Source organism: Rahnella perminowiae, assembly GCF_019049695.1.
GTDB lineage: Bacteria > Pseudomonadota > Gammaproteobacteria > Enterobacterales > Enterobacteriaceae > Rahnella > Rahnella perminowiae.
This window is the reverse complement of record NZ_JAFMOT010000173.1, coordinates 57,672-114,238: the sequence shown is the minus strand read 5'-3', so window position 1 is coordinate 114,238 and position 56,567 is coordinate 57,672. Positions and strand designations below refer to the sequence as shown.

The window sequence follows — 56,567 nt, the reverse complement described above, 5'->3', positions numbered from 1 at the left end:
ATTGCATTAAAAATAGGAATGCGCTGTCGCCACTGCTGATTTAACTTTCTTGTTACCAATTTTGCACACAACAAGCCATTACCCGATGCAGAGAAATTACATTTGAAAAACATCAAAACTTTTTGATCCAGATCAATGCAACAACTTGGCCCCTTAGTTTTTGTGGTTAATTCCCCTGCTGCCGCTTTCCCGCAAAATTAGTTTTTCCACTCTTGCGTTTTAACCGCGCTGAAAGTGTTTCAACGACTAATTTCCCTGCGGAACCGTCCCTGTTAATCCCCTCACACGCTGTGCTTAAATCGGCTTCTCGCGAAACCCCGGCAGTCCCCCCTTTCATTCTAGACTTCACCTGCGAATGTCAGACATCGCCGGTTCCCGTACCGGTATTACTGTTTGGAAGGGTAACCTGACACACAAAAAGAGGTTGTTATGTTTGGTCTTGATGCGCTAGAACTGGCCCGTATCCAGTTCGCCTTCACCGTCTCTTTTCATATCATTTTTCCCGCTATTACTATCGGGCTTGCCAGTTTTCTGGCTGTCCTGGAAGGCATGTGGCTGAAAACAAAGAAAGAGGCTTATCGCGACCTGTATCATTTCTGGTCGAAAATTTTTGCCGTTAACTTCGGTATGGGCGTGGTCTCCGGTCTGGTGATGGCTTACCAGTTTGGTACCAACTGGAGCATGTTCTCCTCCTTTGCGGGCAGTATTACCGGCCCGCTGCTGACGTACGAGGTGTTAACCGCGTTCTTCCTGGAAGCCGGTTTCCTCGGCGTGATGCTGTTCGGCTGGAACCGCGTCGGACCTGGCCTGCACTTCTTCTCGACCTGTATGGTAGCGCTCGGCACATTGATGTCGACATTCTGGATCCTCGCCTCCAACAGCTGGATGCAGACCCCGCAGGGCTATGAAATTGTTAATAATCTGGTGGTTCCGGTCAGCTGGATGAAGATTATCTTCAACCCGTCATTCCCGTTCCGCTTAATGCATATGACCACTGCCGCGTTCCTCGCCTCTGCATTCTTCGTCGGGTCTGCTGCGGCCTGGCATTTGTTGCGCGGTCGCGATACGCCAGCCATCCGCACCATGTTATCGATGGCGATGTGGATGGCGCTGATCGTCTCGCCCATTCAGGCATTCCTCGGCGATGCCCACGGTCTGAATACCCTGAAATATCAGCCCGCCAAAATCGCGGCCATTGAAGGTCACTGGGAAAATAAAGACAACAAACCGTCCCCGCTGGTGCTGATTGGTTATCCGGATATGAACCGTGAAGAAACCCGTTACGCGATTGAAATCCCGTATCTGGGCAGTCTGATCCTGACGCACAGCCTGACGCATCAGATCCCGGCGCTGAAATCCTTCCCGAAAGAAGACCGCCCGAACTCTTCGGTTATCTTCTACACCTTCCGCATTATGGCCGGTCTCGGCATGCTGATGATTTTGCTGGGTGTACTGAGCCTGATCCTGCGCCGTGGCGGCAAAATGTATACCTCTAAAGCGTTCCTGCGCTTTGCTTTCCTGATGGGGCCTTCCGGTCTGCTGGCGTTACTGGCGGGGTGGATCACCACGGAAATGGGGCGTCAGCCGTGGGTGGTTTACGGCCTGCTGCGTACTAAAGATGCGGTCTCTAACCATAATGTGCTGCAAATGAGCGTCAGTCTGATCCTGTTCATCGTCATCTATTGCTCGGTGTTTGGTGTCGGTTACGGCTATATGATGCGTCTGATCCGCAAGGGTCCGCAGGCGCATGAAGGAGAAGCTGTTGATCACGGAGGTCCCGGCCAGCACCGCACGCCCGCACGTCCGCTGTCTGCTATTTCCGAATCACTGACCGACGAAAATAAGGAAGCTTGATAATGGGTATCGACTTACCGCTGATCTGGTTTTTGATCATCATCTTCGGCGTGATGATGTATATCGTGATGGACGGCTTCGACCTGGGCATCGGTCTGCTGTTCCCGCTGGTCAAAAAAGAGCACGACCGTGACGTAATGATGAACACCGTTGCGCCGGTATGGGATGGTAACGAAACCTGGCTGGTGCTCGGCGGTGCGGCGCTTTATGGTGCATTCCCGCTGGCCTACTCAGTGATTCTGGATGCACTGACTATTCCGCTGACCCTGATGCTGTTTGGTCTGATCTTCCGTGGTGTGGCATTTGAATTTCGTTTCAAAGCCAGCCCGGCCAAACGTCACGTGTGGGATAAATCCTTCATCTGCGGATCGGTGATCGCCACCTTCTGTCAGGGCGTGGTGCTGGGTGCTGTGATCAACGGCATTCCGGTAGTGAATCGCACTTACGCTGGTGGCGCACTGGACTGGCTGACACCGTTTACGCTGTTCTGTGGTTTTGCGCTGGTGGTGGCTTATGCCCTGCTCGGCTGCACCTGGCTTATCATGAAAACCCAGGGCGAATTGCAGGAAGCGATGCACAAAATCGCCAAACCACTGCTGGTGGTATTCCTGCTGGTGACGCTGGCCGTCAGCCTGTGGACGCCGCTGACGCACACTGATATCGCCACCCGCTGGTTCTCGCGCCCTAACCTTTATGGGTTCCTGCCAGTACCGGTGCTGGTGGTGCTGGTCTCGGTGTGGATGTTCCGTGCCATCAGTAAAAATGCGCATCATGCGCCCTTCCTGCTGACACTGGCACTGGTGTTCCTGGGCTATACCGGCCTGGGGATCAGCATCTGGCCGAACATCATCCCGCCGTCCATTTCTATCTGGGAGGCCGCTTCACCGCCACAAAGTCAGGGCTTTATCCTGGTCGGCGCCCTGTTCATCATCCCGATTATTTTGGTGTACACCTTCTGGAGCTACTACGTGTTCCGCGGGAAAGTCACGCCGGATCAGGGTTATCACTGAGGAATCGCATTATGAATCTCATCAGAAAAATGGATGGCAATAACATTACTAAAGCCCCGTTTTTAAAGCGTGTCGGCTGGATGGCCGTCATCTGGGGCGGCAGTGTGCTGGCGTTATTTGTTGTGGCATCGGTGTTTCATCTGCTGATGTTTGCGGCGGGAATGAGAAGTCATTAAGTGCAGAAAGTCGGAGGGGTTTAGCAGACGACACTGCTCTGCCTTCTCCCTTTTTATTTCTCCGGCAGCAGCCGGACAAAACCCGGAAATGGCAGATTTCGGCAACAAAAAGCCCGCTCGGAAGCGGGCTAAAAACAACAAAACAGACTTTTGTCTCAACTTTCTTATTATCTCCCTGGTGCAGGATTTCTTATTCTTTCACCGTCTCCTCAAGCGTGAAACGCCCTAACGGATTCTGGTGGAAATCTTTGATATTTTTACGCGTCACGTTGCGATACGGGCTGTAATACAGGTCAATCCAGTTCACGTCGGCTTTCGCCATTTTCTGCAAATCGATGTACATCTGCTCACGCTTCTTCGGATCCATTTCCACCCGGGCGGCAGCCACCAGCGCTTTCACTTTGTCATTGTGATAACGCGTCATGTAATTCATGTTCGAGTCGTGGCCCAGCGTAAAGGTGGTTTTCTGATCCGGGTCGAGAATGTCGTTAGTCCAGTACATCACCGAAATGTCATAATCTCCCGCCACTAACATGTCCCAGCTCTGGCTCGGATCCACTTTCTGCAAGTTGGCAGTGATCCCGGCTTTTGCCAGTTGCTGTTGCAGCAGTACGGCAATCTGTTCATCCACCTCATCACCGGCATTCACCAGATATTTCAGGGTCAGGTTTTTCACCCCGGCCGCCGCCAGCAGTTGTCTGGCTTTTTCAGGGTCGTACGGGCGTTGCAGGTTACCGGCGTAATGATACAGCGCCCCGTCAGGGATGTAGGAGTTGGCGATTTTGCCGTAACCGAACGTCACGGTATCGATAATGGCTTTTTTATCGATGGCGAAATCCAGCGCCTGACGCACTTCCACTTTGCCCAAATCCCCGTGGGAATGGTTGATCAGCAGGTGATCCTCACGGGTAGAGGTATCCAGCTCGACCGCCAGTTTCGGGTCTTTTTGCAGCGATGAGATGCGTGAGAACGGGATCGACAGCGCCGCGTCAATTTCTCCGGCCTGCACTTTCAGCATGCGGGTATTGTCATCCGGCAGCGTCAGCCACTCGACACCATCGAGTTTCACTTTCGCGGCATCCCAGTAATATGGGTTTTTCACCAGTTCGACTTTCTCGCCGCGTGTCCACTCTTTCACGCTGAACGCGCCGGAACCGACCGGATGTTCCGCAAAGTCATCCGCACCCTGTTTGGTCAGCGCCTGTTGCGAAATCACCGAGGCATTCGGCAGCGCCAGCTGCGACAGAAACGCCGCCGATGGTGTTTTCAGGGTAATGATCAACGTATGAGCGTCGGGGGCTTTCAGCGTATCGATAATACTGTACGAATCCTTCCACAGCGATCCGGCATCATCACGGATACGCGTCAGGCTGAACACCGCATCGGAAGCGGTCACCGGCGTGCCATCAGAGAATTTCGCCTCACGCATTTTCAGCGTATAGGTTTTGCCGTCCGGCGAAATCGTCCAGCTTTCCGCCAGACCCGGCAGCAGTTTGGTGCCGGTGTTATCAACACGCACCAGCGGATCAAAGACATTGGAGAACACCCAGTTATCGGCGTTTTGCGCTGACCTGATCGGATCAAATGTAGTGCTGTCTTCACGACGACCAATGGTCAGCACCCCCGCCGCTTGCGCCATTTCGCTGACCAGACTCAGCGCCAGCAGCACTCCGGCGGCCACAACGTTAAAATGCTTTTGTTTCATATAACATTCCTTCAGTCATCGGATTAATTCCGTCGCTTTTGTGGTTTTCAAGAACACAGGCGAAGGCATGGTCGGCAATGTGCCGGGTTTCGGGTGCCGCACCCTGTCTGCACTCAGGCAGCGCAAAGGCACAGCGTGGATGGAAAGCGCAGCCCGCAGGCAGCGAAACCGGGCTGGGTGGTTCACCCTGTAACGGATGCTCCGGCAGCGGCCGGTCGGGGTCGATTTCAGGAATGGCCGCCACCAGCGCGGCGGTATACGGATGTCGCGGCGCGCTAAACACCGTTTGCGTCGGCCCGCTTTCGACAATACGCCCGAGGTACATCACCGCTACGCGGTCACACAAGCGGCGCACAATCGCCAGATCATGGGCGATAAACAGGATCGCCAGACCCATACTTTCACGCAGATCCATCAGCAGATTGATAATCTGCGCCTGAATCGACACATCCAGCGCCGCAACACATTCATCGGCGACGATCAGGCGCGGTTCGATAGCCAGCGCACGGGCAATACCGGCGCGCTGACATTGCCCGCCGCTCAATGCCTGCGGACGGCGTGTGGCATGTTCCGGGCTTAGCCCGACCAGGGTCAGCAGCGTATTAATCCGCGCGGGAATCTCCGCTTTCGTCACTTTCCTGTGTACCCGCAGCACCTCGCCGATACTTTCGCCAATCGTCTGGCGCGGATTGAGTGAGGAAAACGGATCCTGAAAGATCATGGCGGTTTGCCGGCGCAGACGGGCAATGTCGGGTTTCATACCTTCGGTAATCAGTTGCCCGTTAAAGCGAACCCGTCCGGCGCTGGTGTTTTCCAGCTGCAACATCGCCCGGCCAAGGGTACTTTTTCCGCTGCCTGATTCACCAACCAGCCCCAGCGTTTCGCCTGCACGGATGTGCAGTGATACGCCATTCACAGCCTGAACGTGGCGCTTTTTAAAACCAAAACCGGAAACCGGAAACGTCACGCAAAGATCTTCCACTTCGAGTAGCGGGTAAGGTTGCACAGTGAGATCAGGCAAATGATTCATTTCCCCTCCCGTGGATCAGCGGATGATGACAGGCGGTGGCGTGGCTGCCCGTTTGCATCGCGGGCTGGCTGTCCCGGCACAACGCCGTCGCCTGCGCACAGCGCGGATGAAAACGGCAACCGGACGGGAATCGTGCCGCTACCGGCGGCTGACCGGGTAACGTGATCAGCCGTCCGGCGCCACCTTCGCTGACCGGCTGGCAGTCAATCAGGCCACGGGTGTACGGATGCAGTGCCTGCGCCAGTACCGGGCGTTTTTCACCGGTTTCACACAAACGTCCGCCGTACATCACCGCGATGCGGTCACAGGTTTGTGCCACCACGCCCAGATCATGAGTGATCAGAATGATGGCGATACCCAGCCGGTCACGCAGATCGCGGAGCAGATGCAAAATCTGCATCTGTACGGTGACATCCAGCGCCGTGGTCGGTTCATCGGCAATCAGCATTTTTGGTTCGCAGGCCAGCGCCACGGCGATCATTGCCCGCTGACGCATGCCGCCGGAAAACTCATGCGGGTAGTTATCTGCCCGTCGCTGTGGGTCCGGAATACCGACCTGACGCAGCAGTTCCACTGCCTGTCCCTGTGCCTCACGGCGGCTGGCCCCAAAATGCAGACGGCGGCTTTCGGCAATCTGCTGGCCTATGGTCATCACCGGATTCAGATGACTGGCCGGATTCTGGAAAATCATGCCAATTTCGCGCCCGCGAATGGCCGTCATGCGTTTATCGCTCAGGGTCAGTAAATCGGTACCGTTCAGGCGGATTTCGCCGGTGCGGATATGCAGCCCTTCGCCCGGCAGCAGGCGCATCATGGCACGGCAACTCAGCGTTTTACCGGAACCGCTTTCGCCGACCAGTCCGAGAATATCCCCCGCATTCAGCGTCAGCGAAAGCCTGTCTACCAGCGCCACACCCTGCCGGTCTTCAATGGTCAGGCCGGAAACCTGCATTAACGTCATGGTCGCTCCCCCAGTTTGTCACCCAGTCCGTCCGCCAGCAGGCTGAAACTCATCGCCAGCACCACAATCGCCAGGCCGGGGAAGGTTGTTATCCACCACGCCGTGGTAATAAAACTCTGGCCTTCAGCGACCATCACACCCCATTCTGCGACCGGCGGCTGAACGCCGAGGCCGAGATAACTCACCGACGCGCCGCTGAGTAACACCAGCACGCAGTCGGACATTGAGAACACCAGCGAACTGGTCAGCGCATTGGGCAGCAAATGCAAAAGTAAGATACGCGGATGGCTGTAGCCCAGGCTGCGCGCGGCCAGAATAAAATCCCGGTGTTTAAGCGTCAGCACCTGCGAGCGCACCAGACGGGCATACGACACCCAGCCGACCATGGCCATCGCGATATAAAAACTGCCCAGTCCCGGCCCGAGAATGGCAATAATCGACAGCATCAGCACCAGAAAAGGAAACGCCAGCACCACGTCTATCACCCGCATGAAAAAGGTGTCCACTGCACCGCCGAGATACCCCGCAAACGCGCCGGTCAGCGTGCCGAAGATAAACGGAAAAATGACGCCAATCAGACAGATTTGCAGATCAATCCGTGCGCCCCACATCACACGGGAAAGAATGTCGCGGCCAAAGTTATCGGTGCCGAAAGGATGGGTGAACGATGGCGGTGACAGTGTCACTGATGCATCCTGCGCTATCGGGTCAAACGGCGCGATCCACGGGCTGAGCAGCGCAATCAGAACCCAGACACTGAGCATCACAATCCCCAGCAGCAACGCCTGCTGGCGTGGCAACCAGCGCAGATGAAAATATCCCATTCGCTGTGTCGCAATCTTTTCGGTCATGCTCATAGCTTCACCCTCGGATCCAGCGCCACAGTCAGTAAGTCCGCCAGCAAATTCACTGCGACCGTCGCCAGCGCAAACACCAGTACCACCCCCTGCACCACCATGTAATCACGGCTGATAATGGCTTTCACCAGCAACTGTCCCATGCCGGGAATGGCAAATACGCTTTCAATCACCACCGTGCTGCCAATCAGCCAGCCGATATTCACCGCCAGCAGATTGACCGTCGGCACCAGCGAGTTGGGCATCACATGTCGCCAGAAAATACGGTTTTCGTTCTGTCCCCGCGCACGGGCGGCGGTAACGTAATCATTCTGTAACTCCATCAGCAGACTGGCGCGAAGGTTACGGGTCAGTACCGCCGACAGCGCCAGCGCAACGGTCAGGCACGGCAGAAACAGATGATGAACCCGCTCACCAAAGTCGCTGCCATAGCCCGACACCGGAAACCAGCCGAGTGACAGGCTGAACAGCAAAATCATCATGATCGCCAGCCAGAACGCCGGTAATCCGAGGCCGATAGTAGAAAGTAAACGGATCACCTGATCCGCCAGCCGCCCGCGATGTCGCGCCGCCCCGGCTGCCAGCGGCACGGTGAACAGCATCGCCAGCACCACGCTGCCGAGCACCAGATACAGCGTGGGTTCAATACGCGACATGATAAGCTTCAGCGTATCCACGCGGTAAATCAGTGACTTGCCCATCTCGCCATGAAACAGATTGCGCAGAAAATAGAGATATTGCTGCCAGACCGGCAGATCCAGCCCGTACTGCAAACGGATGCGGGCAATAGCTTCCGGTGTGCTGCGCACCCCGAGCAGGATCCGCGCCGGATCGCCAGGTATGGCACGCACCATCGCGAAAGTCAGCATACTTATCCCCAGCAACACCGGCAGCAGTTGCAGCGGTCGCCATAACAAAAATCGGTAACGGTGCATGACAATCCTCTTAATGGCAGTTTCTGGTGCAGAGCGAGAGTCTTTTCCCCTGTGGCTTTACGTTAGCCGCAGCCAGACTCCCCCGGTAGTTAGCAAAAATACTAGGTTTGCACCCGCAGCGATGTGGCACCGGGATTGCATAATTTTTCTTTAACAAGTGAGGTTGAGCAAAATCGATGCCCGATCAGCCTATTTAGCCCGGAAAGAAATGATGTGGAGATAAATTCATGAAGCTCGCGGTGCAAGAGAGTGCAGTGTCTTTACGGGAAACCACCGTTGATGGTGCGTTTGATCAGCTTTTCGCCCAGACCTCGCGCCTGGGGTTTGATGCCCTGATTTACGATTACACGCCGGTACCGCGAACGCTCCAGGGCGAGCTGATCACGCCGTCGTTGTTGAGGATGTGCAATGTGCCCGGCGATATGCAGAGATTATGGCTGGAGAGCGGGTATTATCAGGTCGATCCGGTACAGCATTACGCCCTCGAAAGCTGCGCACCCTTTGTCTGGTCTTATCAGCGCCCGGACAATACTTCGCTGCAAAACCGACTCAGTGAACTCAATAAACCGGTTACCCATTACATGTGCGATAACAACATGCCGAGCGGTGCAACGGTGCCACTGCATTTACCGAACGGTGGCTTTGTGACCGTCACGGGCATTCATACCGGTGCGGGGCATGAGCTGGATATTCATGATGTACTGGCCGAACTGAGCCTGCTGGCGCTGACCTTTCAGGAGTGCGTGTTTCCCCTGTTCGACAGCAGCATTCTCACCTGCCGCCATGTGCATTTAAGCAAGCGCGAACGCGAATGTCTGACGTGGGCCGCGCAAGGGTTAACCGCCAAAGAGATTGCCCGCAAACTCAGCCGGTCAATTGCCACGGTCACGCTGCATCTTAATACCGCAACCCGTAAACTGGGTGCCAGTAACCGTGTGCAGGCGGTGGTGCGCGCGATGCATTACCGTTTGCTCGACAGCTGATCTGCCCGGTTTTCTATCTTTTTTACTAGCTGTTCAGCGCAGCCCCGATGTTTACCCTGTAAAGATTATTCACCGGCAGGGGAAACAAAATGTACAACATCACTGAAGGCTATGCATCGTTTCAGGAATACCAGACCTGGTATCGCATCTGTGGCGATTTAAACAGTGGCAAAACGCCGCTGGTCATTGCCCACGGCGGCCCCGGCTGCACCCATGATTACGTCGATGCTTTCCGCGATATCGCCGAAACCGGCCGCGCGGTGATCCATTATGATCAGATTGGTAATGGCCGCTCGACGCACCTTCCTGACAAACCGGCTGACTTCTGGCAGCCGTCATTTTTTCTGGCGGAACTGGACAATCTGCTACGCCATCTGGGTATTGAAAAGGATTACGCGCTGCTCGGTCAGTCCTGGGGCGGCATGCTCGGTGCTGAACACGCTGTTACCCAACCCCCGGGCCTGAAAGCGCTGGTCATTGCCAACTCTCCGGCCTCAATGGCACTCTGGCTGCAGGCCGCCGCCCGCCTGCGCAGCGAACTGCCGCCGGACGTTCAGGAAACCTTACTGGCACATGAAGCCGCCGGAACCCTCGACAGCGCGGAATACAAAGCCGCGTCGCAGGTGTTTTATGCCCGTCATGTCTGCCGCCTCGATCCGTGGCCGGAGGAAGTAAAACGCACTTTTGCGGCAATGGACCAGGATCCGACCGTGTATCTCGCCATGAACGGCCCGACCGAATTCCACGTTATCGGCAGCATGAAAAACTGGACGGTGATCGACCGTCTGCCCGCCATTAATGTGCCGGTATTGCTGATTTCCGGTCGCTACGACGAAGCGGCCCCCGAAGTGGTGCAACCGTTCGCGGATTTCATCAAAGACGCCGAATGGGTGATTTTCGAAAATTCGAGCCACATGCCACACGTCGAGGAACGTGAAGCCTGTATGAAATGCGTGGAAGGATTTTTGGCGAGCCACGGCTCACTCTGATAACGCTTAAAGGCTGCGTCGACATTATGCCGAAGCAGCCTGAAAGGGAGTTATTCGCAGATTGATTAACGGCTGGCACCGGGCGATTGCCCGGAAATGCGCTTATAAGCCCGGCTAAAAGCGGCCTGTGAGGTATAACCCAGACGAAACGCGACGGTCTCGATAGAAATCTTACTGTCTGCGAGCCACTGCGTGGCGAGTTGCATCCGCAGTTCTGTCACGTAACGCAACGGCGATACGCCAATCATGGTTTGAAAACGCGCGGCAAAAACCGAGCGCGAGATGTGCGACTCTGCCGCCAGCTCCGCCACTGTCCAGTTCCTGCCCGGCTGCCGGTGCAGCGCCAGAATTGCCTTTGCCAGCCGTGGCTCCCGCAATGCAGCGGCAATGCCAGAGGCATTTTCACATCCGCATTCAACCCACCCCCGGACAATCATTGCCGCGGCAACTTCCGCAAGCCGGGCCAGAATGCCTGCAAAGCCGATGCGGCCGGAGCATATTTCACGTTTCATTGCGTCAATTACCGGCAACAGTCCGGGATAACGTTCGCCTTTGGCATCCGCCACCATGGTGTCCGGCATCAGTTTGCCCAGACTTTGCATTCCGCCCAGATCAAACTCCATGCAGCCATAAAAAAGAATCGCGCCCGGTATCGTGTCCGTACTTGGGCAGGTATCCACACCACTCACCGCTTCTCCCAGGGGCGCGACATCGAAGTCGTCAATATCCTGAGCGGTATTGTCTGGTTCAGAAAGAAGCTGATGTGCCATTCCATGCGGCAGAAAAACGACATCCCCGGCAGACAAGGGGTGAAGCACGCCATCCCCGGTATTAAGGACAGCAGAACCGACGGCAAGATAGTGAAAATAAGCATGGCCGGGCCTTGGTTTGAAAGCCATGCCAAACTCAGGGCCGGTCTGGATGCGACGATATTGCACACCGCGCAGACGCATGCCTGTCAGGAGTTCACTGATCAGGTCAGATGAAAGGGCAAAGGGATCGTGCTGTGTCATTTCAGGAGTAATAGTCAAAAAACAAGGATTACGAATCATAGATCATCTCAACCATCCTGCCTAGAATTTGAGCTACGTTAATTTTCAGGAATGTTTGAAATGAATCATAAAACGCAGGGCTCAGCGCCCGCGATCCAACGAGATGTGCAACAGGCTCCGCCGGCGTGGATGGCCGTCTTCTCCCTCACCATGGGCGTGTTCGGCTTGCTCACGGCGGAATACCTGCCAGCCAGCCTGTTAACGCCCATGGCCTCAGATCTGCAGGTGACGGAAGCCTTAGCGGGTCAGGCGGTGACGGTCACCGCTGTTATCGCGCTGTTTGCCGGGCTGCTGGTTCCGGGTCTGACGCGTAAGCTTGACCGCAGAACCGTCCTGTTAAGTTTTACCGTGCTGATGATCGCCTCAAACCTGCTGGTCGCCCTTTCCTCAAGCCTTGTCGTGTTGCTGGTGATGCGGATCCTTCTTGGCGTCGCGCTGGGCGGATTCTGGAGTATGGCCGCAGCGGTGGCGATGCGGCTGGTTCCGGAGAAATTCGTGCCGAGAGCCCTGTCGGTTATCTTCAGTGGCATCGCCGTAGGAACCGTCGTTTCGGTGCCGCTGGGAAGTTTTCTCGGTGAGCTCTATGGCTGGCGCAGCGCGTTTATTGCCGCGGCTCTGGTGGGAGGGGTCACGCTTGCTTTTCAGTGGTTCACATTACCGCGCATGGCTCCCCGTCAGGTTACGCATACAGAATCAGTCTTAACCTTACTGCGCCGTCCCGGCATTGCAACGGGGATGTTTGGTTGCGTGCTGGCACATACCGGTCAGTATGCCCTGTTTACGTATATTCGCCCTTCTCTGGAAAGCGTGAGTCATATTGATGCGGGCGGACTGGCCCTGCTCTTGCTCGGATTCGGTGTGGCCAATTTTGCAGGTACATTGCTGGCTGGCTGGGTAATGACTTACAGCCTTCGTCTGACGCTCATTGTGATGCCTTGCCTGGTCGGCATCGCGGCATTGGGAATGATATTACTGCCCGTTCAGATAACCGGGCTCACTCTGCTGGTTTTGCTCTGGGGGCTGGCATTCGGCGGTGTGCCCGTCGCCTGGTCAAACTGGGTAACCCGCTCGGTGCCCGATCAGGCTGAGAGCGCAGGAGGCATGGTGGTGGCTGCCGTGCAATCTTCTATCGCGGCCGGTGCGGCACTGGGAGGTGTCATGTTCGGACTGGGGGGGATCTCCGGGGTATTTATTACCGCGGGTATTGTGATGTTAAGTGCCGCGCTGATCATTGCCTTGTGCGTCAGGGTCGGTCTGTCCGGAGACGGTGCAGAAAGCGCGTCCTTCCAGCACGGATAGCGTCAGGAAATACGCTGACAATCTTTCAGTAAATTCCTAAAAATAACTAAAATTAATTCCACACAAACATTGTTGCTATCGTGTTCAAATACTCAATTTATCATCATGTTAAAACTGTTTCCGGCTTATTTCCGTGAACAGGTCAGGGCTATAACAGTTATATTAAAATTGAGTCTGCGTTTTAGAGGTACGTTTTATTCCCGGCGTAGGTAAAACAAACTGATAAGACATAAAAACTTATTAATCAATAGATTATATTGTGGTAGCAACAATGTTTTCAATTTTCATACAATGTAGCCGGGAAATAAAATCATTTTGAACCCGTGAACAACCATGATCACACCCCATTGAATTATAAATATAAAAAATAAAATCGCCTGAACTGTTATAGTACTTTTTCACGAAACTGTATCTACTTCTAAAAATAATCTCAGTGCACAATCGTTTCGACTAAAATCCGTATAAATCGCAAGTATACAATTTATGTTACGTTTAATTAACTTGTCCCATTTTCTCTATAGGGGATGTAAGCAATGTTTGGATTAGATGCTTTTCACCTGGCAAGAATACAATTCGCTTTCACCGTTTCTTTTCACATCATATTTCCTGCCATTACGATCGGGCTGGCAAGTTTTCTGGCTGTGCTTGAAGGAATGTGGCTGAAAACTGGCCATCGCAGTTATCGGGATCTCTATCATTTCTGGTCCAAAATTTTTGCTGTTAACTTTGGTATGGGCGTTGTGTCAGGGCTGGTCATGGCGTACCAGTTCGGCACTAACTGGAGCGGGTTCTCGCAATTTGCCGGCAGTATCACCGGCCCTTTACTGACTTATGAAGTACTCACCGCCTTCTTCCTGGAAGCGGGTTTTCTGGGCGTGATGTTGTTTGGCTGGAACCGGGTCGGACCGGGCCTGCATTTCTTTGCTACCTGCATGGTGGCGCTGGGCACCCTTATCTCTACCTTTTGGATCCTGGCGTCGAACAGCTGGATGCATACCCCGCAAGGCTATGAAATTGTGAATGACGTCGTAGTGCCAACGGACTGGTTTAAAATCATTTTTAATCCGTCATTTCCTTATCGCCTGTTCCATATGTCCATCGCGGCATTCCTCGCCAGTGCGTTCTTTGTCGGCGCCTCGGGTGCCTGGCACCTGCTTCGCGGCAACGATACGCCAGCGGTTCGGAAAATGTTTTCCATGGCGTTGTGGATGGCGTTGTTCGTCGCCCCCATTCAGGCAATGGTCGGCGATGCCCACGGCCTGAATACTCTGGAACATCAACCCGCGAAAATTGCAGCAATCGAAGGCCACTGGGAAAACCGGCCCGGAGAGTCCACGCCGTTAATTCTGTTCGGCATGCCGGATATGCAACAGGAACGGACGAAATATGCGCTTGAGGTCCCCTATCTGGGCAGCCTGATCCTCACGCATAGTTTGGAGAAACAAGTGCCCGCGCTGAAAAGTTTCCCGAAAGAAGATCGCCCTTTCTCACCGGTCATTTTCTGGTCTTTCCGGGTGATGGTGGCTCTCGGTCTGCTGATGATCACAGCCGGTGTGCTGGGTGCCTGGCTGCGTTATAAAAAGAGGCTTTATCAGTCCCGTCCGTTCCTTTGGTTTACGTTGCTGATGGGGCCTTCCGGTCTGATTGCCCTGCTGGCAGGCTGGTTTACCACTGAAATTGGCCGACAGCCATGGGTCGTTTATGGCGTTCAGCGCACCCGTGATGCTGTCTCCGCACACGGTGAAATGCACATGAGCCTCAGCCTGTTAGCTTTCCTGCTGGTTTATTCATCGGTCTTTGGTATCGGATACGTCTATCTTATGCGCCTGATTAAGAAAGGGCCGGTGACCGGTGAAGGCGATGAGGTTTCGCACGGCGGACCCGGTAAGAAAAGCACACCCGCACGTCCGCTGTCTGCTGCACATGAAGGGTTGAACACCGCCGGGGGAAATAAAAACCATGATTGATTATACTGTTATATGGTTTGCCATTATCGTATTTGCGAACCTGATGTACATCGTGATGGATGGCTTTGATCTGGGTATTGGCATTTTATTCCCGTTCAATAAAGACAAAACCGAACGCGACATGATGGTCAACACCGTTGCGCCGGTCTGGGACGGTAATGAAACCTGGCTGGTACTGGGCGGTGCAGCCTTATACGGTGCCTTCCCGCTGGCCTATTCGGTTATCGCCGATGCACTTTCCGTCCCGTTAACCCTGATGCTTTTCGGTCTGATATTCCGCGGTGTGGCGTTTGAATTTCGTTTCAAAGCCACGGAGAAGCATCGTCCGTTCTGGGATAAATCGTTTATTGCAGGCTCGATCGTGGCCACCTTCAGTCAGGGGATAGCCGTCGGCACCGTGCTCAATGGTTTTGAGGTCACGGGCAGGACGTTTACCGGCCCGGCATTAAGCTGGCTGGCTCCCTTCCCCCTTTTCTGTGGCGTTGGCCTGGTGGTCGCCTACGCGCTGCTCGGCTGTACCTGGCTTATCATGAAAACCGAAAATTCCCTGCATCAGAAAATGTGCAAACTCGCCAGACCCCTGGTCATCACCTTGCTGGCGATCATAGGTATTATCAGTATCTGGACACCGCTGACGCATGCCGATATCGCGCATCGCTGGTTCAGCATGCCAAATCTGATCGCATTTCTGCCTGTACCCGTCCTGGTCTTAGCCTGTACCTGGGGAATTTTGCGGGCGATAAAAAGTCACGCGCACTATATGCCGTTCCTGCTGACTCTCGCGCTTGTTTTCCTCGGATTTTCGGGGCTCGGGATCAGTATCTGGCCGAATATTATTCCTCCGTCCATCTCAATTTGGGATGCAGCGTCGTCTCCAAAAAGTCTGGCATTTATGCTGGTTGGCGCGATGGTCATTATTCCCGTTATCCTGATTTATACCTTCTGGAGTTATTACGTGTTCCGCGGGAAAATCAAGGAAAACGAGGGTTATCATTGATCTGAATATTACCGGGCGGCGTGACGGCATTATTTTCGCCCGGTTTTCACAGGAGGTTCCTGATGCAGGATCAGACAATCAATAGGAAGCAGCCATTCTGGAAGCGCGTCGTCTGGCTGATAATCATTTATACGTTAAGTGTATTATCGCTGGCTGTGGTGGCATTCTTATTCAGAATGATGATGACAGCCGCCGGAATGAAATCGCATTAAAAATAAGTGATGACATGCAGCGGCTTTTCTTACCCTTGCCCAAAAATCTTAATCACCGCATCCAGATGTTCCTTCATCGCCTTCCTGGCGGCGCGACTGTCTCTGGCCTCCAGCGCCGTCAGGATCTCAAGGTGTTCAATCTCAGAACGGTGCGGCATGTCCTGCGGGGTGTAATGTAATTGCAGGCTACGGAACATGGTGCCATAACGGTGGCCAAGCAGGTGGGCGATGATAAATGCATAGGCCGGATTACCGCTGGCCTGAGCGATGCGGATATGAAATAAACGGTCGCCGGGATGCGTTGCTGAACCATGCCGGTTATCGCGACAATTCTGCTCATATGCCTGCCTGATCGCCGCCAGTTCCTCGTCAGTTGCGTTTCTTGCCGCCAGTGCGGCCGTTTCAGGTTCTATCAGACGGCGGGTTTGCAACAGCGAAAAAGGGGGCAATTCAGCAGTAAAATCCAGCTCGATATTCAGCTCATCGTCCACGTCCGCCCACTGATTGCGTCCCGCCTGAGACATCACCGGCTCCAGCGAGGGCGTAGCCGCAACGACAGGCGGCTGACGGACAATTACACCATTTCCCACCCGCACATCCACCAGCCCGATCACTTCCAGCGCAATCAGGGCTTCACGCACCGAGGCGCGGCTCACCTGTAACTGACTCGCCAGTTCACGTTCAGCCGGAAGACGACTGCCGGGTGGAAATTCTTTATTATCAATCAACGTTTTTAGCTGGTCAGCTATCTGCCTGTATATTCTGGGATTTTCTAACTTTTTTATCGGCATCGCACACCTGAGGTCAATTCTCATTAAGTGATTCAGCTAGCATTTTTCGGACAAAAATCTTGCTGATTTGTTTTATGCATGTAAAAAATTGGTTAACGGGAATGGCGTTTTAAGCAGAAGCTTGCCGGACATCTTAGCAAAAAGCACTGCTTTTAACGCGTTTTTTTCACCCTCAATGGCCTGACCATTAGACCTATAAAGCGATATTTGATGGGGAATTGTTATGAACCTGCCAGGGAAAAAAGTTCTGATCACCGCCGCCGGACAAGGTATTGGCTTCAACACCGCCACGCTTTTTGCCCTGGAGGGTGCCGAGGTAATTGCCACCGACATCAATATCGGTGCGTTACAGGATATTCCGGGGATTACCCCGCGCTTACTTGATGTGACAGACCCGCGGGCGATTGCTGCTTTGGCAGAAGAAACCGGCCCGCTCGATGTGCTGTTCAACTGCGCCGGGGTGGTCCACAGCGGCGATATCCTCGCCTGTACAGAAAACGAATGGCAGTTTGCGCTCGATCTCAATGTCACTGCGATGTTTCACATGATCCGCGCTTTTCTGCCCGCCATGCTTGAGCGCGGCAGCGGTTCAGTGATCAACATGTCATCCGTTGCCTCGAGCATCAAAGGTGTGCCGAACCGCTTTGCATACAGCGCCTCAAAAGCGGCTGTGATTGGCCTGACCCGCTCTGTTGCTGCGGATTACGTCACCCGAGGCATTCGCTGTAACGCGATTTGTCCGGGCACGGTGGAATCTCCGTCCCTGCGCCAGCGTATTGCCGCACAGGCGCAGGCCGAAGGCCGCAGCGAAGCTGAGGTGTACGCCGCGTTCGTTGCCCGCCAGCCGATCGGGCGCATCGGTAAAACCGAAGAAATCGCCCGGCTGGCACTGTATCTGGCCTCCGACGCCAGTTCTTATACCACCGGCACGGTGCAAATTATTGACGGCGGCTGGAGCAACTGAGTCGACCGCGGCTAACAACATCTGACTTTCACAGAAGGATACTGACACATGAAATTATTACGTTACGGCAATCCGGGTTCTGAGCGCCCGGGCCTGGTGGATGACAACGGCCAGTTACGCGATCTCAGCGCACATATCGCCGATATCCGTGGCGAATTTTTACAGCCCGAAACGCTGGATAAGCTGCGCCAGCTCGATCCGCACAGCCTGCCACGGGTCAGCGGCGAACCCCGTCTGGGTGCCTGTGTGGGTAGTGTGGGGAAATTCATCTGTATCGGGCTGAACTACGCCGATCATGCGGCCGAAACCGGCGCAGAAATCCCGCAAGAACCGGTAGTTTTTAGCAAATGGACCAGTGCGATTGTCGGACCAAACGATGACGTAGAGATCCCCCGGGATTCGGTTAAAACCGACTGGGAAGTAGAGCTTGGTGTCGTGATCGGCACCGGCGGGCGCTATATCAGCGAAGCCGATGCGATATCACACATCGCCGGTTACTGCGTGATCAACGATGTCTCTGAGCGCGAATTTCAGATTGAACGCGGCGGTACCTGGGACAAAGGCAAAGGCTGCGACACCTTTGGTCCGACCGGCCCGTGGCTGGTGACGGCGGATGAAATCCCTGACCCGCACCAGCTGAATTTGTGGCTGGAAGTGGACGGCAAACGCTATCAGAACGGCAATACGCGCACCATGATTTTCCGCATCCCCGAAATCATCAGTTATCTCAGCCGTTTCATGAGCCTGCAACCCGGCGACATCATTTCTACCGGTACACCGCCGGGCGTCGGACTGGGGCAAAAACCACCGGTATACCTGAAAGCCGGTCAGGTCATGCGGCTTGGCATTGAAGGTTTGGGTGAACAGCGTCAGAAGACAGTGCAGGCATAGCCCCTTTACGCTAAAGGAATTTTGCGATGACAACGATTACGGCTTTACGTGTTGAAGATGTGCGCTTCCCGACCTCGCTGGCGCTCGATGGCTCGGATGCCATGAACCCGGATCCGGATTATTCCGCTGCCTATGTGATTTTAGACACTGACAATCCGGCGCTGAAAGGCCACGGACTGACCTTTACCATCGGGCGCGGCAACGAAATCTGCTGCGTAGCGATCAAGGCGCTGGAACACCTGATTGTGGGGCGCGAACTGGCAGACATCACCGCCGATATGGGTAAATTTTGGCGCGATTTTACCAGCGACAGTCAGTTGCGCTGGATTGGTCCGGATAAGGGCGCAATCCATCTGGCGACCGGCGCGGTAGTTAACGCGGTGTGGGATTTGTGGAGCAAAGCCGCCGGTAAACCCCTGTGGCAACTGGTGGCTGACATGTCACCGGAAGAGCTGGTGCGCTGCATCGATTTTCGCTACATCACCGACTGCATTACGCCACAGGAGGCGCTGACCTTATTGCGGCAACGCACTGACAACAAGGCCCAACGCAGAGAGAAACTGCTGGCAGAAGGCTACCCGTGCTACACCACGTCAGCAGGCTGGCTGGGCTATCCCGATGACAAACTGCGCCGTTTATGCCAGGAAGCGGTCGACGCCGGTTTCGATTATCTGAAACTCAAAGTCGGGCGCGACCTCGAAGACGACATCCGCCGCGTGCGCATTGCCCGCGAAGTCATCGGCCCGGATCGCAAACTGATGATCGACGCCAACCAGGTGTGGGAAACCGACGAGGCGATCCCGTGGGTGAATGCCCTCGCCTTTGCCAAACCCTGGTTTATCGAAGAACCGACCAGCCCGGACGACATCGAAGGTCACCGCAAAATCCGTCAGGGCGTTGCGCCGGTTAAGGTCGCCACCGGCGAAATGTGCCAGAACCGCATCATGTTTAAGCAGTTCATTATGCGCGAAGCCATCGACGTGGTGCAGATTGATGCCTGTCGCATGGGGGGAGTTAATGAAGTGCTGGCCGTGATGCTGATGGCCGCCAAATACAATCTGCCGGTGTGCCCGCACGCGGGTGGCGTCGGGTTATGCGAATACGTCCAACATCTGTCCATGATTGATTACCTGTGCATTTCAGGTACGCACGACGGTCGGGTCATTGAATACGTTGACCATCTTCACGAGCATTTTGTACACCCGTGCGATATTCGCGGCGCAGCTTATATGCCCCCACAGGCACCGGGATTCTCTGTCGAGATGCATCAGGCGTCGGTCGAAAAATACCGCCATCACGCCTGACCTTAATGATCGAAAAAGCAGCAAGGAGGAGGCCGATGATGCGAATCGACAGCCATCAGCATTTCTGGCGCTACACCCCGCAGGACTACCGCTGGATAAGCGATGAAATGACGGTGCTGAAACAGAATTTCTTGCCGGAAACACTGACGTCAACGTTACAACGTCACAACATTCAGGGCACGGTACTGGTTCAGGCATGCTCATGCACCAGTGAAACCCGATGGCTGCTGGATATCGCCGGAAAAACTGACTTTGTGTGCGCCGTGACCGGCTGGGTCGATCTGTCATCGTCCGCGCTGCAACAGGAGCTGGATGCTCTCTCACACCCGCTGCTGCGCGGCTTTCGTCATCAGGTTCAGGATGAACCTTCGCCTGCACAATGGCTGGCAGATCCGGCCATCAATGCCGGTATTCGCCAGCTTCAGCTGCAGGAATATGTTTATGAAATTCTGGTGACGCACCGCCATCTTGCCGAAGCCGTACAGTTTGCCATAAGGCATGACGGGCATTTTCTGGTGCTCGATCACCTCGGCAAGCCGGATCTCACCCTGGGCGCTGCGTACTGGAAGAAACAAATCGCCCCGCTGGCGGCGTTACAACACGTCAGTTGTAAGCTTTCCGGGCTACTGACTGAGCCGCGCCCGGCGGGGATGTCTGCCCGCGACCTGTTGCCCTATTTCGATGCCGCACTGGAGGTTTTCGGGCCCGGACGCCTGATGTTTGGCTCCGACTGGCCGGTGTGCTTACTGGCTGGCGGCGATGAAAATCCATGGGATTTATGTGAACAGGCCACGGCCTCACTCAGTTCTGACGAGCAGGCTGCCATATATGGCGGCAATGCCTGCACGGTTTACCGATTACAGCCTTTACCGATTACAGGAAATGACTGATGAATCTGCATCTGCAAAATAAAGTGGTGATCGTCACCGGCGGCGGGTCCGGTATTGGCGCGGCGATTTCGCTGACGCTGGCGGAAGAAGGTGCCATTCCGGTGATCATCAGCAATACCGAACCTGCCAATCAACTGATGCATACACTGCAACAGCTTTCCCCGCAGGCCAGTTTTGTGCTGACCGAACTGCGCGACGAAGCCAGTTGCACGGCGGCGGTACAGGAGGTGCTTACCCGCTATGGCAGCATCGACGGGCTGGTGAACAATGCCGGAGCCAACGACAGCGTCGGACTGGACGCCGGTCGGGAAGCCTTTGTGCAATCGTTAGAACAAAACCTGATCCACTATTACCTGATGGCACACCTGAGCCTGGAAGCCCTGCGCGCAAGCCACGGGGCGATCGTTAATATCAGCTCGAAAACCGCCTTAACCGGACAAGGCAACACCAGCGGTTACGCTTCAGCCAAAGGCGGCATTCTGGCGCTGACCCGTGAATGGGCGGCGGCGCTGCTCGGCGACGGCATCCGCGTGAACGCCGTGATCCCGGCAGAAGTCATGACGCCACTGTACGAACGCTGGATCAAAAGCTTCGATCATCCCGACGAAAAGTTGCAACAAATCACCTCGCATATTCCGCTGGGACAGCGGATGACCACGCCGCAGGAAATCGCCAACACCGTGGTATTCCTGCTCTCTTCCCGCGCGTCTCACACCACCGGCCAGTGGCTGACCGTGGACGGTGGTTATATGCATCTCGACCGGGCACTGACATGAAGCGCCGCTATTGTCAGGCGCTGGATCTGGCGGACGATCCGGCGCTTATCGAAGAATATCAGCGTCATCACCGCAAAATCTGGCCGGAAATTACCGCGCATCTGCGCCGTTATGGCATCGCAGAGATGGAAATTTACCGGCTGGGCAACCGGCTGATGATGGTAATGGAAACCACGGAAGAGTTTGACAGCGGGCTGTTCGAACGCCGCAGTCTGGAGGATCCGAAAGTGTGTGAGTGGGAAGCCCTGATGTGGAAATATCAGCGCCCCACGCCGTGGACACCCGCCGGTAAAAAGTGGGTAGAAATGGAGATAATTTTTTCGCTTGCTGAACAGATTGAGTTAAACCCGGTCGGCTCCCTCCCCTGCGAAGGGGAGGAGCAAAGCAAAACCCGCTCAACCCTGTGAATGTGGGAGGAGCAAAAGCTCTCCCTACTCTCAGGGAGTTCATCACGTTTTTCACGTTATCTGACATAAAAAATCAGCCACCTGAGCTGACCCCCTACATGCGTTACCAGATACTGAGGAATACACTATGCTCGCCGATAAAACTGCCGCGCCCGCTTATGCGCAGCGCAAAACGACGTCCGGTTTCCGCCTGGCGTTCATTTTGGTCACCACGCTGTTTTTCCTGTGGGGTTTATCCTACGGGTTGCTGGATGTCCTGAATAAACATTTCCAGGAAGTCTTACACGTCAATAAAGCCCAGTCTGGCCTGTTACAGGCCGCCTATTTCGGGGCATATTTTATCATCGCCCTGCCTGCCGGTTTCTTCATGGACAGGTTTGGCTATAAAGCCGGGATCCTGGTCGGATTATGTCTCTATGCACTGGGCGCGCTGTTGTTTGTGCCTGCCGCCTCCGCAGGCAGTTTCGCTATGTTCCTGTTCGCGCTGTTCGTGATCGCCCTCGGTCTGGGCTGTCTCGAAACCGCCGCTAACCCGTTCGCTACCGTGCTGGGCGATCCGGCCGGAGCAGAACGTCGCCTGAACCTTTCTCAGTCATTCAATGGTTTAGGACAGTTTATCGGCCCGATTATCGGCGGTTCGCTGTTCTTCTCTGCCACGCAAGGCACCACGGCGGACGGCTTGTCATCTGTAAAAACTACCTACGTCGCCATCGCCGTGTTAGTGCTTCTGATTGCCTTCCTGTTCGGGCGCACCAAATTGCCGGATATTCGTGAGCAAAGCGCGGCCGGGGATCAGGGTGGCGGAAAAGGATTATGGCAGCATGCCCATTTCACCGGTGGTGTGATTGCACAATTCTTCTACGTCGCGGCCCAGGTAGGTGTCGGCGCGTTCTTCATTAACTACACCACCGAACACTGGCACACGCTGTCGAATCAGAATGCGTCTTACCTGCTTTCCGTCGGTATGGTAAGTTTTATGGTTGGCCGTTTCTTCAGTACCTGGCTGATGGGCTTTGTCCGTCCGGCCACGCTGCTGGTAGTTTACGCCATCATTAATATTGTGCTGTGCGGCGTGGTGGTCGCGGGGATTGATAACGTGTCGGTGATTGCACTGGTGGCGATTTTCTTCTTCATGTCGATCATGTTCCCGACCATTTTTGCAATGGGTGTCAAGAATATGGGCAAACAGACCAAACGCGCCAGCTCTGTGATGATCATGGCGATTGTGGGTGGCGCGGTGATGCCATACCTGATGGGTGCGATTGCCGATCACTACAACACCGCGATTTCCTATGCGCTGCCGATGGTATGCTTCGCCGTGGTGCTTTTCTACGCCCTGAAGCAGCGTGCGAAAGCGGCAAATTGAGAAAGTTGTAATATAAACAATCTGATGGCTACACCTCACCACCGCCCCTCCTTAATATCCTTCAGGCGTTAAGGAGGGGCGGCAACTCTGAAAACCACACCCTGAGTTTTAACATTCCTGTCATCCCGGATGAAAAAATCCTGCTTATACTTCATCGCGTATGAAGCTGGTTAATAACGCTGAAGGGTAAAAATATGTCGATTCGTTCATTGCAGGCACTCTGTTTAACCCGTTTTTTATTGCGGATGTTCGTGACGGGCTTGGGCCCTTTTTGGGGATCTTTTTGACGCATCGAAAAACAAGCGTCTGATTCGGGTACTGCGTCTGCCTCAAAAAGTACTGCGATCCTCTTTCTGATCCCTCATGAATTTTTCTCATGTTCAGTGAATTTAAATCACTTTTTTTCACTCAATGACTCAGGCATAAAAGAGTCATCGCGATTCACTCTTAAAAATATGAAGGCTACTGAAATAATTTAGGTTTTTCAGCAGCCAGGACACCTGATAAAAATGAAAAAAGAAATTACATTCACTATTAAAAGCCTTCGTTTTGACGAAGACTATAACCCCTCGGAAAATACGCGTATTACGACTAACTTTGCCAATCTGGCAAGGGGTGAAAAACGCCAGGAAAACCTGCGCAACACCTTAGTGATGATTGACAATCGTTTCAATTCACTGGCGCATTGGGACAACCCTGTGGGTGACCGCTACTCCGTTGAACTCGATATCATTACAGCCCAGTTAAACATTAATATTGCAGGGAAGAGCGACGTTTTTCCGGTGATTGAAGTATTAAAAACCACTATCGTTGATAAAAAAACCCATGAACGTTTTGACGGTATTTTAGGTAATAATTTTTCTTCTTATGTACGGGATTATGATTTTAGCGTTTTACTGCCGGAGCATAATAAGAATAAATCCGGATTTAGCCTGCCGGATGATTTTGGTGTATTACACGGTGATATCTTTAAGCGTTTCATTAATTCCGATATTTACAAAGAATTCTTTAATAAAACACCCGTTATTTGCCTGAGCGTCTCAAGTAAAAACACTTATTACCGTACCGGCAATCAACATCCTGTATTAGGCATCGAATATCAGCAGGACGAACCTTCCCTGACTGATGAATATTTCGCCAAGATGGGATTGCGGGCGCGATACTTCATGCCTGAAAACAGCGTTGCGCCTTTGGCGTTTTACTTCAGTGGCGATTTGCTCAGCGATTACACCAATCTTGAGCTGATCAGTACCATCAGCACGATGGAGACTTTCCAGAAGATATACCGCCCTGAAATTTACAATGCTAACTCCGCGGCCGGAAAACAGTATCAGCCAAGCCTGAATTTCCAGGATTATTCATTAACCCGGATTGTTTATGACCGGGAAGAACGTAGCCAGCTGGCTGTTGAGCAGGGGAAATTTACCGAGGAACATTTTATTAAACCTTACCAAACTGTTCTTAAACAATGGTCTGCTCATTCCGTTCTTTGATTTACTAAAAATATAAGGTCACCTGTGATGAAAAAATTATTACCGACATCGACTGCGGGCAGTTTACCTAAGCCCTCCTGGATTGCGCAGCCGGAGACACTCTGGTCACCCTGGAAGCTTGAAGGTCAGGAGTTACTCGACGGCAAAAAAGATGCGCTGCGTTTGTGTCTGGAAGATCAGCAACAGGCAGGTATTGATATCGTCAGCGATGGCGAGCAAACGCGCCAGCATTTCGTCACGACCTTTATTGAGCACCTCAACGGCGTTGATTTCGAGAACCGCGAGATCGTTAAGATTCGCAACCGTTATGAAGCCAGTGTGCCGACTGTTGTTGGCCCGGTCAGTCGTCAAAAGGCCGTTTTTGTCGAAGATGCGAAGTTTTTGCGCCAGCAAACAACACAGCCGATCAAATGGGCTCTTCCGGGGCCGATGACCATGATCGACACGCTCTATGATAATCACTATAAAAGTCGCGAAAAACTCGCCTGGGAATTCGCTAAAATTCTCAATGAAGAAGCCCGGGAATTAGAGGCTGTGGGTGTCGATATTATCCAGTTTGATGAACCGGCATTTAACGTGTTCTTCGATGAAGTGAACGACTGGGGTATTGCCACATTAGAAAGAGCCATTGAAGGGCTGAAATGTGAAACGGCTGTCCACATCTGCTACGGCTATGGTATCAAAGCCAATACAGACTGGAAAAAAACGCTGGGAACAGAGTGGAGACAATACGAAGAGATTTTCCCAAAACTACAAAAATCTAATATCGATATTATTTCACTGGAATGTCATCACTCCCATGTTCCGATGGAGCTGATGGAGCTGATCCGGGGTAAAAAAGTGATGGTCGGTGCTATCGATGTGGCAACCAATACTATTGAAACACCCGAGGAAGTCGCCGCTACGCTTCGAAAAGCACTGCAATATGTTGACGCCGACAAACTCTATCCTTGCACCAACTGCGGCATGATCCCATTACCGCGTGGCGCAGCAAGAGGCAAGTTAGATGCGTTAAGTGCCGGCGCAGAAATCGTCCGGAAAGAACTGCTGGCGAAGTAAATTCACCCGATTGCATCAATCTGAAGAGAATTCAGCCCGGATCAGGCGGTCAGACCAGAAGCCTGCCGGGCTGAGTGATAAACAGATCATGCCCCGTTATTGCTTCACCAGCACCGGCTGTTCGCGATAATCCGCCGGGAAATGCTGTTTTAAGTCGTTAATTTTTGGCAGGTCGTTCACCACGATGTACGGATAATCCGGATTATCGTTTAAAAAGTTCTGGTGATAAGCCTCTGCCGGATAAAAGTGTGCACTGCTTTCCACTTTTGTCACCAGCGGCTCGCTGTAACTGTGGCTGGCATCGAGCTGAGCGATATACGCTTTCGCCACTTCTGCCTGAGCCTGACTGAGCGGGAAAACCGCCGAGCGATACTGACTGCCGGTATCCGGACCCTGACGGTTTAACTCTGTCGGGTTATGCCCCACCGAGAAGAAAATATGCAGCAGTTCGCCATACGTCACCTGCGACGGATCAAAGGTAATTTTGACCGATTCTGCGTGGCCGGTATCGCCGGTACTCACCTGTTCATAACTCGCCGTTCGCGCGTCGCCGCCCGCATAACCGGACACCGCGCTGGTCACGCCTTTCACGTGTTGAAACACGCCCTGAATTCCCCAGAAACAGCCACCGGCAAACAACGCCGTCTCGCTGTGCGACGTACCCGCAGGTTCATCTTTTGCCGGTGCGGGGATTACCACCGCCGGTTCAGCGCCCCCGCCCCATGACCAGGCATTATTTTGGAACGCGAACGCTGACGCCAGCACCAGTCCGGCGATCAGACTGTAATGACGCATTTTTTTCGATGCAATTTTCATGGGTAATTTCCTGACTGATTAAGCTTTTGGAGTGAACGTCATCGCCAGCCCGTTCATGCAATAGCGCAGGCCGGTCGGCTGCGGACCGTCATCAAACACATGCCCCAGATGTCCGCCACACCGGCGACAATGCACTTCATCGCGAACCATACCGAGCGAGGTATCCCGGCTGGTTTGCGCGGCGTTGCCCAGAGGTTTCCAGAAACTCGGCCAGCCGGTATGGCTGTCGAATTTGGTCGCCGAGGAGAAAAGAGCAAGATTGCAGCCTGCACAGGCAAATTCACCCACCCGGTGTTCGTCATTTAACGGGCTGGAATAAGGCCGTTCAGTGCCCGCCTCACGCAAAATGCGGTATTGATCATCGCTGAGGCGCTGATGCCACTGAGCCTCAGTGAGCATAATGTCGAATTTCGCAGTTTTCGCCTGTGCGTCGGCGCTGCGGGAAAACAGTGAGGGGACCAGCCCCATCAGCGCAGCGGCCGAGACCGCACCACTGCCCAGCAGGAAATTACGTCTGTTAATCATTGTTGCCACCGTTGCGGTTACTGTCGATGACATCAGACTACAAGGGGAGGGATTACGGAATCCTCGCGGAGAGTTAACGGTTTTGTGATAAGTAGGAGATTGCCGCTGTGCGGTGCCAGCGAGCGGAGCGCGAAGTAGAAAAGCGGGGAGAGATCCAAGAGAGGGAAGTGCTTTCCCTCTCTTGGGCAGTTTCGGCGCAGCGCGTTGTGCGATCACCGCTATTGAAAAACCGAAACTGTCACCCTTCTGTTCCAGGCAGCCGCCCCGTTGCAGCGGCCATCTGCAACCAGATTACAAAATCGCCCGTGCAGCCGGGTCTGCCCCCTCCCGCACAAACACAGGAATTTCACTCATTGGGGCGGCGACCCTAATCGCTCTTCCCCCTTCATAGCGTTCTCCATTCAGCGCCACCCACGTTTCTCCCGCCGGTAACCACACTTCCCGCTCGCGCTGACCGGCGTACAACACCGGGGCGACCAGAATATCGGCGCCAAGCATATACTGATCTTCCACCTGCCAGCTTTCAGCCTGAGCCGGATACTGATAGAACATCGTGCGCATTACAGGATCCCCCTTCTCATGCGCTTCCTGCATCACATGGCTGATGTACGGACGCAGTTTCTCACGCAGGAATAACCCGTTCTTCATCAGCGTGTAATTCTCTTCGCCGTAGCTCCAGACTTCATTTGGTGCGCCGCTGTTGCATTGCGCAATGCCGTCACGCCACGGTTCCGGCGGCTGAATTTGTGGCTCACGGTAACCATGCAGACGCATAACAGGGCAGAACACACCCCACTGGAACCAGCGGATCAGTAACTCCTGAAATATCGGATCATTAACATTCCCGCCCTGGAACCCGCCGATATCCGTCGTCCACCACGGGATACCCGCCAGCCCCATATTCAGGCCAGCGACAATCTGATTACGCAGCGCGTGAAAAGAAGAATGGATATCGCCCGACCACGCCAGCACACCATATCGCTGACTGCCCGCCCAGGCGCAGCGCACCAGATTAACGATCTCATGCTCGCCTTCCTGCTGTAACCCCTCGTAAAAGCCCTGCGCGAACTTCTGCGGATAAATGTTGCCGACTTCCAGCACCGGCCCGAGATGATAGCGATAGTTATCGAAATCATAGGCGCGGTATTCCGGCTCAGCTTCATCCAGCCAGAAGGTACGGATCCCCAAATCGTAATAGTTTTGCTTTACTTTCTCCCAGACAAACTGACGTGCGCCGGGATGTGTGGCGTCAAAGAAGGTGCAGTTGCCAAGGAAATCAAGATTCACCGATACACCACGATCCGTGTTCACCAGGTAACCTTTTGATTTCATCTCCTTATAATTTTCTGTCCGGCTGTCAACCGTCGGCCAGACCGACACCATGGTTTCGATACCCAGTGATTTCAGCTCAGCGACCATCGCTTTCGGATCCGGCCAGTCCACCGGGTCAAAACACCAGGTGCCCTGATTCGGCCAGTGGAAGAAGTCGATGACAATAACCGAAACAGGCAGGTTGCGGCGCTTGTATTCACGCGCGACTTCCAGCACCTCCTGCTGTGTGCGGTAACGCAATTTGCACTGCCAGAAACCCGTGGCATATTCCGGCATCTGCGGCGCGGTGCCGGTTGCACGGCCATACTGATGCATGATCTCAGCGGGCGTATCGCCAGCGGTGATCCAGTAATCCATCTGCTCCGTGACCTGCGCTTCCCAGCGGGTAATATTTTTGCCGAATGTCGCCTCACCAATCGCCGGATTGTTCCACAACATGCCATACCCCAGACTCGAAAGCATAAACGGCACACTGGCCTGGGAGTTTCGCTGTGCCAGTTCCAGTGTGCAGCCTTTCAGATCCAGACAATTTTGCTGGTATTGCCCCATGCCATAGATTTTCTCATCCGCGCGCGACTCAAAACGTACGGTCAGTTGATGTTTACCGCCGGGAATGGCTTTAAATTCGCGGGCATCCATCTTTAGCGCACTGATGTATTTGTCCTGACTTTTCTCCGTCGCACCGATGCCGACGGTGGAACGCTGACGCCAGAATTCCTCAAGGATCAGCTCGCCGCGTGAGTTATAAAACGCCAGTTGCCCTTTGATATTCACCGATGCTGTGATGTTGCCGTTGCGCAGCGTCAGGGTTTCTGCGCTGCGGCTGATCTCAGCTTGTGGCTGAACATCCGCTGGCAGTAGCGCCCATAACGAATCATTGAGCTCAGGCCGGCAGGTGGCTCGCACGCGCAGGCTGTTTTCGCCCCAGGGCTCAATCACCAGCGTTTGTTGATCGAAATGCCAGAGGATACGGTTTTTTTCGGCGATTAATTCGCTCATGCGGACTCCTGTGTATGCAAGGTGGCCTGACGTTCAGGCTCATGTTCCCGGGAAATTTTGGACTGATTAATCTGTTTCATGGTGGCGTCATTGAGTTTGTACCAGCGCATCGACAATGCACTGAACATCGACAAGATGCCCGGCACCAGTGAGAACAATGCGATAATCGACAACATCGCGACGGTATTCTGCTGGGCAGCATGGGGCACGTAACCGCTTATGCCCAGTGTCCAGCCGACCACCGCTCCGCTCACCGCCATCCCCATTTTGAGGATCGCCAGCAAAGTGGAGAACACCGTGCCATCCATGCGCTTGCCTTGCTTGTATTCGCCGTAATCCACCACGTCAGACATCATCACCCACATCAGTGTGGTAGTGACCTGATAGAAGGTTGAAACCAGCAACGTCATGCCCACCAGCAGGGAAATCCATGCCGGAACGAAGAAAATCGCCGCGCTCAGCGCACCGGTCAGCACCGCGCACAGCGTGAAGGCCGCGAGTTTGCTGCGGTTGCGGGTCAGCGGTTTTACCAGCAAACTGCCGAGACTCTTACCCACAATATGTGCAGCCAGCAGCCACATAAAGTAGCTGGCGTGGCCAAGATAATAGGTGACGTAGTACATCATCGCGCCGAGGCGTACTACGCCGAAGGAGATATTGAAGAAGATCAGCGCCGCCACCACGCGCCACTGGTCGTTACGCACTAAATCACGTAAATCGGAGAGAAAATTCTCGTGCGTCGGCGGCGCACTGATACGTTCTTTGGTGTTTAAAAAACACAACAGGAACATCACCACGGCGATCGACGCCATGATTGCCATCGCACCAAAATAGCCGTCAAGTTTATTGCCGCCACCCATCATCTCTGCCAGCGGCATCATCAGGAAGGTGGACATTGCGCCACCCAGCGTGGCAAGGAAGAACCGATAGGATTGCAGGGAAATACGCTGGGTATTATCAGGCGTGATGATCGCGCCCATCGAGCAATAAGGAATGTTGATGGCGGTATACATCAGCATCATCACGCAATAGGTGACACTGGCGTATACCATCTTTCCGCCCAAGGTCAGGGATTCCGGTACCGCATAAACCAGCAAACAGCTGGCTCCGAAAGGTAACGCCAGCCAGAGAATATAAGGCCGGAATTTACCGAAACGCGTTTGCGTCCGGTCAGCGATCAGCCCCATCGCGGGGTCCACAATGGCGTCAGCGACGCGGGCAACCAGAAACATTGTTCCGACAAATACTGCCGGTAATCCCACAACATCGGTGTAATAAAACGTCAAAAATATAATCACATTATCCAGGCCAATATGGCTCGCCATATCCCCCAGACCGTAGCTCACCTTTTCTTTTACGGATAGTTTCGCAGTTACGGATAGTTTCGCAGTCATTTTTCGTCCTGCCTTTTGTAGGGTTAAACATAAAAAAGTCAGTCCGTCCGTGGTCCGAGGACTTGTTATAGAATGGTTAAAAGAGAGCGACAATTGCGAGATATCATAAATTTCTTATGATTTTTGATTTGTGTGATACCGGTAACATGATGAGATCCGTTTAGTAGAACACACTCCGGATGTTCGTCTGGTCAGGAGAATCGGCCTGAGAGACAGGCTGATTCTCCTTTACAAGAAAAGCGCTTTGTTCTTATGAGAATAATCCTTCTCTTATGCCCTTTTTGAGAACCCTGCGATAGCTTGTCACATTCGTTCTTCAGAGATTGCTAAGATAGAGTCAGACCAATAAGAAATTCGGGAAATGATGATGAGCACACAATTGAGACAGGAAGCCTTTCACTTAATGCGTAAGGTATTCCAGCAACACACTGCGAGATGGCAGCAGTGCATCCCGGAACTGACGAAACCGCAGTATGCAGTGTTACGCGCTATTGCTGAAAACCCCGGAATTGAGCAGGTCCAACTCACGGATGTCGCCTTCAGCAGTAAAGCGACACTGGCTGAAATGCTGGCACGTCTTGAAACACGCGGGCTGCTGATCCGTGCAGCCGATCCGGCAGATAAACGCCGGCGTTTTATTACACTGACGGCGGAGGGGAAAGCGGTTCTCGCGAAAATCCGGCCCGCCGGTCAGCAGGTAGATACTGAATTTCTGGCAAGACTTTCTCCGGACGATCAACAGCATTTAGTCCGTCTGCTGAAGTCGATGATGGAGGATTCAGTATAACTTTGCCGTAAAACCTTGTGGCTTGATTACGTGAAGGCCGCTTCGTTCCATAATTCCGGTCATTAATCTGCATTCAGCGCCGTATTGCCCCAAAAGGTACTAAGGCACTCTTGCACCGTCCCGATGATGAATGCTCACCAATAATAAGCCTCTGAAAATCAATTTATTACGATTTCCGCTAATTGTTTTCGGTGCTAATTGTTTTCGGCGATTGATGGGCATAACTATACCCTCACTGTTAAATGGGACTTATCAAAATGGCAATACCCGCTTACCTATGGCTTAAAGATGACGGCGGCGCACACTGACAACTGGAAGTATCAAACGCCTCAAATTCTCCTATGTCGATAATCCTGGGGCATTTGTGGCGCGCTGGATCCCTTTCCCAGGTGTTGTAATTCCTGCGAGTGACATATCTCAAATTGTTTGGAAAAGCACCCGTCGTTACAACACCAGTGCGAGAGAGAATGACCGCTTATGGTGAATAATCAGGATGTCATAGATTGGTATAGCTCAAGATGGAATAAGACAGGTAAATGGCCTGTCACGATTGACACCAGCCTTACGACCGGACGCTATGTCTGGGTGTGGGAGACAGGCGAAGAAATCATGTATTATCAGTAAGTTAATCCGGAAAACTTACTCAACAGTGTACGGGCAACGCCCTGGGCATTCAGCCCGCGGATAGTGTTACAGCTGGGTCAGATTATGCAGAAAATCCTGAGTCTGCTTGGGTGATGTCAGACGAACAAAGCGAACATGCTGCCAGTCAGGATCGTTAAACAATGCCTGATATTGACGCCGGTTTTTCGCATAAGTTTTCAACGTCCAGAGAATAATCGAATCCCGGCTGAAGAAGCTCTTACGAAACGACTCACGGTTCCCTGTGCCTGCCCAGATTTCCTTTTGTCCCCATGCCCGGGTGACGGCGCGTTTCACCGCCTGATATAACGTACGTCCGAACGAATAATCTACCCACACGATCATATCGATCTGGCGCCATTTCACTGCCTGCGTACGTTTGTAATTTCCGTCAATCACCCAGCCGTCACTGGCCGCCAGTTTTTCTGCCAGACGGGCAAAAAATTCGTCATCCGGCGTGCCCTGCCAGTCCGGACGCCAGAACAGCGCATCCAGTTCAATATAAGGAATATTCAGTTTCTGAGAAATATTGCGTGCAAGCGTGGATTTCCCGCTTCCGCTGGTGCCAATGACATTGATTTTCACCGTATGACTCCTTATCTACTGTCGGATATTGCCTATGACCCGAGCAAAAAAGGCGCATATTTTGCCGCACTCCATTTCAGTTGTACAGGAAGATAAATTCACGCTCTGAACCATTACGCGCGGAACTTAATTGTTACGTGAATGTATTAACACACCAGAACGATGAACTTTTTGTGCTTTTTTTAGATTGCTAGCAACAAAGTTTAAGATATTTTACGACCATACCTGTACAGATTTGAAATCTTTGTATAACTTTCTGTTACCCCTGCTTCATCATTAGTCCGTCTTTTACGGGCGTGTTCAGCCTGGCCTTTGGAAGGAAAATTGGATTTCCCTTCTTCCAAAGGTTTTTTTCTCGGCTGGGATTTCGTGATGCGCAATTCAATGATCAGATGAGTCAGGGCCGGAAATTGTGAAGAGAAACTTCACAATACTCTCTTTTCTGACTGGTAATAGGCACTTTTCACATGAGACAAGTCTGCTGAAAAGTTTAAGGAGGTCTACATGCAAATCGAAGCAGAACATACAGTTACAGAAATCAGTGATTATTTAAATGTTCGGGAAACGCCGACATTAAGCGAAGTGGAGATCCTCGGGACTATCGTTTCAGGACTTCTCTCCAGCCATTATCCGGTAAGCAATAAGGCCATCATTGAAGGTCTGGTGCGTCAGCTGGAACAGGAGACCAACGTCAGTAATCAGCAAGCTTGTCGCAACTTGTTAGAGCTGGTGTTGCTTTCAACGCAGGATGATGTGATCTAAAAATATTACCGGCCTGTTAAGGCATGATATTAACAGGCCGGAGTGCAATCATTTTTTTATTAAAGCGTTTTCAGCGTCGCTGCAATGACATCTTTAACTGGCGTAGTCGGACGACCAATCAGTTTGCTCAATGTATAGGAATCATCAAACAAGCCGCCTTTCCCGGCACCCGCATCAGAATCAGCCAGCATATTCGCCAGACCTTCCGGTAAACCGGCCCCGAGCAGCGCTTTGGCAAAATCCGCCTCCGGCAGGTTGATATAATCGACTTTTTTACCGGACTGACGGGCAATTTCGGCAGTGAATTCAGCCAGCGTGTAGGCATCATCCCCGGCCAGTTCGTAGATTTTACCGGCCTGATTTTCCTGGGTCAGTACTGCGGCGGCGGCTTCAGCATAATCCTGACGCGCAGCGGAAGAGATTTTTCCTTCACCCACTGAACCAATAAACGCGTTATGTGCCAGCGCCGGGGCAATACTTGCCGCATAGTTTTCGGTATACCAACCGTTACGCAACAGCACGAAGGGCACGCCAGATTCGCTTAATGCTTTTTCGGTCGCACGGTGTTCAACACCCAGTCCCAGCGGACTTTTGTCTGCATGAAGCAGGCTGGTGTAGGCCAGCAATTTCACGCCTGCGCGTTTTGCTGCGTCGATGACCGCATTATGTTGTGCTTCACGCTGACCGACTTCACTGGAAGAAATCAGCAGCAGTTTTTCGACACCTTCAAAAGCCGAATCCAGTGTGGCGGGCTGGCTGTAATCGGCCTGACGTACCTGTATACCCTGCTCTGCCAGGTCCTGCGCTTTTTGCGGATTACGTACCGCAGCAATTATCTGATGAGCAGGCACTTTTTTCAAAAGTGCGGCAATAACGAGGCGGCCTAACTGGCCGGTAGCACCGGTAACTGCGATCATAGTGGTTTCTCCAAAAAGTCTTCGACAGAAAAGTTATACTTTAAAGACGCTAAAAGCGTCGCCGTAAGCACATCCTATGCGATATACTAACTTTTCGTAAGTACGCACCCAAAGGTTAGTATGAAAATAATTTCTTCCGGACAACCCGCTGAACGTTTACCACTGACAGAGCAAATCCGCCGGGGCGAAGTGCTGGATCCCAACTGCCCGTCGCGCGAAATTCTACGCCACATCACCAGCCGCTGGGGCTTACTGATCCTGATCGCCCTCAGCGATAATACGTTGCGCTTTAGCGAGCTGCGTCGCAAAGTCGGTGGTGTCAGTGAAAAAATGCTGGCGCAGACTTTACAATCCCTTGAAGAAGACGGTTTCATCGACCGCCGCGCTTATCCGGTGGTGCCACCACATGTGGAATATTCTCTGACCCCGCTCGGCGTTGAAGTAAAAGATCAGGTTGCCGGACTCGCAGACTGGCTGGAGTCGAATCTGCATCGTGTGATGAAACAGCGTAGCTTGCATATTGCAGGCACGCAGTAATTAACAAAAAAACTTAACAAGTCCCCAAAAATTCTCACCTATCATTGATTCAACCCACCGACTAACATCATTTCATTGATTCGATAAACCCTTTTATTTTAATCAGCTGAGGTGATGTATGTCCCTGTCCCAGCCCCACCAGCAACATGTCACGCTCGTTATTACCCACAAGATTGCGCCAGCCAGCGAAACACAATACGAGGCCTGGCTGAATAAAATTATGCCGCAAGCCAGCACCTTTCCGGGCCATCTGGGCGTCAACGTTATACGCCCGAACCGCAGCGGCGATGCTTACACCATTCTGGTGCGTTTCGACACGCTGGAAAATCTCAACGCATGGCATAACTCGGATCTGCGTAAACAACTGGTCGCCGAAGTCAGCCCGCTGTTATTGCAAAACGACAACACCGAGGTGCGTCCCGGCGCCGAATTCTGGTTCACCCCGCCAAGTGCGAATGTCCGCCCGCCAGCACGCTGGAAACAATATCTGCTGACATTAGGGGTGATTTACCCATCGACTCACATTGTGCCCTGGTTTTGGGGGCAGCTTTTGCCGCAGCTTAAAGGCACCGAAGGCGGTCATTTACTTAATGACGCTACGGTCGTCGGGCTGGTGGTTTTCCTCTGGATGCCGATCGTTACACGCGTATTTCATTCATGGCTGACGCGCTCTTCCGCGCAATAACAGGAGATTTTCCAATGAATCCAATAAATAATGTTGCTTCACTGATCCTGCTTAACGGCAAGTTCCATACCGTTGACAGAGAAAAACCGCTGGCAAATGCCGTCGCAATCAAAGACGGTAAATTTCTGGCTGTCGGTACCGAAAATGAAGTGATGCAGTTTGCTGATGCACAGACGCAGGTGGTCGATTTGCACGGCCATACCGCCGTTCCCGGCCTGAATGACTCGCATCTGCACCTGATCCGTGGCGGTCTGAATTATAATCTGGAACTGCGCTGGGAAGGCGTACCTTCACTGGCCGATGCCCTGCGTATGCTCAAAGAACAAGCGCTGCGTACGCCAAGCCCGCAATGGGTGCGCGTCGTCGGTGGCTGGACCGAGTTTCAGTTTGCTGAACGCCGCATGCCTACGCTCGATGAAATTAACCAGGCCGCACCGGATACGCCGGTGTTTATCCTGCATTTATACGACCGTGCCCTGCTCAACCGCGCCGCACTCAAAGTGGTCGGCTATACCAAAGACACGCCAAATCCACCGGGCGGTGAAATTCAGCGTGACAGCAACGGCAATCCGACCGGCATGTTGATCGCCAAACCAAACGCCATGATCCTGTATTCAACGCTGGCAAAAGGTCCGAAACTGCCGCTGGAACAGCAGGTGAATTCCACACGCCAGTTTATGCGTGAGCTGAACCGGCTCGGCCTGACCAGCGCCATAGACGCGGGCGGCGGCTTCCAGAATTATCCTGAGGATTATCAGATCATTGATGAGCTTCATCAGAAAAATCAGCTGACGGTACGCATTGCCTACAACTTGTTTACCCAGCGGCCGCAACACGAGCTGGAAGATTTTGAACTCTGGACTGACATGCTCAAACCTGGCCAGGGTACCGATTTCTACCGTCATAACGGCGCAGGTGAAATGCTGGTATTTTCAGCGGCAGACTTTGAAGACTTCCTGCAACCGCGTCCGGATTTACCGCCGGGAACTGAGGTCGAACTTGAACGCGTGGTGCGTCATCTGGTGGAGCACCGCTGGCCGTTCCGCCTGCATGCAACCTATGACGAATCGATCAGCCGGATGCTGGATGTCTTTGAAAAAGTGAACAGCGATATTCCGTTCAACGGATTGCACTGGTTCTTTGACCACGCGGAAACCATCACCGAACGTAATATTGAGCGCGTCAAAGCGCTGGGCGGTGGCATTGCGGTACAGCATCGTATGGCGTTCCAGGGAGAATATTTTGCTGACCGTTACGGTATCGAAGCCACTAAACATACGCCGCCGGTGGCAAAAATGTTGTCCGCAGGCGTGCCGGTCGGACTGGGTACCGACGCGACCCGCGTTGCCAGTTATAACCCATGGACGGCGCTGTACTGGCTGGTTTCAGGTCGTACAGTAGGCGGCATGGCCATGTATGATGATGAGGCCCGCATTGACCGCGAAACTGCGCTGATGCTGTGGACACAGGGCAGCTCGTGGTTCTCCAGCGAACAGGGCAAGAAAGGTCAGATCAAAGCCGGACAGCTGGCCGATCTGGCGGTGCTTTCCGAAGATTTCTTCAGCGTGCCGGAAGAACGTATCAAGGGTATCGAATCAGTGATGACCGTAGTCGATGGTAAAGTGGTTTATGCTGCCGGCAGCTTCTCGCCTCTGGCTCCGCCAGCGATTCCGGTGCTGCCGGACTGGTCGCCGGTCACCACGGTACCCGGACATTACCGCTCTGCACCGCCACAAGGTGTTGCGCGTGTCGGGCTGGTTCGTCAGGGACATCAGTGCGTTGGCCCGTGCGGCGTGCATAAACACAGCCATGATATTGCCCGGGGTTCTGATGTCCCGGTGTCCGATGACAACGCCTTCTGGGGTGCTTTAGGGTGTTCGTGCTTCTCGTTCTGACCCTTTCAGAACAACATGGAAATGGCCTGTAACGCAGGCCATTTTTCTGTCATCGTATCTTTTGCACTGGCTACGCCATACCCTATTATGAGCATTTGCTCATTAACAGGAACACCATGATGCGTGACCTCCCTCCTACAGCCACACTCCGTGCCTTTGAAGTGGCCACCCGCCACACAACGTTTACCTCAACCGCAGACGAACTGTTTATTACACAAAGTGCGGTCAGCCATCAGCTGAAAAAACTGGAGGAAATCTGGGGCCTGCAACTTTTCCAACGGGGTAAAACCCTTAGCCTGACACCTGCCGGTGCCGCGCTCGCCCCTCTGGTACGGGAATTCTTTAGTAAACTTGAAACCACACTTGCGGATCTGCGTGAACAGAAAGGACGGGTGCGACTGCGTGTCAGCACCACCTATTCTTTCGCCTTAAAGTGGTTGTTACCGCGTCTGCCGGAATTAGCACGTTTGCATCCGGAGATTCTGGTGTCGCTGGAAAGTACGGATAAAGCCATCAACTTCGCCAGCGCAGATTCCGATGTGGCGATCCGTTTCGGACATGGTAATTATGCGGCACTGCATACAGAATTTATGTTCCGCGAACAATTATTTCCGGTGGCCAGCTCCGCTTTTTTAGCCAGCTTTGGTACCCCTTCCGGGCCTGCTGAACTGTTGCGTTTTCCCTTGCTGACGCGTGACGGAGCCGATCTGGTACCGAAATGGGATGCCTGGTTTAAGCTGGTCGGGATAAACACCGATGTGCTGCACGAGAGTGTACGCTTCGCCGATACCAATATGACGATTGAAGCCGCGTTACTGGGACAGGGCATTGCGCTAGCGCGCAGCGGACACGTAGAAAAAGAAATCCGTGAGGGCAGTCTGGTCAGGCTCTTTGACGTCAATTTTCCTTCACCGGCCGCCTATTACTTCGTCTGTCCGCAAGGCATCGAAACGCAGCCACATATCATTAAATTCCGTAACTGGCTGCTGGCCGAGTCACAACAGGCACAGTTAAGTTACCGCTGAAGTATGAATCTTTGCTCATACCCCGATGACAACACTTCACTGTTAATCCGGGGACAGGCTGTTTAGCATCGGTACATGCCCGCTCATATTATTTTACTTACATTATTCGCCGCCCTGCTGCATGCCAGCTGGAATGCCTTATTACGCAGCGGTAATGACCGGTTGTGGTCGATGACCATCATGTGTGTGGCGATTGCGTTGAGCTGCGTTGTCATCGCGCCATTTCTGCCACTGCCTGCCCGGGCGAGCATCGGATATGCGGTGTTATCTGCCCTGCTGCATGTCAGCTATAACCTGTGTTTAATACGCAGTTATCAGAGCGGGGATCTCGGGCAAACCTACCCGGTTGCACGCGGCTCCTCGCCGCTGATGGTGACCTGTGGGGCAGCGCTGTTCGCCGGGGAGAAGATCGCTTTTAACACCCTTCTTGGCATCGCGCTAATTTCTGGCGGTATTCTTATGCTTGCAATGAGAAGCCGCAAACTGGCGATGCCAGGCCTGAAATATACCCTGGCTACCGGCGCGTTTATCGCCGCATACAGCGTAGTGGATGGAATGGGCGTACGCGTTTCCGGCAATCCGTTTTCCTATACCGTGTGGATGAGCATGTTATGGGGAGTGCTGATGCCAGTGCTGTATATCGTTCTGCGCGACACAAAAAGCTTACTGCGCTGGCGGCCTGGTTTACTCAGTGCGGCCGCGGGAGGTCTGGTATCGCTGCTGGCTTACGGCATTATTATTTATGCCATGACGGCCGCACCGATGGGTGCCGTCTCCGCGCTGCGCGAAACCAGCGTACTGTTTGCCGCTGTTCTGGGTTATTGGTTCCTTGGCGAAACACTCACGCTGAGAAAAATGCTGGCATGTGCGGTGATTGCCACCGGCACATTATTGATGGGTTAATCAAATCAGGAGAACTTAAAATGTCTGACCGCCCTGCTATAGCTCTGATAGGCCCCGGTGCGATTGGTACCACCATCGCCGCAGTACTGCATGAGGTGAACCGCACCCCGCTGCTGTGCGGGCGCACCGCACACCCCGAATTAATTCTGCGCCATGATGACGGCGAAATTGTAGTACCAGGTCCGGTACTGAACAATCCGTCAACCGTTACCCGTCCTTTCGATTTGGTTTTTGTTGCGGTGAAAACGACGCAGGTGGCTGACAGCGCTGGCTGGCTGACCACCTTATGCGATGAAAATACCGTTGTCTGTGCACTGCAAAACGGCGTTGAACAGAAAACGCTGCTGGAACCTTACGTTAACGGAGCAACGGTACTGCCTTCCGTCGTATGGTTCCCGGCACAACGCGAACCGGATGCTTCAGTCCGGCTGCGCGCCAAACCGCGACTGACGTTGCCGGATGTGCCAAAGGCAAAACGGATCGCTGAGGCGCTCAGTGGCACACGCTGTGCGGTTGAATTGTCATCCGATTTCCTCACGATCGCATGGCGCAAACTGCTGCAGAATGCGGTCGCTGGTCTGATGGTTCTCGCAAACCGCCGGGCAGGTATGTTCTCACGCGGGGATATCACGCAACTGGCACTGGCATATCTGCAGGAATGTCTGACGGTCGCGCGTGCAGAGGGGGCGGTACTTAGCGATACCGTTCCGCAAGAGATCGTTGAGGGTTTTCATCGTGCGCCGGCAGATTTAGGCACATCCATTCTCGCCGATCGCCAGGCTAACCGCCCGCTGGAATGGGATATACGTAACGGCGTCGTACAGCGTTATGGGCTCGCCCGGGGTCTTCCTACACCGATCAGCGACATTCTGGTCCCGCTGCTGGCGGCGGGGAGTGAGGGGCCGGGCTGATGCCTGCACAAAGGCCGCCGCGAACTCACACCACAGCGGCCTTTGCGTACCAGAGTTTATAAATCCTTAAACGATCCCAGCCGGAATCCGCGTTCAGTTATCGCAGTTTTGAGCGAGGCCGACGTCAGCACATTCAGCTCCGCCAGGCGCGGAGTGCAATATTTGCTCGCCAGAATGGTGTTATCGATAAACGACGGATGGGTCATGATTTCCACCGAGCGGTCACCACGTTGTGTCGCGCTGTCCAGTGTTTGCAGAAACAGGGCTTCTGAAACCGCCTCACCGTAGAAACTGCTGTCGAAACCGTCGGTACTCTTCGCGCCGCACAGCGCAATGTCGCCCCTGCGGATTTCCTCACGGTCTATGCGTACAGGAATGCCCTGCTCTTGCGCGAACGCCTCAACGATCGGGAAAATCTGCGGAAACATATGCACATGATGATGACTGTCGAGATGGGTTGGCAAATGGCCAAACAGAGCCAGGAAACGGTCGAACTGGCTTTGCAGTTCATGCCTGATTTCATCAAGCGGTAACGTCCCCTGCCCGGCCATTTCCCAAATCCATTTGCCCAGTTCACCGTCGCGGACCAGACCCGGCATGGGTGACAACGGACGTCCAAGCGTCAGCACGAAGTGCATGCCCACGGCAAGATCAGAATTTGCTTTGCTTAGCGCCGCCGCGTGTTCAGCACTGACCATATTGACCATCGCCGTCGTCGACCGCACCACGCCATTGTTGAATGCGTCAATGATCCCGTAGTTTTGCGCTTTACAAAGCCCGAAATCATCGGCGTTCACTATCAGTAATTTATCCATAAATGTCCCGGTTGAACGCCTTCCCTTTTCGGGGAAGGCCATGGGTTATTTCAGCGCAGCAATGGTTTTGGCAAAATTTGGCAGCAGTTTTTCATGAGCCAGCAACATTTCGCGCGCCAGTATTTCGGCATCTTTATCGGAATGGATCAGCGGGCTGAGATTCATCGCCAGCAGAACGTCATTGAGTTCACCGCTCAGTGCGGCCTCACTCGCGGCAATCTCAAACCCTTTGATGGTGTAAATCAGCCCCAGCACCTTTTCGTCAAAATGCGTGATACGCGGGTGTGGTTTTGCGCCGTCACGCCCGATAGTACAGGTCATTTCCACCGCCCAGTCAGCCGGAATGTTATCAACATGTCCGTTGTGCGGGAAATTGACGTACTGCTCGGTTTGTTTATCGTTGTAAATCGCGCTGATGACTTCGCAGGCCGCGTCGGAATAATACGCCCCGCCGCGCAATTCCAGTTCTTTGGGTTTGACATTCAGATCAGGGTTTTTGTACATATCGAACAGCTGCTTCTCAACCTTCTGTACCACCGTAGCGCGCGCGCCGCCTTTGTAGAATTCCCCCATTTCAATCGCCAGCATCTCTTTCTGCTTAAAGTAATACAGCAGATAAGAACACGGCAGCAGATTCAGGGAGCGGATCAGCCCTTCACTGAAGGGCAAATCAAAGATGTTTTTCACCGAACCGGCGGTGAGTGTGCCGGATGCTACGCCGTCAAGCAGTTCGGCGAAACGTGATTCGCCGTCGACCAGAACATCTTTGATGAACACCATGTGGTTCAGGCCAAACAAATCGATAGACAAATCATCCTGCGGTGCCAGCTTCAGCACATCCTGAATAAACATTTTCATGCCGACCGGGATGTTACATACGCCGATAAATTTTTTGAATTGGGTATGACGGAATACGGCTTCTGTCACCATACCCGCCGGGTTGGTGAAGTTAATGACCCAGGCGTCCGGACAGATTTCTTCGACATCCCGGATGATGTCAAAAATCACCGGAATAGTCCGCAGCCCTTTGAACAATCCACCAGCCCCGTTGGTTTCCTGACCGAGATAACCGTGACTCAGCGGGATACGTTCATCCAGCTCGCGTGCTTTCAACTGGCCGACACGCAGTTGCGTGGTGACGAAATCGGCATCCGCCAGCGCTTCGCGGCGATCCAGTGTTTTATGCATCACAATCGGCACGCCTGCGCGCTCCACCATACGCTGGCAAAGATTGAAAATAATGTCCTGTTTCTCTTTCCCGGCTTCCACATCAACCAGCCATAATTCAGTAATGGGCAGTTCATCGTAGCGTTTAATAAAGCCTTCCAGTAATTCCGGGGTATAACTACTTCCGCCACCGACGGTGACGACTTTCAGTTTTTTACGCATAGGAACTCCCGTGCAATAATAATGCACTGCAAATTTAAACAGAGAAATAAATGATTCGGATTAATTAATACTGCATAACTTCTTCCGGTAATGATTCGGGGTGAAAGATGTCAGCTTTTTAAAGTTTTTAATAAACATACTCGGACTGCTGTAACCAGATTCAAATGCAATATCCGAAACCGAGTAATTCGTAATTTCCAGTTGCTTTTTGGCAAAATCAATACGGATTTCATTAATAATCTGCATCGGCGTTTTGCCATAATGTCGCTGCGTGGCTCGGCTAAGATATTCCTGAGATTTACCGGAAAGTGCCACCATATTCACTAATGCCTTGTCACCAAACTGTGCTTTATCATGCATCTTCTCAATGGTATTTTTAAGCCAGCCTGGCGCATCTGTCGCTACTTCGGATTCCCGGTGATGACGTAAACGGTTCACAATATAAAACGTCACCATTTCCAGAAACTCATTAAATTCCCCGTTCCTGAAATTCAACGAAGCAATCACAGATTCTATATAAGCCAGAAATTCAGTCTTAATCTGATAAACCTGTGATGCCACGAAGCGGGATGGCAATAAAGATAAATAATGTTGCTCAAAGAACGCTTTGCTGATCCCGACATTTAATATCCGTGTCGCACCAAACTCATAAAAGCTTTGGTGGTGAGATCCCAGCGGGATAAACACAAAATCGCCGCGTTCTAACAATACCCGTTTGCCATTGACGTTCTGGTAATACCGCCCGGTCAGTACCACTGTAAATTCATAGTAGTCATGCTCATGCAGCCCGGAAATACTTTCTACTTTGTTGTAGATGAACATGTGGAAATTCTGCCCGTCGAAGAGCTGATTTTCGCGCGCTGTCTTGATTTCCATGCTCAGTACCGGTGGCTGCATTAGGGATCCCTACGTTATTTTATTTTCTCATGAAGCTCAATGAGTTCCGCAATCAGCTCACGGGCCAGCATTGACGTCATCAGATGATCTTGCGCGTGCACCAGTACCAGGCTGACCTTGGTTTTCCCTTCGCCCTGATCGGCCTCAATCAGTTTGGTTTGCACCAGATGCGCTTCATTGAGTGCCATTTTTGACTGTGCCATTACCGCGTGCGCCTGCTCAAAATCTCCTTCTTTGGCCTTTTTGAGCGCTGCGTAAGCCAGGCTGCGCGCCTGTCCGGAGTTAATGATCAACCCCATGACCACTTCTTCGAGATCCTGCATTTCGTTTTCAGTTTCTACAATGCTGTCTAAATCCATCATCCTGGTCTCTCCTTGATTGGCCGGATAACAGCGGGAAGATGGCCTCTGCCCGCCCTCCGTTGAGATTAAAATTTCAATGCGGCTGCAATGTCTTCTTCGCTTTCTTCTTCTTCAATGATCGCCTGCGCTTTGTTAGATAAGATCACGAATGGCATATACACCAGCGTGGCGACACCGAGATTGAACAACGCGACCAGCAGCGCAGCGATACTGCCGTTACTGTTAAAGAAGGCGCCCAGCCCGGTCGGCATGGTCCACGGCGCCAGGTTAGTCACCGGGGGAATGATCCCCAGAGAGTAAGCCGCAAGTGTGATAGCTGCGAGAATCGGCTGGACCAGGACAAACGGAATGAACATGACCGGGTTCATGATAATCGGCAGACCAAACAAAATAGGCTCGTTAATCTGGAAAATACCTGACGGCAGCGCCAGCTTCGCCACCTGGCGATGATCGGCACGGCGTGAAGCGATAAAGATGGCGATAATAAGCCCGAGCGTCGCACCGGAACCGCCCAGCATGATGTAGGAATCCAGCATCGGTTTTGCCCAGAAATGGAAGGTTTTCCCGGCATCAATGGCAGCACTCACGGAACCGTACTCGGTGTACAGAGCGATATTTTCCAGGGCCCACGGGGTCATAATACCGTTGTCGAGAGCGGTCAGTGCGAGCGAACCGTGTACACCAAAGAACCACAGCAGGGAGTTGAAAATCACATACGCCCAGCCCACCACGCCGCCCATCGCCGCCAGAGGCTTGGAAATAGAATCCATAATGATCTGGTGGAAGTTATGACCATATAATCCGAGTAACCAGGAAATCATCCCGAAAATAAACAGAATAATAAAACCCGGAATGAGTGCTGAAAAAGATCGGGAAACAGAAGACGGCACACTCGCCGGCAAGGTAATAACCCAGTTCCGGCGAATGACAAAGGTAAACATTTCTGCGACAACCAAACCTATCAGCATACCGGAAATAATATTGGCGCCCCCTAACCAGTTTGCACCTACTGCATAGGCTTCGCCGACATTGTATGGCGTCACGGTCATAAAGGCCGCGACGGCTAATAAACCGGCGGAGAGCGAATCAACTTTACGTTCTTCCGCTAATGCCATGCCGATAAAGAACGGTGCCATCAGCGACATAATACCAAGCGTACCGTTATAAACATTAATACCGATGGTTTTCAGACCGGCCAGTGTATCGATAGTTGACGGGTCTAAACGCACACCTAATGAATAAAAGAAAGAACCGGCCCCGAAATTCAGGAATACATTATTAATTAAAACGAACATGGCACCCGCAAGGGTTAGCGGCATGAGTTTTATAAAACCATTTTTAATGGCATTAATATGCGGCTGTTTACCTATTTTGACGGCAAAAGGAAGGAGTATCTTTTCAAGTGAATCAATGGCTTTGCTCATTGGTATTTTCCTTTAATGCCGCCATCCGGCGGCCAGGGGAAGAAATTCGCTCTTTGACTGGAGTTCTCTTTGACTTAAAAATTTCAATATAAAGACGATCAATTTAAAAATAAGGAAAAATTAAAATTACTGCGCTGCTGCTTTTTTGATCGCAGCAACCGCTGCTTTCAGAACACCTAACCCATCGATTTTGCCGTACAGGCCAGAATCAATCACCTCAACCGGTTTGCCGGGCAAGACATTTTTAATTTCATTCAGCATATAAGCAATTTGCGGCCCAAGCAGAACGACATCTGCCGCCATACCCTTCTCAGCGGCCAGTGTTTCAGGAAATGCTTCGATAATGACCGGGACCTCATATTTCTCGGCCTGAACCTTCATTTTAGAAACCAGCAATGAAGTGGACATTCCGGCGGAGCAAAACAAATAAATGACTTTCTTTTCCATGATGAAACCCTCATATCCCGATAGATTGCAGCTCTGGCAACGGTTTTTCCTTCACCTGTGAGAATGTATTCAGAGCATATAAATGAAAATGATGAATCGTCTCTGCTTGAAAGCATTATACGGCATCGCGCCGGGACGCGATAATTCGGTGCTTACAGAAATCTTCTCTCCTTGACCATCCCCTATGACTCCCTTCACGTTTTGGGGAAATAATTCGCGAGGATAAATAAGACCGAGCCGGGCTGCAACGCAACAGAAAGTTAACATTTCCCCTTACCCAAGCAGGGAACAATATGAGAAACTGATAATGATTGCGCAAACATTACTATTTTGACGCCCGAATTCAGTGGTCAATACTTTGAATAAGAAAACAAATATCCAAAATGGCCTTTCCCGCACGGCCACGCTCGAAGATGTCGCACAGGCCGCCGGCCTCTCCCCGATGACGATCAGCCGCGCCTTAAACAATCCTAAAGTCGTGCGTCCGGCAACCATTGCCCGCGTGATGGAGGCCGTAAAAAGCACCGGTTACATTCCTAATATGCTGGCCGGCGGACTGGCCACCCGTCGCACAAAACTCATCGCCGTCGTGGTGCCGCAAATCAACAATAATATGTTTGTCGATACTGTACAGGCGATCAGCGACCAGCTCGCGGCGCGGGGTTACCACATGCTGTTGTGTATTGTCGGCTATGAGCCGGAAGATGAAACCGATATTGTCGCGACCTTGCTTTCGCGTCGACCGGACGGGATTGTGCTGACCGGCATCCATCACACCTCAGAACTGAAAAGAATCATTCTGAATGCCAATATTCCGGTGGTGGAGATTTGGGATCTGACACCTACGCCGATAGATATGCTGATTGGCTTCTCGCACGAAAAAGTCGGCAATGCCATCGGTGACTATTTCCTCAGCAAAGGTTTTTCCCGCTTTGGTTTTATCTGCGCCTCGGATCGCCGCGCCATGGTACGTAAAAACGGAGCCATCAGTGTATTACGGACTCTCTCCGGGCACGATATTAAAGAAGTGATCGTCTCACGTCCGGCCAATATGGAAGTCGGGCGTCATGCACTCAGACAACTGCTTGCCACCGGTGAGCCGTTCGACGCCATCATTTGCAGTTCTGATACGCTGGCCCAAGGTGCAATTATGGAAGCCGAAGCACAGGGTTTATGTGTTCCGGATGATTTCTCGGTGATCGGTTTTGCGGATCTGAATTTTGCTGCCCACAACCGCCCGGCGATAACCACAGTCAGCGTTGAAAAGTGGGATTTAGGCATCCGCGCGGCGGATATGCTGGCGGATAAAATTGAAGGCATCGTGGTTGAAGAGCCGATTGTCGATATGGGTTACCGGCTGGTGATTCGGGAATCGGCTTAGGGCCCGCGCACATTTCAGTTTATGTTTTTGACCTTAATACTCCACCCCAACCCTCCCCTTCGCAGGGGAGGGAGCCGTGCTGCGTTATTATCCGAAATTGAAATCAATTCTTATTTGTTAAAAATGTTAGCTAACATTCACAACAACTAATAACAGGAACTTTCCGTGCGCAATTATATTGATCTAAATTCAGCCAGTGAAGACAGACAATGATCTTTGATAACTGATGCTAATTTAATTTGAGTTTTGGTAAATAGAAAAATTATAACCAACTGTTTTAAAAGGATTTAAAATCTATTCCATGATTATTTAAAACCACCACATTAGCCACCGCACAGTTCGCATGGAATTTATTCATTTATTTTAGATGTAGCAGTGATATTATAAATTTGTACCCCAAAATAATAATAATTAACCCAAACTTAACATCAGGCATGTGAGAGTCGTAATTCTATGCTCCTTCAAAAAAAAACAACCCGTCGCAAGTTTTTACTTGGGTCGCTGATGGCTCTGCCGGTCGGCACCATAATGATGAAAGGATTGTCGGCGGCACAAGCTGCGGAAATGGCTGCCCCGGATTTACTCGATTATAAACCCATATTTTTCAATACCGATGAGTGGCAGTTTATTATGGCCGCTGCTGACCGCCTGATCCCTGCTGGTGGCAAAGGTAAAGCACCGGGCGCACTCGAAACCAACGTGCCGATTTTTATCGACCAGCAAATGCACGGTGATTTTGGTGATGAAATTTACATGCAGGGCCCGTTCAATGTGCATGCTCCGGCCACAATGGGGTATCAGATCCCGTTCCGTCCGCAGCAAATCTACAAAACCGGCATTCGCCTGGCGAACGCCTGGTGTCAGCAAAACCACCAGAAAGCCTTCCATGACCTCGCCGCTCAGGACAAAGACAACGTTCTGACGCAGTTGCAGAAAAATGGCATTCAGTTTGCGGATCTTGGTGAAGAGAACCTCGTGGCTTCGCAATTCTTCAGTGAACTGCTTTCAGATACCAAACACGGTTATCTGGCAGACCCGATCTACGGCGGAAACAAAGGGATGAAAGCATGGATAGCCATCGGCTTCCCCGGCGCCCGCGCCAGTTTCACCGAATGGGTTAAGCAGCACAATGTCCCTTATCCGCTGGGACCTGTGAGCCTGCAAGGCGCGCGTGCCTGAGTGCCCGCCCTATTACCGTTTTCTGATGAATGACAGGATTAAAGATGGCAAAAGTAACTAAATCGGAAGTCGACGTTGTTGTTGTCGGCCTCGGCTGGGCTGGCTCACTGATGAGTATTGAGCTGGCAATGGCGGGCCTGACCGTGCGCGCGCTTGAGCGTGGCGGCGATCGTGGCTATGAAGAATTTGCTTACCCGAAACCGGCGGACGAATATGCCTACGCGGTACGCAATAAAGTCATGGCGACCCCGGCAGAAGCCGCCGTCACCGTGCGTTACAACATGCGTGAAACTGCCCTTCCGACCCGTAAATGGGGTGCATTTGCGCCGGGTACCGGCGTTGGTGGTTCCGGTCTGCACTGGACAGCAGTATTGATTCGCCCGACGCCGACTGATTTAAAACTCAAAACCTACGCTGACGAGGCTTACAAACCGGGCATCTTGCAGGAAGATATGCGGATCATGGATTTCCCATTCACATGGGATGAAATTGAGCCGTATTACACTAAGTTTGAGCACATCTGCGGCCAGTCCGGCAAAACCGGCAATCTTCGTGGTCAGATTATGGAAGGCGGTGATCCGTTCGAAGGACCCCGCTCCGAGCCATATCCCCTGCCTGCACTGGAAGATACGCTTAACAGCAGTATGTTTGCTGAAGTGACCAAAAAGATGGGCTATCACCCGTTCCCGAATCCGTCAGCCTGTGTCTCCCGTGCCTGGACTAACCCTTATGGCAACCAAATTGCACCCTGTAACTACTGTGGTTATTGCAGTAAATATCCGTGCCTGAACTACTCGAAAGCCTCACCGCAGACGGCGGTCATGGATGCACTTAAACGTATGGATAACTTCTCCTATGAAGTGCATGCCAACGTGCTGAAAGTCGAACTGCATGATGATAAGAAAACCGCGAAAGGCGTGATCTACATGGATGCAGACGGCAACGAGTGTTTCCAGCCCGCCAAAATCGTGGTGCTGAGTAGCTTCCAGTTCTGTAACGTGCGCCTGATGCTGCTGTCCGGCATCGGCAAACCTTACAACCCGATCACTGAAGAAGGCGTGATTGGCCGTAACTATGCGTTCCTCAGTAACGGCGGCTCGACGCTGTTCTTCAAAGACAAAAACTTCAATCCGTTCGCTACCGCAGGTGCCACCGGCCAGATGTTCAACGACATCTCTCCGGGCAACTTCGACGGTCCTGCGCTGGGCTTTATCGGCGGTGCGAAAATCCACAGTTCGCAGGCCACCGGCACGCCAATCAGCACCTCGCTGCCAAAAGGCACCCCGGCGTGGGGCACCGGCTGGAAAGAAGGGATGGAAGAATGGTACGGCCATTCGATGAAAATCAGCATTACCACTACCTGCCAGTCTTATCGCGATATTTATCTGGATCTCGATCCGAATTATAAAGATGAATATGGCTATCCGCTGCTGCGCATGACCTTCGACTGGAAACAGAACGAACTCAAATTGCAGCAATATCTGAAAGGTATCGTTGGCAATATCACTAAAGAGCTGAATCCGGACAGCTACAGCGAAAGTTTCCTGCCGATGGACGCGCACTTTGACCTGACAAAATACGTTTCCACGCACAACGTGGGCGGCGCGGTGATGGGCGACAACCCGAAAACTTCTGCGCTGAACAAGTTCCTGCAAAGCTGGGATGTACATAACGTCTTTGTGCCGGGCGGCAATGCCTTCCCGCAAAACTTCCAGGCCAACCCGACCGATACCATCGGTGCGATCACCCTGATGGCAGCGCAGGCAATTAAAGATCAGTACCTGAAAAATCCTGGTCCACTGGTTCAGGCATAAGCGGAGATGAACACGATGAAACTCAAAAGTTTATTTATCGCTAATGCCTTGCTGCTGGGTGCAGGTTTTATGGCGAATGCGCAGGCAGCCACGAATGCACAAGCCGACAACGTCGCGCTCATAAAACAAGGTGAGTATGTGGCGCGCCTGGGCGACTGCGGCGCGTGTCATACGGTGGCCGGCAAACCGGCGTTTTCAGGCGGGCTGGCGATCAACTCGAATCTGGGCACCATTTATTCGACCAACATTACGCCGGATAAAGACCACGGCATTGGCGGTTATACCGAAGCCCAGTTCTCGGATGCGGTGCGTAAAGGCGTGCTGCCGGATGGCACCCGTTTGTATCCGGCGATGCCTTACCCTGATTACGCCAAAATCAGCGATGAGGATATGCACGCACTCTACGTTTACTTTATGCAGGGCGTAAAACCGAGCGCGGAACAACCGCCGGAAACGGATCTGAGCTTCCCGTTCAGCCAGCGCTGGGGCATGCGCTTCTGGAACTGGGCGTTCGCGTCTGACAAACCATTCCAGCCAATCGGCGGTGCGTCCGCACAGGTTAACCGCGGCGCTTATCTGGTGGAAAGCCTGGGCCACTGCGGCAGTTGCCACACTCCGCGCGGCTTCGGCATGAATGAAAAAGCACTCGACAGCAGCGACTCTGATTTTCTGGCGGGTGGCAGCCTCAATAACTGGGACGTCCCGTCGCTGCGCGGCGTAGCGCACTGGAACGAACAGGAGATCGTCGATTATCTGGGCAAAGGGCGTAACGACAAAGCGGCGGTAGGCGGCGAAATGACGTCTGTGGTGGAAAATAGCACCGCCCATATGACCGATGAAGACCTCAAAGCCATTGCGGCATACATCAAGTTCCTGGGCGGTAATCCACCGGTTCCGGCACAAGATTCGCAGAAAGCCAGCGCGACCGAAGCCAGACTGACGGCAGCGAAAAATCTCACCGAAGGCGAGCGTCTGTATCTGGATAACTGTGGTGCCTGCCACTTTGTGACTGGCAAAGGCGCACCAGGCGTGTTCCCGCAGCTGGATCAGGCAACGATTGTGAACGCGAAAGACCCGACAGGACTGATCCACACCATTCTCGCGGGTGCACAGCAACCTTCAACGGCACGTGCACCGTCGACACTGGTCATGCCGGGCTTTGCCCACCGTCTGACTGACGAAGAAGCAGCACAATTGTCGACCTTCATCCGTCAGGGTTGGAGCAACAACGCACCGGCTGTCACAGCAAAAGACGTCAGTGAAGTGAGAAAAACTCTGGCTCACTAAACGTTCTGCTCATCAACAAACGGCTTTCCTCACGGAAGGCCGTTTTTATGTCATCTTCTCAAAGGGACGCCTCGCCGAACACCACGATGCGATTGCGGCCGCTCTGCTTCGCCTGATACATCGCAGCATCAGCTTTCGCCACACAAGCTTCGGCTTTATCATCCTCGCTACCCATAAAATAGATGCCGACGCTGACCGTTACCGGCGCGGGGAGAGTGCCGGGAAATTCTGACCTATGATGTTGTGTCACGTTGATACGAAAACGCTCTGCCATCGTACGAACCTCCTCTTCAGAGGCACCGATCACCAGTGCGGAATATTCCTCACCGCCAATGCGTGAAGGAATATCTTGATCACGCAGGGAATGGGAAAGTGACCAGGCAACATATTTAATGACCTCATCGCCCTGAATGTGTCCGTAGGTATCATTGAAGCGTTTGAAATAATCAATGTCAGCCACCATTACCGCCAGCCTTACCCCTGATTGTTTTTTATCTAAATAAGTTTTCATTGCATCGTAATAATACCGGCGATTATAGAGATTAGTCAGCGGATCGCGAATAGAAGACTCATAAGAAATCTGATATTTCATCAATGTTTTCTTGTAAACCATAGAAATATCGTATAGTAAAACAATCACGACAAAGAACGTCGATAACACCTCAAAAAAACGCGCGTAATACCAGACCAGCGAATGAATATAAATGCTGCTGTGTAAAATAGATACGTTGCCTAAATAGGAAATGCAGCTCAATCCGATGGCCAGCCAGAAGGTATTTTTAAGCCGGGTCACAGAAATAATCAGGATGGTGGCCAGTGCCCAGATACCGCCAATAATATACCCCATTTTTCCAGACCAAAGCTGGCTATAATCACGCCCGTCTGCCGTTACAATCTCCATGCCGAACAGCGGATTTTTACTGGAAAGAAAATAGGCAAAAATCACAGCCAGGCAGCTTGCGGCCAGCACAATGCTCAGCACCCGACGATGGCTGACGCACAGAGTATCCCTGCGCTGATACAGGAAAGCGGTGAGCAAAAATACAGCGGCCATCGAGATACTGCGAAAGACCCAGTAAATAGCCAGATCATTGACGGAGCCTTCAAGCACTGCCCCGGTCAGGAAGATCCCCGGATAATAGAGCAGCTTGTAAACCAGATAGAATGCCGACAACGAGTACGCAAAGGATAATACAGCCAGGTAGAGTTTCTTGCGATTCGCCATGTATTGCATCAGCATGAAAAAGGCGATAAGGGTATGCAGCACAAATAAAATGGCGGTAGTGACGGGAAATATTGAGACTACAGCAGGCGTTTCATGAAAAAAATAGCGATGAGACATCACCGTAACAGGAACTAAAACAATCAATATGTATAAGAAAAACACTAACATATTTAACTTACACTTATCTTTAACATCAAATAACGTCATATCACGCATCCCTCTCCGTTGGGAATAAGCCTCTGTCCTGCAAGGCGGCGTGATTTTATCATAAACTGAGTGTCAGCGAGTTTGATTACAGATTATTATTGTGTAATAAACGCTGCTGTTGACCCGCATCATTTTCTGAAAGAAAAAGGATTATTGTCAGTGACCATTAGCGGCCGCCGTTTCATGCAGATGCCGCCACAGCACTTTCCCGTCAGTATCGACTTCAAATACCACTGTCGAATAACGCAACGTCTCCGGCTGACCTGGCAGTTGCTGGCGTTCCTGATACGCAACGACTGCGCCTGCCTCATTTTCAGCAATAACAACAGGTGCTTCAACGTTAATCTCCAAGCCGATTTTCGTGCCCCGCTGTTCCCTGAAAAAGGCACATAATGCAGGATAATCCAACCGGTTATTAGCTGCTGGCGGAGTTTACAATGGCAACATTGCAAATTATGCCAAAACTGCGCAACAGCTCGGCGGTGAAGCTCCGACAGGTTATGATCAGATGCTGAATGAGACAACCGCGGGTTCGGCGATTGCTATTGTCTCTGCGGCGGCGGGATTAGGTCTTGGTCGAATGGGTGCAATTAGCGAGATAAAGCAACTGGAAAATCTTGCGAAAACAAATTCAATTACTTCAGAAACGGGCTTTCTATCAAAATCAGGAACATTGTTGAACGCTGATAAAGCTGTAATTGATCCTAAAAAACTCATTTCATATGCGTTAAATCCAGACCATCCTGTTGGCGGTAACAAAGCTAAGGTTTTCGAGTCAGCTTTAGGCTATAACCAGACGAATGTTGACGACCTAATTACTAAAGTTCAGGCTGGTATTGTCTCCAACCCAGCAAAACTATTAGGCTCAGACAATTTTGGTCAACGTATGGCTGTAGAGATGCCAATTACAGGGATTAATGGGAATAATGGGAATAATGGGAATACAGCAATTGTATGAACAGGTTGGATGTACGATACCGGTTCCTCCGTTCCCAGAATGACTACTATCTTCGTTAAATAAAGGCCAGATATGGAATTTTCACTTTTTGATGTTGTTATATTAAATGTAGACCTGCCTGATGAGGGGCTAGTTAAAGGAATGACCGGGGCAATTATTGATGTTTATAGTTCGCCATCGATGGCTTATGAAGTTGAATTCTGCGATCAACAAGGCCGAACAATCGCTTCTGTGGCATTGGCTCCAGAACAGTTACAACATAAATCCTGATTCATCGGTTAAGACAATGCTACCAGAGTACACTGGTAGCCATTTTTTCTTTGGTTTTCTTAGCTCGTCAAAGGCACCACACGCAACGCTACTCAGTCAGTGCCAAAATGAGGGGCATAAACACCGATGATTTTCTGAATCTCTTCGTCGTACTCGTTTAACTCATCAATCACTTGGCGGGCGGTTCTTACCGTTTGCTCATCGCGTGGGACATTCGCCCCACCCTGCGCAGAAATATATGCGGCGAAATCACCACCATCGGCTGCTGCTCTGGCAACTTCGACAAGTTCGTCAAACTCGCACTGATGTTTAAAGTCGGGCAATGTAGCGGAGATTTTCTGAGGGATAAACGGACGTGCTGCAGTTACACTGTCAAAATTATTTTGACAGTGAGGAGACCCGGAATGCTGAATTTACAGCGGCTGGAGATTTTCGTTGCGGTGGTTAGTGCAGGCAGTTTTACCCGCGCAGCAACTTCGCTCGGGCTGACCAAAGCGGTGGTGAGTTTTAACGTTAAGCAACTGGAAATTGCTCATAGCCGGTTGCCGCTGCCAATGCGTTGGCCGGTGATAACCCCCGGCAGAGATAAGATACCGTTCAGGGTTTCTTCGCCCGCAGCCATTGTGGCCGACAGCGCGTCGGCGTTGTTAGCTTTTGCACTCGCAGGCGCAGGGGTCGCCCTGCTGCCGGACTGGCTGGTACAGCCGGAAATCGACGCACAGCGGTTATGCCATTTGCTGCCCGATCACCGTTTCCCACCGCAGGGCATTTTCGCACTCTATCCCAACACCCGTCATGTGCCGGAAAAAGTGCGGCGTTTTATTGATTTCCTCAAAAAACAGATGGCGGAGTCTCCTGCCCAGAGTAAGATTTAGTGCAGTTCACAGAAGGAAGACGCTCACTATGATCCTCGAAACAGCGCGGTTGCTACTCCGGCCAGTAGAGGCTGATGATATCGGTTCTTTTTTTGCTATTTACGGCGATCCGCAAACTAATTTATTTAATCCGCGCGGTCCGCTGAAAGACATGACGGCTGCGCAGGAAAAACTGAGCGGCTGGTTGCAGGAATGGTCGGATCATGGCTTCGGGCACTGGGCAATTGCACTGAACCATAAGCCTGACGAGATCATCGGTTTCGGCGGACTGGGTATCCGTGAAGGCTACGAAAATCATCGTGTGTTTCTCGGTTATCGCTTTGCGACAGCAGCCTGGGGAAAAGGGCTGGCGACGGAGTTTGCCACCGCCGTGCTCAACACCGATTTTGAGAAACTGGGTATACCGCAGATTTCTGCTACCGTGCGTGAAAATCATCTGGCTTTACAGCATGTTCTGGAAAAAATCGGTATGCAAAAAACGGGTTTTGAGGGTGATCCGGTGCATGGCATCGGCAGTTACCTGTACCGGCAGACCAGCCAGTACGTGGTAAATGGCTCAACATTCGACTGAATAGAGGCCCACATGCCAAGGCTTCCCCGGCCTGAGATCGGAAAATTCTGAGTCTCTGACATTGCGGGCTTTTTTTTTCTTAAAATACCTGTACAACCTTTCACATCTTGTATAACTTTATAGTCACACAGGCAATCATTAATCACACATCTATTAACATAAGGGTTAATCATGCGTCAGAACAGGCACAATGGAACGTCCCCGGACACGTCTCATTCCCTCTATACGCAGGTCTTTTCTGATGAGGAAACCATGGGGCGTGTTGTGGTTGAAATCCTTGAGGCAGGGAAGAACCTCAATCGCAAAGCTTTATGTTCGAAACTTTTAAATCGCGTTGAAGCCGCTGGCAGCGAAGAAGAGGAAAAGCATTATATGAAGCTTATCCGTCTGGTACTTGAGCGAGATTCATGATTCATCCTGATTAAGATTACAGTGCAACGATTGGCTTCATAGCATTTCAGTTCGACATATTATGCGGGCTTGATTAATTCACAGCCTACCAAATTTTATGCCTGATGGCGTAAAGTACTAACTCTGAACCTGAAGCTAATCTGCCCAAGACCTTTGGCCGGCGTATATTCAGAGGCTGCTAATATGTATAGAAGTAACGAAGAAAGATTAACTGATAAGCTGATAGGTGAGGCTGTAATTTCCTTGCTTAAATCTAAGAGCCCAATATCGACTGACAGACTTATTGCACAATTACAGTTTATGGCTGTGAGTGCTGACAACATCAATCGAAAAAGCGCCTGTGAGCGAATTATTAATGAGATCCGCCATGAT

General features: G+C 52.2%; 56 protein-coding genes and 3 pseudogenes (1 of these 59 only partly in view). 37 read left to right on the top strand and 22 right to left on the bottom strand.

The window, feature by feature from the left end:
- The first annotated feature begins 429 nt into the window (after positions 1-429).
- The 3 genes from J1781_RS11235 to J1781_RS11225 are packed head-to-tail and all read left to right on the top strand — an operon-like array spanning position 430 to position 3,040.
- Positions 430-1,854: a cytochrome ubiquinol oxidase subunit I gene (locus tag J1781_RS11235; RefSeq protein ID WP_129953503.1), complete on the top strand. Its 1,425-nt coding sequence runs from the start codon at positions 430-432 to the stop codon at positions 1,852-1,854.
- A gap of 2 nt (positions 1,855-1,856) precedes the next feature.
- Positions 1,857-2,864: a cytochrome d ubiquinol oxidase subunit II gene (gene cydB, locus J1781_RS11230; protein WP_129953502.1), complete on the top strand. Its 1,008-nt coding sequence runs from the start codon at positions 1,857-1,859 to the stop codon at positions 2,862-2,864.
- 11 nt (positions 2,865-2,875) lie between these two features.
- Positions 2,876-3,040: a DUF2474 domain-containing protein gene (locus tag J1781_RS11225; RefSeq protein ID WP_129953501.1), complete on the top strand. Its 165-nt coding sequence runs from the start codon at positions 2,876-2,878 to the stop codon at positions 3,038-3,040.
- 190 nt (positions 3,041-3,230) lie between these two features.
- On the opposite strand, the gene J1781_RS11220 is transcribed toward J1781_RS11225, so the two are convergent.
- Genes J1781_RS11220 through J1781_RS11200 form a run of 5 tightly spaced genes read right to left on the bottom strand, consistent with a single transcriptional unit; the run spans position 3,231 to position 8,528 of the window.
- Positions 3,231-4,745 carry an ABC transporter substrate-binding protein gene (locus J1781_RS11220; protein ID WP_217233551.1) on the bottom strand — a complete coding sequence of 505 codons (1,515 nt, stop codon included), beginning with the start codon at positions 4,743-4,745 and terminating at the stop codon, positions 3,231-3,233.
- Positions 4,726-5,775 carry an ABC transporter ATP-binding protein gene (locus tag J1781_RS11215; protein WP_129953499.1) on the bottom strand — a complete coding sequence of 350 codons (1,050 nt, stop codon included), beginning with the start codon at positions 5,773-5,775 and terminating at the stop codon, positions 4,726-4,728. Before J1781_RS11215 ends, J1781_RS11220 begins: the two co-directional genes overlap by 20 nt.
- Complete coding sequence (locus tag J1781_RS11210) at positions 5,759-6,736, bottom strand: ABC transporter ATP-binding protein (protein ID WP_129953498.1); 978 nt, start codon at positions 6,734-6,736, stop codon at positions 5,759-5,761. The genes J1781_RS11215 and J1781_RS11210 overlap by 17 nt, the downstream gene beginning before the upstream one ends.
- A complete protein-coding gene (locus tag J1781_RS11205) occupies positions 6,733-7,593 on the bottom strand; it encodes an ABC transporter permease (protein WP_217233550.1) in 861 nt (286 codons plus the stop codon). The genes J1781_RS11210 and J1781_RS11205 overlap by 4 nt, the downstream gene beginning before the upstream one ends.
- Positions 7,590-8,528, bottom strand: a complete 939-nt coding sequence (locus J1781_RS11200; RefSeq protein WP_129953496.1) for an ABC transporter permease — start codon at positions 8,526-8,528, stop codon at positions 7,590-7,592. The genes J1781_RS11205 and J1781_RS11200 overlap by 4 nt, the downstream gene beginning before the upstream one ends.
- A gap of 227 nt (positions 8,529-8,755) precedes the next feature.
- On the opposite strand from J1781_RS11200, the gene J1781_RS11195 reads away from it, so the two are divergent.
- Positions 8,756-9,511 carry a LuxR family transcriptional regulator gene (locus J1781_RS11195; protein WP_129953495.1) on the top strand — a complete coding sequence of 252 codons (756 nt, stop codon included), beginning with the start codon at positions 8,756-8,758 and terminating at the stop codon, positions 9,509-9,511.
- A gap of 89 nt (positions 9,512-9,600) precedes the next feature.
- Positions 9,601-10,500, top strand: a complete 900-nt coding sequence (locus tag J1781_RS11190) for a proline iminopeptidase-family hydrolase (RefSeq protein WP_129953494.1) — start codon at positions 9,601-9,603, stop codon at positions 10,498-10,500.
- Positions 10,501-10,565: 65 nt separating this feature from the next.
- Here the strand turns inward: J1781_RS11190 and J1781_RS11185 are convergent, their stop codons facing one another.
- Positions 10,566-11,552 carry an AraC family transcriptional regulator gene (locus tag J1781_RS11185; RefSeq protein WP_217233549.1) on the bottom strand — a complete coding sequence of 329 codons (987 nt, stop codon included), beginning with the start codon at positions 11,550-11,552 and terminating at the stop codon, positions 10,566-10,568.
- A gap of 60 nt (positions 11,553-11,612) precedes the next feature.
- Here J1781_RS11185 and J1781_RS11180 point away from each other — a divergent pair, with 60 nt between their 5' ends.
- From J1781_RS11180 to J1781_RS11165, 4 genes are all read left to right on the top strand, one after another.
- Positions 11,613-12,851: an MFS transporter gene (locus J1781_RS11180; RefSeq protein WP_129953492.1), complete on the top strand. Its 1,239-nt coding sequence runs from the start codon at positions 11,613-11,615 to the stop codon at positions 12,849-12,851.
- A gap of 533 nt (positions 12,852-13,384) precedes the next feature.
- Complete coding sequence (locus J1781_RS11175; RefSeq protein WP_217233548.1) at positions 13,385-14,818, top strand: cytochrome ubiquinol oxidase subunit I; 1,434 nt, start codon at positions 13,385-13,387, stop codon at positions 14,816-14,818.
- Positions 14,811-15,815, top strand: coding sequence for a cytochrome d ubiquinol oxidase subunit II (cydB, locus tag J1781_RS11170; RefSeq protein ID WP_217138943.1), 1,005 nt, complete (start codon positions 14,811-14,813; stop codon positions 15,813-15,815). The genes J1781_RS11175 and cydB (J1781_RS11170) overlap by 8 nt, the downstream gene beginning before the upstream one ends.
- A gap of 62 nt (positions 15,816-15,877) precedes the next feature.
- Positions 15,878-16,027, top strand: coding sequence for a DUF2474 domain-containing protein (locus tag J1781_RS11165; RefSeq protein ID WP_129953489.1), 150 nt, complete (start codon positions 15,878-15,880; stop codon positions 16,025-16,027).
- 29 nt (positions 16,028-16,056) lie between these two features.
- On the opposite strand, the gene J1781_RS11160 is transcribed toward J1781_RS11165, so the two are convergent.
- On the bottom strand, positions 16,057-16,818 hold the full coding sequence (locus tag J1781_RS11160) for a FadR/GntR family transcriptional regulator (protein WP_129953488.1): 762 nt from the start codon (positions 16,816-16,818) through the stop codon (positions 16,057-16,059).
- A 223-nt stretch (positions 16,819-17,041) separates the two neighbouring features.
- Here J1781_RS11160 and J1781_RS11155 point away from each other — a divergent pair, with 223 nt between their 5' ends.
- The 9 genes and pseudogenes from J1781_RS11155 (at position 17,042) to J1781_RS11115 (ending at position 25,968) form a co-directional block, all read left to right on the top strand.
- Positions 17,042-17,782 carry an SDR family oxidoreductase gene (locus J1781_RS11155; RefSeq protein WP_217233547.1) on the top strand — a complete coding sequence of 247 codons (741 nt, stop codon included), beginning with the start codon at positions 17,042-17,044 and terminating at the stop codon, positions 17,780-17,782.
- Between the two features lie 48 nt (positions 17,783-17,830).
- Positions 17,831-18,673 (top strand): fumarylacetoacetate hydrolase family protein, encoded by an 843-nt coding sequence (locus J1781_RS11150; RefSeq protein WP_217233546.1) that lies wholly within the window; start codon positions 17,831-17,833, stop codon positions 18,671-18,673.
- 26 nt (positions 18,674-18,699) lie between these two features.
- On the top strand, positions 18,700-19,977 hold the full coding sequence (locus tag J1781_RS11145; protein ID WP_217233545.1) for an L-fuconate dehydratase: 1,278 nt from the start codon (positions 18,700-18,702) through the stop codon (positions 19,975-19,977).
- Between the two features lie 35 nt (positions 19,978-20,012).
- Positions 20,013-20,867, top strand: a complete 855-nt coding sequence (locus tag J1781_RS11140) for an amidohydrolase family protein (RefSeq protein WP_217220416.1) — start codon at positions 20,013-20,015, stop codon at positions 20,865-20,867.
- A complete protein-coding gene (locus J1781_RS11135) occupies positions 20,867-21,643 on the top strand; it encodes an L-fucose dehydrogenase (RefSeq protein WP_217220418.1) in 777 nt (258 codons plus the stop codon). Before J1781_RS11140 ends, J1781_RS11135 begins: the two co-directional genes overlap by 1 nt.
- Positions 21,640-21,978: pseudogene (locus J1781_RS11130) on the top strand (L-rhamnose mutarotase); the annotation flags it as partial. The gene J1781_RS11135 and the pseudogene J1781_RS11130, both read left to right, overlap by 4 nt.
- Positions 21,979-22,177: 199 nt before the next feature.
- Positions 22,178-23,416: an L-fucose:H+ symporter permease gene (fucP, locus tag J1781_RS11125; RefSeq protein WP_129953481.1), complete on the top strand. Its 1,239-nt coding sequence runs from the start codon at positions 22,178-22,180 to the stop codon at positions 23,414-23,416.
- A 509-nt stretch (positions 23,417-23,925) separates the two neighbouring features.
- Complete coding sequence (locus J1781_RS11120) at positions 23,926-24,909, top strand: DUF1852 domain-containing protein (protein ID WP_217233544.1); 984 nt, start codon at positions 23,926-23,928, stop codon at positions 24,907-24,909.
- Between the two features lie 27 nt (positions 24,910-24,936).
- On the top strand, positions 24,937-25,968 hold the full coding sequence (locus J1781_RS11115; RefSeq protein ID WP_217233543.1) for a methionine synthase: 1,032 nt from the start codon (positions 24,937-24,939) through the stop codon (positions 25,966-25,968).
- Positions 25,969-26,064: 96 nt separating this feature from the next.
- Here the strand turns inward: J1781_RS11115 and msrA are convergent, their stop codons facing one another.
- The 4 genes from msrA to J1781_RS11095 form a co-directional block, all read right to left on the bottom strand.
- The gene (gene msrA / locus J1781_RS11110) at positions 26,065-26,784 is read right to left on the bottom strand and encodes a peptide-methionine (S)-S-oxide reductase MsrA (protein WP_217138948.1); all 720 of its coding nucleotides are present in this window, start codon (positions 26,782-26,784) and stop codon (positions 26,065-26,067) included.
- A gap of 18 nt (positions 26,785-26,802) precedes the next feature.
- The gene (gene msrB / locus J1781_RS11105; RefSeq protein ID WP_217220423.1) at positions 26,803-27,309 is read right to left on the bottom strand and encodes a peptide-methionine (R)-S-oxide reductase MsrB; all 507 of its coding nucleotides are present in this window, start codon (positions 27,307-27,309) and stop codon (positions 26,803-26,805) included.
- A gap of 291 nt (positions 27,310-27,600) precedes the next feature.
- Positions 27,601-29,640: a glycoside hydrolase family 31 protein gene (locus tag J1781_RS11100; RefSeq protein WP_217157200.1), complete on the bottom strand. Its 2,040-nt coding sequence runs from the start codon at positions 29,638-29,640 to the stop codon at positions 27,601-27,603.
- Entirely contained in the window at positions 29,637-31,034 is a 1,398-nt protein-coding gene (locus J1781_RS11095) for a glycoside-pentoside-hexuronide (GPH):cation symporter (RefSeq protein ID WP_217157198.1), read from the bottom strand. Before J1781_RS11095 ends, J1781_RS11100 begins: the two co-directional genes overlap by 4 nt.
- A 367-nt stretch (positions 31,035-31,401) precedes the next feature.
- Between J1781_RS11095 and J1781_RS11090 the strand changes: the two genes are divergently transcribed.
- Together J1781_RS11090 and J1781_RS26490 are read left to right on the top strand one after the other, a co-directional pair.
- Complete coding sequence (locus J1781_RS11090) at positions 31,402-31,821, top strand: MarR family winged helix-turn-helix transcriptional regulator (RefSeq protein ID WP_129953466.1); 420 nt, start codon at positions 31,402-31,404, stop codon at positions 31,819-31,821.
- A gap of 298 nt (positions 31,822-32,119) precedes the next feature.
- Positions 32,120-32,305: pseudogene (locus J1781_RS26490) on the top strand (STM2901 family protein); the annotation flags it as partial.
- A gap of 206 nt (positions 32,306-32,511) precedes the next feature.
- Here the strand turns inward: J1781_RS26490 and J1781_RS11085 are convergent.
- Positions 32,512-33,048, bottom strand: coding sequence for a P-loop NTPase family protein (locus J1781_RS11085; protein ID WP_129991062.1), 537 nt, complete (start codon positions 33,046-33,048; stop codon positions 32,512-32,514).
- 504 nt (positions 33,049-33,552) lie between these two features.
- Between J1781_RS11085 and J1781_RS11080 the strand changes: the two genes are divergently transcribed.
- Positions 33,553-33,810, top strand: a complete 258-nt coding sequence (locus tag J1781_RS11080) for a biofilm/acid-resistance regulator YmgB/AriR (RefSeq protein ID WP_129991063.1) — start codon at positions 33,553-33,555, stop codon at positions 33,808-33,810.
- 59 nt (positions 33,811-33,869) lie between these two features.
- On the opposite strand, the gene J1781_RS11075 is transcribed toward J1781_RS11080, so the two are convergent.
- Positions 33,870-34,727: an SDR family oxidoreductase gene (locus tag J1781_RS11075; RefSeq protein WP_217233542.1), complete on the bottom strand. Its 858-nt coding sequence runs from the start codon at positions 34,725-34,727 to the stop codon at positions 33,870-33,872.
- A gap of 120 nt (positions 34,728-34,847) precedes the next feature.
- Between J1781_RS11075 and J1781_RS11070 the strand changes: the two genes are divergently transcribed.
- From J1781_RS11070 to J1781_RS11045, 6 genes are all read left to right on the top strand, one after another.
- A complete protein-coding gene (locus tag J1781_RS11070; RefSeq protein ID WP_129953462.1) occupies positions 34,848-35,264 on the top strand; it encodes a winged helix-turn-helix transcriptional regulator in 417 nt (138 codons plus the stop codon).
- Between the two features lie 118 nt (positions 35,265-35,382).
- A complete protein-coding gene (locus tag J1781_RS11065; protein ID WP_217233541.1) occupies positions 35,383-35,949 on the top strand; it encodes an antibiotic biosynthesis monooxygenase in 567 nt (188 codons plus the stop codon).
- A gap of 14 nt (positions 35,950-35,963) precedes the next feature.
- Complete coding sequence (locus tag J1781_RS11060) at positions 35,964-37,844, top strand: amidohydrolase (RefSeq protein WP_129991064.1); 1,881 nt, start codon at positions 35,964-35,966, stop codon at positions 37,842-37,844.
- A 119-nt stretch (positions 37,845-37,963) separates the two neighbouring features.
- A complete protein-coding gene (gcvA, locus tag J1781_RS11055; RefSeq protein ID WP_217220435.1) occupies positions 37,964-38,869 on the top strand; it encodes a transcriptional regulator GcvA in 906 nt (301 codons plus the stop codon).
- A 75-nt stretch (positions 38,870-38,944) separates the two neighbouring features.
- Entirely contained in the window at positions 38,945-39,772 is an 828-nt protein-coding gene (locus tag J1781_RS11050) for a DMT family transporter (RefSeq protein WP_129953459.1), read from the top strand.
- 20 nt (positions 39,773-39,792) lie between these two features.
- Positions 39,793-40,683, top strand: coding sequence for an oxidoreductase (locus J1781_RS11045; RefSeq protein ID WP_129991065.1), 891 nt, complete (start codon positions 39,793-39,795; stop codon positions 40,681-40,683).
- Positions 40,684-40,739: 56 nt separating this feature from the next.
- On the opposite strand, the gene chbG is transcribed toward J1781_RS11045, so the two are convergent.
- The 6 genes from chbG to J1781_RS11015 all read right to left on the bottom strand — a co-directional run bounded on the left by chbG (position 40,740) and on the right by J1781_RS11015 (position 46,020).
- Positions 40,740-41,498: a chitin disaccharide deacetylase gene (chbG, locus tag J1781_RS11040; RefSeq protein WP_217233540.1), complete on the bottom strand. Its 759-nt coding sequence runs from the start codon at positions 41,496-41,498 to the stop codon at positions 40,740-40,742.
- Between the two features lie 45 nt (positions 41,499-41,543).
- Positions 41,544-42,887: a 6-phospho-beta-glucosidase gene (locus J1781_RS11035; RefSeq protein WP_217233539.1), complete on the bottom strand. Its 1,344-nt coding sequence runs from the start codon at positions 42,885-42,887 to the stop codon at positions 41,544-41,546.
- Between the two features lie 60 nt (positions 42,888-42,947).
- Positions 42,948-43,784, bottom strand: a complete 837-nt coding sequence (gene chbR / locus J1781_RS11030) for a transcriptional regulator ChbR (RefSeq protein WP_129991067.1) — start codon at positions 43,782-43,784, stop codon at positions 42,948-42,950.
- Positions 43,785-43,798: 14 nt separating this feature from the next.
- Entirely contained in the window at positions 43,799-44,146 is a 348-nt protein-coding gene (gene chbA / locus J1781_RS11025) for a PTS N,N'-diacetylchitobiose transporter subunit IIA (protein WP_129953454.1), read from the bottom strand.
- A 65-nt stretch (positions 44,147-44,211) separates the two neighbouring features.
- Positions 44,212-45,570: a PTS N,N'-diacetylchitobiose transporter subunit IIC gene (gene chbC, locus J1781_RS11020; RefSeq protein ID WP_129953453.1), complete on the bottom strand. Its 1,359-nt coding sequence runs from the start codon at positions 45,568-45,570 to the stop codon at positions 44,212-44,214.
- A gap of 126 nt (positions 45,571-45,696) precedes the next feature.
- A complete protein-coding gene (locus J1781_RS11015; RefSeq protein WP_255466699.1) occupies positions 45,697-46,020 on the bottom strand; it encodes a PTS sugar transporter subunit IIB in 324 nt (107 codons plus the stop codon).
- A gap of 355 nt (positions 46,021-46,375) precedes the next feature.
- Here J1781_RS11015 and J1781_RS11010 point away from each other — a divergent pair, with 355 nt between their 5' ends.
- The 4 genes from J1781_RS11010 to J1781_RS10995 all read left to right on the top strand — a co-directional run bounded on the left by J1781_RS11010 (position 46,376) and on the right by J1781_RS10995 (position 51,678).
- Entirely contained in the window at positions 46,376-47,398 is a 1,023-nt protein-coding gene (locus J1781_RS11010; protein ID WP_238483019.1) for a LacI family DNA-binding transcriptional regulator, read from the top strand.
- A 453-nt stretch (positions 47,399-47,851) separates the two neighbouring features.
- A complete protein-coding gene (locus tag J1781_RS11005; protein WP_217218885.1) occupies positions 47,852-48,577 on the top strand; it encodes a gluconate 2-dehydrogenase subunit 3 family protein in 726 nt (241 codons plus the stop codon).
- A 44-nt stretch (positions 48,578-48,621) separates the two neighbouring features.
- Complete coding sequence (locus J1781_RS11000; protein WP_217233538.1) at positions 48,622-50,391, top strand: GMC family oxidoreductase; 1,770 nt, start codon at positions 48,622-48,624, stop codon at positions 50,389-50,391.
- Between the two features lie 15 nt (positions 50,392-50,406).
- A complete protein-coding gene (locus tag J1781_RS10995; RefSeq protein ID WP_377426073.1) occupies positions 50,407-51,678 on the top strand; it encodes a c-type cytochrome in 1,272 nt (423 codons plus the stop codon).
- A 58-nt stretch (positions 51,679-51,736) separates the two neighbouring features.
- Here the strand turns inward: J1781_RS10995 and J1781_RS10990 are convergent, their stop codons facing one another.
- Entirely contained in the window at positions 51,737-53,020 is a 1,284-nt protein-coding gene (locus J1781_RS10990; RefSeq protein ID WP_217233537.1) for a sensor domain-containing diguanylate cyclase, read from the bottom strand.
- A 246-nt stretch (positions 53,021-53,266) separates the two neighbouring features.
- On the bottom strand, positions 53,267-53,461 hold the full coding sequence (locus J1781_RS10985; protein ID WP_238483512.1) for a hypothetical protein: 195 nt from the start codon (positions 53,459-53,461) through the stop codon (positions 53,267-53,269).
- A gap of 157 nt (positions 53,462-53,618) precedes the next feature.
- Here J1781_RS10985 and J1781_RS10980 point away from each other — a divergent pair, with 157 nt between their 5' ends.
- Complete coding sequence (locus J1781_RS10980; RefSeq protein ID WP_217233536.1) at positions 53,619-54,068, top strand: DUF6883 domain-containing protein; 450 nt, start codon at positions 53,619-53,621, stop codon at positions 54,066-54,068.
- Between the two features lie 72 nt (positions 54,069-54,140).
- On the top strand, positions 54,141-54,338 hold the full coding sequence (locus J1781_RS10975) for a DUF4926 domain-containing protein (protein ID WP_129953444.1): 198 nt from the start codon (positions 54,141-54,143) through the stop codon (positions 54,336-54,338).
- Between the two features lie 101 nt (positions 54,339-54,439).
- Here J1781_RS10975 and J1781_RS10970 read toward each other — a convergent pair.
- A pseudogene (locus J1781_RS10970) lies at positions 54,440-54,637 on the bottom strand (hypothetical protein); the annotation flags it as partial.
- Between the two features lie 105 nt (positions 54,638-54,742).
- Between J1781_RS10970 and J1781_RS10965 the strand changes: the two are divergent.
- The 4 genes from J1781_RS10965 to J1781_RS10950 form a co-directional block, all read left to right on the top strand.
- A complete protein-coding gene (locus J1781_RS10965; protein ID WP_217218773.1) occupies positions 54,743-55,213 on the top strand; it encodes a LysR family transcriptional regulator in 471 nt (156 codons plus the stop codon).
- A gap of 28 nt (positions 55,214-55,241) precedes the next feature.
- Positions 55,242-55,784 carry a GNAT family N-acetyltransferase gene (locus tag J1781_RS10960; RefSeq protein WP_217233535.1) on the top strand — a complete coding sequence of 181 codons (543 nt, stop codon included), beginning with the start codon at positions 55,242-55,244 and terminating at the stop codon, positions 55,782-55,784.
- A 171-nt stretch (positions 55,785-55,955) separates the two neighbouring features.
- Entirely contained in the window at positions 55,956-56,195 is a 240-nt protein-coding gene (gene ycgZ, locus J1781_RS10955; protein ID WP_129953441.1) for a regulatory protein YcgZ, read from the top strand.
- 183 nt (positions 56,196-56,378) lie between these two features.
- A protein-coding gene (locus J1781_RS10950; RefSeq protein WP_129953440.1) for a hypothetical protein crosses the window boundary here: on the top strand, positions 56,379-56,567 show its 5' portion. Its footprint extends 105 nt past the window's final position; 189 of the gene's 294 nt are visible here — the first part of the coding sequence; the start codon lies at positions 56,379-56,381; its stop codon lies beyond the right edge, outside the window.

Excerpts from the sequence above, each read along its gene's own strand:
- J1781_RS11210 (WP_129953498.1), bottom strand. The coding sequence starts at position 6,736 with ATGACGTTAATGCAGGTTTCCGGCCTGACCATTGAAGACCGGCAGGGT.
- J1781_RS10975 (WP_129953444.1), top strand. The coding sequence starts at position 54,141 with ATGGAATTTTCACTTTTTGATGTTGTTATATTAAATGTAGACCTGCCT.
- J1781_RS11205 (WP_217233550.1), bottom strand. The coding sequence starts at position 7,593 with ATGAGCATGACCGAAAAGATTGCGACACAGCGAATGGGATATTTTCAT.
- J1781_RS11120 (WP_217233544.1), top strand. The coding sequence starts at position 23,926 with ATGAAAAAAGAAATTACATTCACTATTAAAAGCCTTCGTTTTGACGAA.
- J1781_RS11050 (WP_129953459.1), top strand. The coding sequence starts at position 38,945 with ATGCCCGCTCATATTATTTTACTTACATTATTCGCCGCCCTGCTGCAT.
- J1781_RS10965 (WP_217218773.1), top strand. The coding sequence starts at position 54,743 with ATGCTGAATTTACAGCGGCTGGAGATTTTCGTTGCGGTGGTTAGTGCA.
- ycgZ (WP_129953441.1), top strand. The coding sequence starts at position 55,956 with ATGCGTCAGAACAGGCACAATGGAACGTCCCCGGACACGTCTCATTCC.
- J1781_RS11150 (WP_217233546.1), top strand. The coding sequence starts at position 17,831 with ATGAAATTATTACGTTACGGCAATCCGGGTTCTGAGCGCCCGGGCCTG.
- J1781_RS11180 (WP_129953492.1), top strand. The coding sequence starts at position 11,613 with ATGAATCATAAAACGCAGGGCTCAGCGCCCGCGATCCAACGAGATGTG.
- J1781_RS11160 (WP_129953488.1), bottom strand. The coding sequence starts at position 16,818 with ATGCCGATAAAAAAGTTAGAAAATCCCAGAATATACAGGCAGATAGCT.
- J1781_RS11095 (WP_217157198.1), bottom strand. The coding sequence starts at position 31,034 with ATGACTGCGAAACTATCCGTAACTGCGAAACTATCCGTAAAAGAAAAG.
- J1781_RS11075 (WP_217233542.1), bottom strand. The coding sequence starts at position 34,727 with ATGATCGCAGTTACCGGTGCTACCGGCCAGTTAGGCCGCCTCGTTATT.
- chbC (WP_129953453.1), bottom strand. The coding sequence starts at position 45,570 with ATGAGCAAAGCCATTGATTCACTTGAAAAGATACTCCTTCCTTTTGCC.
- J1781_RS11115 (WP_217233543.1), top strand. The coding sequence starts at position 24,937 with ATGAAAAAATTATTACCGACATCGACTGCGGGCAGTTTACCTAAGCCC.
- J1781_RS11145 (WP_217233545.1), top strand. The coding sequence starts at position 18,700 with ATGACAACGATTACGGCTTTACGTGTTGAAGATGTGCGCTTCCCGACC.
- J1781_RS11185 (WP_217233549.1), bottom strand. The coding sequence starts at position 11,552 with ATGATTCGTAATCCTTGTTTTTTGACTATTACTCCTGAAATGACACAG.
- J1781_RS11035 (WP_217233539.1), bottom strand. The coding sequence starts at position 42,887 with ATGCGTAAAAAACTGAAAGTCGTCACCGTCGGTGGCGGAAGTAGTTAT.
- cydB (WP_129953502.1), top strand. The coding sequence starts at position 1,857 with ATGGGTATCGACTTACCGCTGATCTGGTTTTTGATCATCATCTTCGGC.
- J1781_RS11175 (WP_217233548.1), top strand. The coding sequence starts at position 13,385 with ATGTTTGGATTAGATGCTTTTCACCTGGCAAGAATACAATTCGCTTTC.
- msrB (WP_217220423.1), bottom strand. The coding sequence starts at position 27,309 with ATGATTAACAGACGTAATTTCCTGCTGGGCAGTGGTGCGGTCTCGGCC.
- chbA (WP_129953454.1), bottom strand. The coding sequence starts at position 44,146 with ATGATGGATTTAGACAGCATTGTAGAAACTGAAAACGAAATGCAGGAT.
- chbR (WP_129991067.1), bottom strand. The coding sequence starts at position 43,784 with ATGCAGCCACCGGTACTGAGCATGGAAATCAAGACAGCGCGCGAAAAT.
- J1781_RS11070 (WP_129953462.1), top strand. The coding sequence starts at position 34,848 with ATGAAAATAATTTCTTCCGGACAACCCGCTGAACGTTTACCACTGACA.
- J1781_RS11200 (WP_129953496.1), bottom strand. The coding sequence starts at position 8,528 with ATGCACCGTTACCGATTTTTGTTATGGCGACCGCTGCAACTGCTGCCG.
- J1781_RS11235 (WP_129953503.1), top strand. The coding sequence starts at position 430 with ATGTTTGGTCTTGATGCGCTAGAACTGGCCCGTATCCAGTTCGCCTTC.
- J1781_RS11195 (WP_129953495.1), top strand. The coding sequence starts at position 8,756 with ATGAAGCTCGCGGTGCAAGAGAGTGCAGTGTCTTTACGGGAAACCACC.
- J1781_RS11100 (WP_217157200.1), bottom strand. The coding sequence starts at position 29,640 with ATGAGCGAATTAATCGCCGAAAAAAACCGTATCCTCTGGCATTTCGAT.
- J1781_RS10980 (WP_217233536.1), top strand. The coding sequence starts at position 53,619 with ATGCTGAATGAGACAACCGCGGGTTCGGCGATTGCTATTGTCTCTGCG.
- J1781_RS11220 (WP_217233551.1), bottom strand. The coding sequence starts at position 4,745 with ATGAAACAAAAGCATTTTAACGTTGTGGCCGCCGGAGTGCTGCTGGCG.
- J1781_RS11140 (WP_217220416.1), top strand. The coding sequence starts at position 20,013 with ATGATGCGAATCGACAGCCATCAGCATTTCTGGCGCTACACCCCGCAG.
- gcvA (WP_217220435.1), top strand. The coding sequence starts at position 37,964 with ATGCGTGACCTCCCTCCTACAGCCACACTCCGTGCCTTTGAAGTGGCC.
- J1781_RS11000 (WP_217233538.1), top strand. The coding sequence starts at position 48,622 with ATGGCAAAAGTAACTAAATCGGAAGTCGACGTTGTTGTTGTCGGCCTC.
- J1781_RS11155 (WP_217233547.1), top strand. The coding sequence starts at position 17,042 with ATGAACCTGCCAGGGAAAAAAGTTCTGATCACCGCCGCCGGACAAGGT.
- J1781_RS10960 (WP_217233535.1), top strand. The coding sequence starts at position 55,242 with ATGATCCTCGAAACAGCGCGGTTGCTACTCCGGCCAGTAGAGGCTGAT.
- fucP (WP_129953481.1), top strand. The coding sequence starts at position 22,178 with ATGCTCGCCGATAAAACTGCCGCGCCCGCTTATGCGCAGCGCAAAACG.
- J1781_RS11090 (WP_129953466.1), top strand. The coding sequence starts at position 31,402 with ATGAGCACACAATTGAGACAGGAAGCCTTTCACTTAATGCGTAAGGTA.
- msrA (WP_217138948.1), bottom strand. The coding sequence starts at position 26,784 with ATGAAAATTGCATCGAAAAAAATGCGTCATTACAGTCTGATCGCCGGA.
- J1781_RS11060 (WP_129991064.1), top strand. The coding sequence starts at position 35,964 with ATGAATCCAATAAATAATGTTGCTTCACTGATCCTGCTTAACGGCAAG.
- J1781_RS11045 (WP_129991065.1), top strand. The coding sequence starts at position 39,793 with ATGTCTGACCGCCCTGCTATAGCTCTGATAGGCCCCGGTGCGATTGGT.
- J1781_RS11165 (WP_129953489.1), top strand. The coding sequence starts at position 15,878 with ATGCAGGATCAGACAATCAATAGGAAGCAGCCATTCTGGAAGCGCGTC.
- J1781_RS10990 (WP_217233537.1), bottom strand. The coding sequence starts at position 53,020 with ATGTCTCATCGCTATTTTTTTCATGAAACGCCTGCTGTAGTCTCAATA.
- J1781_RS10995 (WP_377426073.1), top strand. The coding sequence starts at position 50,407 with ATGAAACTCAAAAGTTTATTTATCGCTAATGCCTTGCTGCTGGGTGCA.
- J1781_RS11005 (WP_217218885.1), top strand. The coding sequence starts at position 47,852 with ATGCTCCTTCAAAAAAAAACAACCCGTCGCAAGTTTTTACTTGGGTCG.
- J1781_RS11065 (WP_217233541.1), top strand. The coding sequence starts at position 35,383 with ATGTCCCTGTCCCAGCCCCACCAGCAACATGTCACGCTCGTTATTACC.
- J1781_RS11135 (WP_217220418.1), top strand. The coding sequence starts at position 20,867 with ATGAATCTGCATCTGCAAAATAAAGTGGTGATCGTCACCGGCGGCGGG.
- J1781_RS11215 (WP_129953499.1), bottom strand. The coding sequence starts at position 5,775 with ATGAATCATTTGCCTGATCTCACTGTGCAACCTTACCCGCTACTCGAA.
- chbG (WP_217233540.1), bottom strand. The coding sequence starts at position 41,498 with ATGGATAAATTACTGATAGTGAACGCCGATGATTTCGGGCTTTGTAAA.
- J1781_RS11080 (WP_129991063.1), top strand. The coding sequence starts at position 33,553 with ATGCAAATCGAAGCAGAACATACAGTTACAGAAATCAGTGATTATTTA.
- J1781_RS11190 (WP_129953494.1), top strand. The coding sequence starts at position 9,601 with ATGTACAACATCACTGAAGGCTATGCATCGTTTCAGGAATACCAGACC.
- cydB (WP_217138943.1), top strand. The coding sequence starts at position 14,811 with ATGATTGATTATACTGTTATATGGTTTGCCATTATCGTATTTGCGAAC.
- J1781_RS11225 (WP_129953501.1), top strand. The coding sequence starts at position 2,876 with ATGAATCTCATCAGAAAAATGGATGGCAATAACATTACTAAAGCCCCG.